Here is a 57671-nt window from a genome sequence, read left to right on the forward strand (position 1 = left end):
GGCCTCAGCGTCACGGGTCACCCATCCGGTACCGCTAAAGACGTGGAGGACACCATGCATTTCGCGGTCTTGTCCGGTGTGCGGGCCTGGATCGAAGAGCGACCGCTCGCGCAGGCCGCCGATGGCTATGAGGCGATGGAGCAAGGCCGGACGCGCTATCGCACGGTCCTGGCCATGTAAGGGCCAGGCCAAGCGAATACAGTCGTGTTGTGAGCGAGGCTGTGTGGACCCTGGATGCTTCCGACGGCGAGCTACTCATCGGCACTGGTGTCGCGGGACGGGCAGCGAAAATGGGCCATCGACTGACCATTGCGATGACCCGCTGGCAAGCGACGGTGAATTGGGTAGCTGACGAGCCCAGCGCCGCAGACCTCATTGTCGAGGTGGATTCGCTAGAGGTGCTACGCGGCGAGGGCGGAGTCAAGGGGCTTTCCGGGCCGGAGAAGGTCCTGGTGCGGTCCAATGCACTGAAATCGTTGCGCGCCGATCGGTTTCCGCGCATCGAATTCTCCGCCGATGCCATCGAGAAGACCGCGGATGGTTACCGGCTCAGTGGGGCATTGCATATTCACGGAACGTCGCATCAGCACGTAATCGACTTGCACACAGATGATCTGGGCGATTCATGGCGCATGTCCACCGAAACGGCGGTTCGCCAGTCCGACTACGGTGTCAAGCCTTACTTACTACTGATGGGATCGCTGCAGGTTGCCGATGAGGTGACGATCTCATTCAGCGCCGTGCGGGCCAAGAATGGTTGATGAACGGTTTGCCGGCCGCCGATAAACCGCTGGAAGACAATGTGTTACCGCTCCGGTGGCCGCCGTACGGCCGCCCGCGCTGAAAGGCTTCTGGTGCTTGGTGGCTTGCTCGGCAGTAGCCTTCGTGGTGTGCAAGAGCGTGATGACCAGTACGTGTAGTCGAAGGAGCCGTCGATGACGCAACCAACTGCCTATCCGGTCCGGGTGAGGGGGGATATCGATCCCGCATTGTCACGTTGGCAATGGCTGATCAAGTGGATCTTGGCGATTCCGCACTACATCGTCCTGGTTTTCCTGTATCTGGGCGCCTTCGTGGCCACCGTGATTGCCTTTTTCGCGATCCTGCTCACCGGCAGATATCCACGGCCGCTGTTTGATTTCAACGTCGGCGTCATGCGGTGGCGGTGGCGGGTCGCGTTTTACGCGCTGACGGTGTTGGGCACCGACCGCTATCCGCCATTCAGTCTGCGGGAGAACCCGCAGTACCCTGCCGATCTGGACGTTGAGTATCCGCAGCGCCTACATCGCGGTCTGGTGTTGATCAAGTGGTGGCTGCTGGCCATTCCCCACTACCTGATATTGGCCGCCTTCTTTTCCGGCGGCTGGCGCGTGGTCATGCTTGGCCGGCATGAATTAGGCGGTGTAATGCTGCCGTCGCTGGTGGTGATTGTGGTGGTTAGCGCCGCGATAGCGCTGTTGTTCACCGGGCGCTACTCCGATGGCTTGTACAACCTGTTGATCGGGGTCAACCGTTGGAGCCTGCGGGTGCACGCCTATACCGGGTTGATGCGCGACGAGTACCCGCCGTTTCGGCTCGACATGGGTCCACGCGAGCCCTTCGAGTGAGCCTGACCAAGGTGGCGGACTACTCAGGTGGGCGAGAGCCCTCTTCTTCGCCGTAGCTGCCGGGGATGTGCGTAAGCACTCGGGTCAACATCGGTGATCCATCCGCGGGCTCGGACTGCGGTGCCTCCCCGCCAGGTTGTTCGACCGGCGCGGCGTCGGTGATCTGCTCACCGGCGGTAAGACGAATGGGCTCCTGCCCCGCACCGGGGGCCGGTGCCTGATGAGGAGCGGACGGCTCTGGTTGCGCGGGCATCGGCACAACGGGGGCGACCGCTTCTACGATCTCAGGCGTTGGCTTGTGTCCCGCGTGACCGGTGGCTGTGTGATGCCTTTCCGGGGTGAGCTGCAGACCGATCGCCAGTGATAGCGACCCAACGAAGGTCACCGCGGCGGCCGCCAGGGTGGTTGCCGCTCCGGCGTAGTGCAGCGACCGCTCGGGTGCCGGGGCGGGTTCGCTGACGTCTGCGATCAGCCGGGCGTCGGTGAAATCGGTGCTCTGGGCGGCCGCCAGCGCTGCGCCGCGCGCAATTGTCGCCTGGGCCATCGTCTGTGCGAAAACCGGCACTGGCAGAGCCTTTTCGAGCTGCCAAGAGAATTCTTCAACGTCGGTGTCGGAACCGACGACCACGACGGCGGCGGGGCGCCACGCACCGCGGTCGAACATTCCGGTCAGCCAGGAATTCAGGCCGTCGAATCCGCCTCGAACGTGCTTGACGGCGGTTTGAGTCTTCCCGTCTCGGGTATCAACCATCACAACGGTTGCCCAGTCGTGCTCGAGGATGCAGACCGCGGTCTGGTCATAGCCGATAACCGGTGCGATCGCTTCGGCCAGCGTCTCCACCGCGTCAAGCAGCCGAACCGGCACAACGTTGTCGAAACCCGCGTCGGTGAGTGCCTCGAGCAGCAGCGCGGCCTGCGCGGATGCCTCGTCGCTCCAGGTCACGCCGATCATGCGCAGGCGATGGCCCGCACCGCTGGCGACCTCTTTCGCGTGCCAAACCTCATCGGCGACCTGCTCGGCGGTGTGCACGATGCGCATGCCGCGAGAACCGTGCAACTGCGACTCGTGGTGATCGAGGATGGCGCCATCGGCACCGTGTCCTTCAGCGAGGACCCACCCGACGGTGGTCGGCGTTACTGATAGCCCAAGTGCCGTATCCAAAACTTCGCACCTCAATCGTTTCCGGAGCCCGACGCCCTCAGCCACCGCCAGCGCGCACCAAGGGGCCCTGGTGTGCTGGTGTGGGCAGCGCCGGAAATGACCGGAATAGTGTGGTCTCCATCGGCTTGTCTTGACAGAGAGTACGCGGTCGATGCAAATTCGGCCGCCTCGGTAGGCAAACCCGCAGGTGACTCACAAGAAGTGGGCATTGCCGCTGGCGTCGGTTACGGCGCCAACGGAGCGCGGAATGCGTGGATTGCTCCCGCTGGCCGCCTCCCCGATATTCCGGCCGACTTTTCCGCCGATTCGTCATTTGATTCGTCTGATTCGTCAATTGAATCCGCAAGCGCTTTCTCCCCATACCGACCGATGCGACCCCATGCGGCACGCGGGCGCCGCCTGATTGGTTGCATATCGCCCCGCTCGCGGAGCGCCACCGCGCGCGGGCGATCAGCTGACTAGGTGCGGGTGCCGACTAGCCGCCAACTGTCCTGGCCACAGCTGCATCACGGCTGCTGGGGCTGGTTTATCAGGGCCGCCGGGAGGTTATTACCGAGAAGTCGGGATCGTGGCGGCTCGCGTAGCACAGGTGCTGTGTCCGTGGCGGTGGCCGATATCCAAATGAAATGAGTTCGCGTCCCGATCGACATTTGCCGTACTCACGCGGTAAGTTCTGCCGGGAGCACACGACTACATACGGACAAGGGGCACAGGTATGACAGACGTGAGCGGGAAAATCCGAACCTGGGGACGGCGGCTGCTAATCGGCGCGGCTGCCGCGATAACCCTTCCTGGCCTGGTCGGACTCGCCGGCGGCGCGCCGGCTGCGAAAGCTTTTTCGCGTCCGGGCTTGCCCGTTGAGTACCTGCAGGTGCCATCCGCGGCGATGGGGCGCAGCATCAAGGTCCAGTTCCAAAGCGGCGGGGACAACTCGCCTGCGGTCTACCTGCTCGATGGCCTGCGCGCCCAAGACGACTACAACGGCTGGGACATCAACACCCCGGCGTTCGAGTGGTACTACCAGTCAGGCCTGTCCGTCATCATGCCGGTAGGCGGCCAGTCCAGCTTCTATGCGAACTGGTACCAGCCCGCCTGCGGTAAGTCCGGCTGCTCGACCTACAAGTGGGAGACGTTCCTAACCAGCGAACTCCCCGAATGGCTGTCGGCCAATCGCAGCGTCAAGCCCACCGGTAGCGCCGCGATCGGCATCTCGATGTCCGGCTCTTCGGCGATGATCTTGGCGGTGTACCACCCCCAGCAGTTCGTGTACGCCGGTTCGCTGTCGGCGCTGCTGGATCCGTCCCAAGGGATGGGACCGTCCTTGATCGGCTTGGCAATGGGTGACGCCGGAGGCTACAAGGCCGGCGACATGTGGGGGCCGTCCAGCGATCCCGCCTGGCAGCGCAACGACCCGACGATCCAGATCCCTGCCTTGGTCTCCAACAACACCCGCCTGTGGGTTTACTGCGGCAACGGCACCCCCTCCGAACTGGGCGGCGCGAACCTGCCCGCCGAGTTCCTGGAGAACTTCGTGCGCAGCAGCAACCTGAAGTTCCAGGACGCCTACAACGCGGCCGGTGGCCACAACGCGGTGTTCAACTTCAACGACAACGGAACGCACAGCTGGGAGTACTGGGGCGCACAGCTCAACGCTATGAAGGGCGACTTGCAGACCAGCCTCGGCGGCGCCTGATCGCCAATCAGATCGAAACTGCTGGGCTTGACGGCCCCGGTTTTCCGGGCCCGTAGAGCCCAGCGGTCGTTTCTGGCGTTGTCCTACCGGAGCGGGCCGAACTGGTCGCTGATATCGGTCCATCCCATCGTGTCGCGGCGGTGATCTGTGGTGTTGCGGCACGGACCGTAGAGCCGTAGGACTCCCATGGTGGGGTCATCGCGGTGCCGATACAGAACGGCTGTCGTGTCGTCCCTGGTCAAGGTCCTGCCGAACACGTGCTCAGCGGGTGGTCGTCCCTCGGTCCATCCGTGCTGGACCAGCGTGCCCGCCACCGCGCGAAAGTAGGTATCTGCGTGGGCGTCGACGGGCAAGGTGAAGGTCAGATAGATCGCGCCCTGATAGGGCGGATCCTCGCGGTTCTTGCAGGACATCAAGAGGTAACCCGCGGCGATCGGCCGTAGCCCGGCGACGGCGACGAGTCCTCTGGCCGATTCAACGACGTGGGCTTCGGTCGCAGCGTCGGAAAGTGGGATGCCGGGATGGTCGATGGCGCCGGCAGACGACGACTTACGGCTGTCCACCAGCAGCACGGCTGCGCCGAGGAGTAAGCAGGTAGCCAGGGTGCTGGCGACGGCGAATCGAAGCTGGCTCCTGCCGAGCCACTGTCTGCTTGTGTCGTTGCGCTGGATCATCGGTGGGGCATCTGTTTCCCGTGGCGCCATGGTTGGGTGTCTGTCGCTGCGGCTGATTATCGTTGGTCGCGGTTGCGGTTGCACCCGTCAAACGGGTCTCGGTGCACCCAAGACCCCACCTTGTGACGTTGCGCTCGCCGCGAACACGCTGGTTGGCCCGGCTCCCGGCTGGCAGTGTCACCCCCGTGCCCGAATTCCGGTTCTCGTTCAACGTGTTTCGCATCGATCCGGTACACACGTTCATCGAAACGTGCCGACGCGCCGAACAATGGGGGTATGACGCCGTCTTCGCTGCCGACCACCTCGGAATCGCCGCACCCTTCATGACCCTGGTCGCCGCAGCAGCCGCCACCGATCGAATGCGGGTCGGCACCTTGGTGCTCAACGCGCCATGGTGGAACCCGGCGTTGCTGGCTCGCGATATCGCGACCACCGACGTCCTGACCGGGGGCCGGCTCGAGGTCGGTCTGGGTGCCGGGCATATGAAATGGGAGTACGACCAGGCGGACATTCCATTCCCGTCATTCACGACACGAACCGCTCGGTTGCGCCAGACCATCGAAGAACTCGCCAGCCGGTTCGCCGAGGACGGGTTCGCCCAACAAGCTGAACTACGCGAAGCCCACAACATTGCGGTACTGCGCCCGACGCAGCGGCGGGGATTCGGCGGCTACGGTCCACCCCTGCTAGTCGGCGGCACCGGTGATCAGGTGCTGCGACTTGCCGCGCAATACGCCGATACGGTCAGCATCGCGTGCCTGTACCAGGTCAAAGGACGGCCCCCAGGGACGATGCGACTGGCCATCGTAGCCGAGATCGAGCAACGGGTCGCCTACGTGCGTCGGTGTGCCGGAGCTGCCAGACACCCGGAGTTACACACGTTGATTCAAGAGGTCGTGTTGACCGATGACCGTAGGGAAGTCGCCGGCATGCTCGCCGCCAAGTATGGCAACCTGCTAACCGCCAACGAAATCCTGCAATCCCCAACGCTTCTCATCGGTACAGTTGAGCAGATAGCGCGGCAGCTGCGCGCGAATCGGGAACGATACGGCTTCACTCACTACACCATCCCCCAGCCCCATGTGGCGGCCTTCGCCCCGGTCATCACCGTGCTTGGTGACCTGAACTAGCGCCACCATTGACTTTCATGCGGGCTGCACGTAACTTACGTACTGACAGCACGTAAGTATCCGCGAAGGGGTGGCACCGATGGCACAGGTCACGCTGAGTCAGGCGACAATCGCCTACCGAGTGCTCGGACCCGAAAACTCCCCACATCGCCCGGTGCTATTCGTCCACGGCATTCTCGTCGTTGAGCGCCTGTGGTCCGCCGTAGCCGAAGGGCTTGCCGCGATGGGGTTTCGGTGCATCCTGCCCACCTGGCCGCTGGGTTCCCACACGATCCCGGCTAACGAAGGCGCTGACCTCTCCCCCGCCGGGATCGCGGAGATGATTCACGAGTTCATGGTCGCCCTTGATCTCGCCGACGTGACCTTGGTGGGCAACGACACCGGTGGCGGCCTGTGTCAGCTGGCGATCGATGCCCACCCGGATCTGGTCGGTCGGTTGGTGCTCACCAACTGCGATGCCTTCGAGACTTTTCCACCGTTTCCGTTTCCGGCCGTATTCACGCTGCTTCGGGGGCCAAGATCGATCAAGACGCTATTTGCGGCGATGGGGTTGCGGCCGTTGCGGCACTCCCCGCTCGGGTTCGGCCTGCTGTTGAACAAGCCAGACGCCGCGCTGACGGCGTCGTGGTTGCAGCCCTGCCGCACAGACGCTCGCATCTGCGATGACCTGGCCACACTGCTTCGACATGTCGCCGCCACCGATCTGACCGAGGTGTCGACGCGGTTTGCCCAGTTCACCAAGCCGGTGACGCTGGTCTGGGGCATGGGAGACCGGTGCTTCAAGCCGACGCTGGCTCGCCGCATGGCCCAGCTCTTCCCGGACGCGTCGATCATCGAGGTACCGGGTTCGAAAACCTTTGTCGCTCTCAATGAGCCGGCGGCGGTGATCAACGCGATCAGCACTGTTGGCGCACACCACGGCTGACATGCTGTGATGAGGCGTGGTTTTTCCAGCGCGCCGATCGACTCGGCATCGGTTGGGTGTCGGGCTCGGCGGGGCGGCCGCCCTGCTTGCGGTGGCGCTGGGCGCGCCCGGGCAGGTGCGGGCCGACAGTGCCAGCCCGCTGATCACCTTGGTCGACGCGGCGGCGCAGCGGTTGGCCGTGGCAGACCCGGTGGCGGCCTTCAAGTGGCATGCTCGCGTGGCCATTGAGGACCCGGACCGCGTCCAGCAACAACTCGCCAAGCTGGGCGATGCGGCCCGCGCCGCACAGGTCGACCCCAACTACGTCACCCGGTTGTTTGGCGACCAGATCAGCGCGACCGAGGCGATCGAGTACAGCCGCTTCGCGGACTGGAAGTTTGGCTCGGCCGACGTCCCCGCGGCACCCCCCGACCTGTCCGCATCGCGCGCCGAGATCGATGCGCTAAACGATAAGATTTTATCTCAGATAACACTTAATCGCAGTTTGCTGGAGTCGGCGTCCTGCGCGGCCCAACTCGACCTCGCGAGGGCAGACACGATACGGGCTCGTCAGCTGGACAGCCTCTATCAACGTGCTCTGTTGACCGCAACGAGGTCGTACTGCCCGGCCGGGGGCCAAGCCTGAGGTAGCGGCCCGCGGGCGGTTTTCCTCCCTACTCGGTGAATTTCGGTGCGATAGATTTCCAATCTCACAAGATTCTCTAATCGGTAACGCTTTGACTACGTCCGCCGAAAAGTCGGACATGACACACATCGCGAAACCCCTCACCAAGTCCGCGCTCGCCGGTGGATTCGTCGTTGCGTCGATGTCACTGTCCACCGGTGTCGCACAGGCCGATCTGATGAACTGGGAAGCCGTCGCGCAGTGCGAGTCTGGCGGAAACTGGTCGGCCAATACCGGCAACGGCGCCTACGGCGGTCTGCAGTTCAAGCAAGCCACCTGGGAGGAATACGGTGGGGTGGGAAACCCCGCAAGTGCCTCTAAGCAGCAACAAATCGCGATCGCCAACCGGGTTCTGGCAGGACAGGGACCGGCCGCCTGGCCCAAATGTTCGTCCGCCGGTGGATTGCCGCCGGTGCCCGTGGTGTTGCCCAAACCGGTACGTCAGCTCGAGCAGACGGTGACTCAGATCATCTCGATATTCACGCCCCGTTAGGGGAATATCGCTGGTTCGGTTCCATGTGTTACAGCGAGCGTGTTTGGATCGTGTCATGGAGGGTTCAGCGACAGTTCACATGGCAGCCCCGGCGGACAAGATCTGGGATTTGATCGCCGACATCCGCAATACCGGACGATTCTCGCCGGAAACCTTCGAGGCCGAATGGCTCGACGGCGCGACCGGCCCTGCGCTGGGTGCCAGGTTCCGGGGGCATGTTCGGCGTAACGAGATCGGACCGGTTTACTGGACGGTTTGCGAGGTGACGGCCTGCGAGCCAAGTCGCGAGTTCGGGTTTGCTGTGATGATGGGCGACAGACCGGTCAACAACTGGCACTATCGCCTGGCACCCTCGGGGGGCGGGACCGATGTGACCGAGTCATTTCGGCTCGCGGAGTCTCCGCTGAGCACCGTGTACTACTGGATGTTCGGTGGCTGGCTGCGCAAGCGCCGCAACATTCGGGACATGACCAAGACGCTGAACCGGATCAAAGACGTGGTCGAGGCGGCCTAGGTCGGCGGCGCTCCATGAAATCGGTATTCATCACCGGCGCCGGCAGCGGAATGGGCCGCGAGGGGGCGAAGCTGTTTCACGCCAAAGGCTGGCGGGTCGCCGCGGTGGACCGCGACGGCGCCGGCCTTGACGCGCTGGGCGCCGAACTTGGCACCGAGCGGCTGTGGACCCGCGTTGTTGACGTGACCGACCGGGATGCGTTGGATCGCGCCCTGGCCGATTTCTGCGCCGGTACCAGCCACGGCGGACTCGGCATGATGTGGAACAACGCCGGCATCGGCGAAGGCGGATGGTTCGAGAACGTACCCTACGACGCCGCGATGCGCGTCGTCGACGTGAACTTCAAGGCGGTGCTGACCGTGGCGTACGGCGCCCTCCCCTATCTGAGAAAGGCGCCGGGAAGTCTGATGTTTTCCACATCGTCGTCGTCGGCCACCTACGGCATGCCACGGCTGGCGGTCTATTCGGCAACCAAGCACGCCGTCAAGGGACTCACCGAAGCGTTGAGCGCCGAATGGCGGCGCCATGGTGTGCGAGTTGCCGACGTGCTGCCCGGGTTGATCGACACCGCGATTCTCACCTCAACTCGGCAGCACTCCGACGCCTCCGCCCCGACCCTGTCCAGCGAGCAGATCCGCGCCGCCGCGCCCAAGAAGGGGATGTTTCGTCTACTGCCGGCATCCAGCGTCGCCGAGGCGGCCTGGCACGCCTACCAGCACCCGACGCGGCTGCATTGGTACGTGCCGCCAAGCATTCGCTGGATCGATCGGCTCAAGGGCGTCAGTCCGGAATTCGTTCGTAGCCGCATTCTCAAATCCCTACCCACGTTTGGAACAGGACAGCAGTAGAGTCTCGGGCACAGCGCTGGTGTCCACAATGGAGGTGGCTCGTGCAGATTCGGTTGGTCACTGTCACAGGGCTTGCAATGAGCGTGGTCGCTGCCGTCTCCGGGTGCGGGAGCGCGATGACGGTGCCCCGCCAAGCCGCGCACGTGACCATCGACCGCTCCACCCACACGGCACGCCCCGCCGCGTGCAGTCAGGAGCAGTCCTACCGGACCATCGACATCGGCGACCGGGACGGCCATGTCCAGGCGGTGGTGCTGATCAGCGGCGAGCGAGTGATTCCGCAGTGGGTGAAGATCCGCAATGTTGACGGGTTCAACGGCAGCTATTGGCAAGGCGGGGCGGGAGAGGCTCAGGTGGACTTTTCCCACGGGACATACACGATCACCGGCAGCGCCTACGGCATCGGCAGCAACAACCCGAACAAGGTGGTGACAACCGACTTCAAGATCGTCGCCGAGTGCTGACCCGTTGGGCTCTGCCTCGGGGCGCGAGCCTCGATTAGCCCTGCGTCGGCGACCTCGACGAGCTTAGTCTGGTCACAAGCGCAATGGCGAAGTCGATCGATGGAGGCGCGGTGAAGGACAAACTGCACTGGTTCGCGATGCACGGGGTAATCCGGGGCATGGCCAATATCGGTCTTCGACGAGGTGAATTGGAGGCTCGGCTGATCGCCGACCCGGCAGTTGCGGCCAACCCGGGACCGTTCCATGACGAGTTGCGCCGCCACGGGCGTATGGTGCGGACCCGCGTCAACTACCTCACCGTTGACTATCAGCTCGCGCACGATGTGCTGCGCTCCGACGACTTCCACACCATCTCGTTCGGTGAGAACCTGCCGGGACCGCTGCGCTGGCTGGAGCGCCGCACCCGCGACGAGCAGCTGCATCCGCTGCGGCCGCCGTCGCTGTTGGCCGTTGAGCCGCCCGATCACACCCGATACCGCAAGACGGTGTCGGCGGTTTTCACCTCCCGAGCGGTTGCCGCGCTACGCGATCGGGTCGAGCAGACCGCGAACAGTCTGTTGGATCAACTCGCGCAGCGGCCCGGTGTTGTCGACGTGGTGGGCCAGTACTGTTCCCAGCTCCCGATCATGGTGATCAGCGAAATCCTCGGTGTTCCAGAACAAGACCGCGGCCGAGTGCTGGAATACGGCGAATTGGCAGCGCCTAGCCTGGATATCGGGGTCCCCTACCGGCAGTACCGGCGCATACAGCAGGGCATAACGGGATTCAACTCGTGGCTGACGGCACACCTCGAGCAGTTGCGTCGAAACCCCGGCGACGACCTGATGAGTCAATTGATCCGGGTCGCTGAAAGTGGTGATGCTGGGACATATCTCGATGAATCCGAACTGCGCGCGATTGCTGGGCTGGTGTTGGTTGCGGGCTTCGAGACCACAGTCAACCTGTTGGGCAACGGAATTCGGATGCTGCTGGATGCCCCCGAGCAACTGGAGACACTGCGTCAGCGTCCGGAACTATGGCCGAACGCGGTCGAAGAGATCCTGCGGCTGGATTCACCAGTCCAGCTCACCGCCCGGGTGGCCCGCACCGATGTCGAGATAGCGAGCTGGCCAATCAATCGCGGCGAAATGGTGGTGGCCTATCTGGCCGGAGCCAACCGCGACCCGGCGGTATTCCCGAACCCGCACCGTTTCGACGTCGAACGCGCTAATGCCGGAAGGCATCTCGCATTCTCCACGGGTCGTCATTTCTGTCTTGGTGCGGCTCTGGCCCGGGCCGAGGGAGAGGTTGGGTTGCGGACGTTCTTCGAGCGCTTCCCCGACGTTCGGGACGCCGGCGCGGGAAGTCGCCGCGACACCCGCGTGTTGCGGGGCTGGTCGACGTTGCCGGCCACGCTCGGACCGGCCCGCGCGCTGGCCGCCTCCTAGCGGACCGCGAGGGCGTGTCCGCCGGTCGCGTTGAGGGCGCCAATTGGCATCGGCGCAGCGTGGTGGTTGACAGCCCAAGAGGGACCAAGTGTTATTGGCCGTTATGGCAGAACTTTCTTTGATTTCGGTTGGCGATACGGTGCGTGGGATGTGGCACGCGCTGTCTCGGAGGGACTGGGATGGCGTCAAGACGTTTTTGTCGCCGGACTGCCTGTATGTGGACATGCCGGTTCCCGCGCTGTCGGCGCGCGGTCCGGACGACATCGTCACGCGGCTGAAGCTCGGGTTGGAACCCCTGGCCGGCTACGAGAACCACGACGGACTGCTGCTGTCCAGCGGTTCCGATGTCATGTATGAGCACTCCGAGACCTGGACGTTCGCGACCGGTGAGCAGGGGCTGCTGAGGTTCGTTACCGTCCATCAAGTCGTCGACGGGAAAATCACCGTGTGGAAAGACTATTGGGACTTCAACAGCCTGGTGGCCTTTGCGCCGCCGCAGCATTTTGAGAACCTTGGCTCGGCATTTCAGGGCTGGATATTCGACGCGAGCAGCCTGGTCTAGCAACCGGTTGATGTCGCCGGTGACTACCGGTGGGGTCTAACGCGCCGACCACCAGCACAGCCGCCATAGGACCAGGGCAGTCGGTCGAGGTCAGACAGCGACGACAACTGCCGCCGCGGGTTGGCGGTCACCACCGTTAGGAGCCTCTCCAACCGGTGGGTAATGGCTTCGATCACCGTAGGAGTGAACATGGCGGTGCGGTATTCGACGACTCCGCTGATCCCGGCGGGCTCACCGCTCTCGGTGAACTGCTCGGTCAGGGACAACAAGAAGTTCATCCGTGCCGCCCCGGTGTGCACCGGGGCTTCGGTGATTTCCAGCTCGCCCAGTGCCAGCTCGGCCGGTTTGTTGTTTTGCCAGGCCAGCATGACTTGGGCCAAGGGGCCAGCGGGTGACGAGCGGGCGGCGTTGATCTGTTCTACCAGAACGCCATAGGGCATGTCTTGATGGTCGAGTGCTTGCAGACTGCGGGTACGCACCTGGTCGAGCAGGTGTGCGAAATCCAGGTCGGGGGCCACCGCAATGCGCAATAGCACCGTGTTGACGAACACGCCGACCAACTCATCGAGCGAGGGGTGACGGCGACCGGCGACCGCTATTGCCACCACGATGTCGTTGCTGGCGGCCAGTTGTGAGAGCAGCGCGGTAAAGCCCGCCTGGACGACCATGAAGCTGGTGGCGTGCTGTGCGCACGCCAGATCGGTTATCTGGCGGCGCAATGCCGCCGGCCAGCGCACGGCCAGCGTGTCGCCGCGAGTGTCGTACGAGGTGGCATCGGGTTGCCCGGGTGATAGCTCGAGATGCGTGGGCATGTCCGCAAGCGTCTTCTGCCAGTACCGAAGTTCCGCGGCGATCATGCTGTCGGGATCCGCCGGGTCCCCCAGGTACGCGCGTTGCCATAAGGCGTAGTCGATGTATTGGATGGGCAACGGCTCCCAGCCGGGGGCCTTCCCGTCGCATCGGCTGCGGTAGGCCACGTCGAGATCGGCCGCCAGCGGGGCCAGTGACCAGCCGTCAGCGGCAATATGGTGCAGCACGAGAACCAGCAGGTATTGATCGTCGGCCCGGCGATAGAGCTGGACCAGTAGCGGCAGCCGGCTGGCCAGGTCGAAGCTGTGGCGGGCTTGGGTCGAAACGACGTCACGCAGCTGACCCGGCGTCCAGGTGGTGGCGTCAATGACCTCCCAGCACAGGTCCACCGCTTCGGGCGCCAAGACGACTTGGTGCGGTTCACCGTCCACGGCGGGATAAACGGTGCGCAACGGTTCGTGACGACAAACAACATCGACTAGGGCCTGGCGCAGTGCCTCGGTGTGCAGGATGCCACGCAACTGCAGCACCCAGGGGATGTTGAACACAGCGGAGGGGTCCTGCAGCTGAACGACACTCCACATCCGGTGCTGGGCCGGCGATAGCGGCACCCGCTCGGGCCGCTGGACCGGCGCCAGGGGTATCGAGGCGGCCGATCCCTTGTTGATGTGCGGCACCAGCTCGGCGACGCTGGGTGCATCGAACAACACCCGCACGGACAGGTCTGCGGCCAAAGCGGTGTTGACCGCCGCGACCACGCGCATCGCCAGCAACGAGTCGCCGCCCAAATCGAAGAACGACTGGTCGGCGCCGACCCGTTCCAGCCCGAGGACCCGCGCAAAAATTCCGGCCACGATTTCCTCCACCGGCGTGGTCGGGGCTCGGTAACCGGTGATGTAGTTCGGAATGGGCAGCGCGGCAACGTCAAGTTTCCCGTTGACCGTCAACGGCAACCGCTCGAGCGACATGATGGCCGCCGGAACCATGTAGTGGGGCAGTTGGTCTTTGAGACCGGCACGAACAGCTTCGGGGTCGGCTTGGCCGGTGATGTAGCCCACCAGACGCTTGTCGCCAGGGCGGTCTTCGCGGACGATGACGACCGCACTGTTCACGCTGGGCGACCGCATTAGCGCTGTGGTGATTTCGGCGGGTTCGACGCGATAGCCGCGAATCTTGACTTGGTCGTCCACCCGACCCTTGTAGTGCAGTTGACCGTCAGCACCCCAGCAGGCCAGATCGCCGGTCCGGTACATACGGCTGCCCGCGGTTCCCCCGAACGGGCAGGCCACAAAACGCGATGCCGTCAACCCGGAGCGGTGCCAATATCCAAGCCCAACTTGGCTTCCCGCCACATACAGCTCCCCCACCACCCCGGGGGGCAGCTGGCGCAACCACGAGTCCAATACAAATAGAGCAGTACCCGGCAGTGGTAGGCCGATGGGAGCGGTCCCGGAACCGGCAACCAGCGGTGCGCTGATGCTGACGTAGACAGTGGATTCGGTTGGGCCGTAGGCATTCACCATCACTCGCCCGGGCGCCCAACGATCCACCACCTCGGCGGTGCAGGGTTCACCGCCGACCACGAGTGTCGTGGCTTCCAGAGCATCGGTTGACAATGCGGCAACCGCCGAGGGGGTTTGGGTCAGCGCGTTGACTCGCTGTTCCAGCAGCAAGTCGTGGAAATCGGTGGGGGAACGAGTTACGTCTTCGCCTACCACGACAAATCTCCCGCCGTGCAGTAACGCGCTCCAGATTTCCCACACCGAGAAGTCGAATGCGTAGGAGTGGCAATGGGTTACGGCCAGACTGTTCTGGGCGTTCAGTGGGGTGGGTGCGGCCACGAGTTGGGCAATGTTGTGATGGGTGATCGCCACGCCTTTGGGCACGCCGGTGGTGCCGGATGTATACAGCACGTATGCGACGTCGTCGGCGGCTGGCGCGGGCAGCCCCGTACTGGGTCGGGCGGCAACGGCGGGATCGTCGACGTCGATGACCGCCAGGGCGTGGCCGTCCAGACCGCCGGTCAAGTCGCGGATGGTCAGGACAGCCACCGGCTTGGTGTCGTCGAGCAGGAAGGCAACGCGGGCGCGGGGGTGGTCCGGGTCGATGGGCAGGTAGGCCGCTCCCACCTTCAGCACTGCCAGGATCGCGATGATGGCTCGTCCGCTGCGTGGAAGCAGCAACGCTACGACGTCGCCACGGCCTATCTCGTGAGAGGCCAACAAGGACGCGAGCCGGTTGCTGGCGGCGTCGAGTCGGCGGTAGCTCAGCACGACGTCCGCGGCTGTCACAGCGACAGCGTCCGGTCTCTGGGCGACGTGGGCGGCGAACAGCTCCGGAATCGACTGGGTAGGAGCAGCGGGGCAGGTCAGCGCGGCGTGGTTACCCCACGTATGGATCCGGCGGCGCTCGAGCTGATCGAGCAGGTCGATTGATGACAACCGCCGCGCCGGATCCGCGGCCAACACCATCAAGAGCCCAGTCAGTCGTTGCGCCAAGGCTGGGCCCTCGAAATCTGATGATGGCGCGCCAGCATCTGCCGTGCTCAAAAGCAGCCGCTGCCCCTCAATCATGACGAAGATTCCAAATCGGTTGCCGCGGCCAAAATTGGTATGCACCAGCGAGGCCGGCGCATCACCGAAATGTGGGATCGCCGTCGGCGGGAGCAGGTTCAGCGCGATTCCGCTGAGGGGCCCGCACAACGTGTGTGCCGGAAACCGTTGATGTCGTAGGACATCGCGGACCCGCGAATCCGCCTGCGTACACAGCTCAGCAACTGAGGAAGTGGGTGATGTCGGCAACGCCAGCGGAACCACCCCGGCAACCATCCCCGGAATCGTCTTCAACTTGTCGGTGCCGCGCCGGCTCACCGCAAAATCCAGTACCACCTCCGGACCGCCACCATCCCAACCGTGTACCAGTAGCCCACACGCTGCGGTGATGATCGAGGATCGCCTGACGCCTAACACTGTGGCCAGAACATCAATGCTCTGCGCGGCGGCGGCATCCAGCACCACCGGCGCCGACGCGCCGTAGCCAGGGCTCCGGCGTTGTTGATTAGCAGGCTTGTGAGCTGGGTTGATGATCTTTGGTGCCGCGCTATTGGGGCCGGAGTGTAGGCACGGGCTATCTGGAGAACGATCGAGTTGGTTACTGTTCGTCGTTGGTCTGGAGTTGCCCGTGCCTACCGTTTCAGTATTGCCTGTGTCGTCGGTTCCAGAGGTGTTCGACCGCTGGAGTCCTGGTGAGCGCAGCGAGCTCATCGGATCGGAGTTTCTCGATGTGTTGGCCTCGGTGCCAGACCCGAGGGACCCACGCGGTCGGAGGTATTCGCTGATGGCTTTGTTGGCGATCGCGGTTCTGGCCACTGCCGCGGGGATGCGCGGCTATGCTGGTTTTGCCACATGGGCGGCCACCGCTCCCGATGATGTGTTGGCCCAATTAGGGGTCCGGTTCCGGCGGCCCAGTGAGAAGACCTTCCGCGCTGTTTTGTCTCGGCTAGACCCCGCCGACCTCAACGCCAGGATGGGCAGTTACTTCACTGCACACGTGGCCAGCAGCGACCCCAGTGGATTGGTGCCGATCGCGTTGGACGGCAAGATGCTGCGTGGTGCTTTACGCGCCAAAGCGACAGCCACGCATCTCGTGTCGGTGTTCGCCCACCGTGCCCGATTGGTGCTCGGTCAACTCGCTGTCGCCGAGAAAAGCAATGAAATTCCCTGCGTACGTGCCCTGCTCACGCTGCTGCCGGGTAGCTTGCGGTGGCTGGTCACCGTGGATGCGATGCATACCCAGGTCGTCACCGCGAAGTTGATCTGCGCCACCTTGAAGTCGCACTACCTGATGATCGTCAAGTCCAACCAAGCCAAAATACTTGCGCGTATCACCGCGCTGCCCTGGGCCGAGGTGCCCGCAGCCGCTACCGACGACTCCCGCGGCCACGGCCGTGTCGAGACCCGCACCCTGCAAATCATCACCGCTGCACGAGGAATCGGCTTCCCCTACGCAAAACAAATCATCCGGATCACTCGTGAACGCTTGATCACCGCCACCGACCAGCGCAGCGTGGAGGTGGTCTATGCCATCTGCAGCCTGCCGTTCGAGCACGCCCGCCCTACCGCGATCATGACCTGGATGCGTCAACACTGGGGAATCGAGAACAGCCTGCACTGGATACGCGACGTCACCTTCGACGAAGACCGTCAAAGGGCACATACCGGAAACGGCGCACAGGTCCTAGCAACGCTACGCAACACCGCGATCAATCTGCACCGCCTCAACGGCGCCGACAACATCGCCGAAGCCTGCCGGATCACCGCTTTGACCGCCAACCGCCGCCTAGACCTCCTCAATCCACAATTCCCCAGCTCACAAGCCTGCTAATCAACAACGCCGGAGCCCTGGCGCCGTAGCGATCGTTCTTATTCCCGGTCTCCGCGGACTGGTATTGGAGCGCTGGGCGGTCCGGGGCAGATTCTCCCGCCAAAACTGCAGGTCTTCTCGATACTTGCAGGACACCTCGTACTCCAGTTCGGCGCCGACCAGATCGTGCAGCGAACCAAAGGATGCTGCCGGGACTGGCGTGGCAGAGGCGAGCGCCGAGTAGATAACGGCGATTCGACTGACGAACAGCACGGAACTAAATCCGTCGACCACGATGTGATGTAGACAGAAAAACAAGAAGAATTGGTTTGGACTCGTCCGGAATAACGCAAATCGGAACAACGGCCCCGCCCATGCCATGGACTGGCGCTGCATCGACGCGGCCAGTTGGTGCGCTTCCCGAACCGGATGTCGCGAGCCGCTCACGTCAACGAGCGGGACAGTAACGGCCGGATAGTCCCGCGGTTTCTGGCAGACCTGTGCGTCGACCTCGAATATTGCGACCCGCAACGGCTCGAATTCGGCCACCGCCCGCCGGACGGCACGCTCGATGAGGACCGGATCGACCGGGCCGCTGATCACTGCGAAAAAGCTTGTTTGCCAGGATATTCCCGAGCCGTTGCGCTCTTGGGAGAGCCATATGTCGAGCTGCCCGCGCGTGAGTGCGAGGAAGTTCCCATTTGCCGGCACTGCGCCGTGCGGGTCGGTGGGGGCAGACATCAGGTGCCGGTACGGACCCGAAGCGCGCGGTGGCGATTCCCGAGGTCACCGGCACAGACCGAAACGGGCCGCCTAGTCTTTCGGCAAGTCGCCACGGTGGTGACGGAGCGTGGTGCCATTTTTCACCTAGGTCATCGCAACCAATGTCCGAGTTTGCTGCACATTTCGGATACAACACTGGCTGTGCACTGAAGTCGTCAATACGCCGTGGTAGAAGTTTACACGCGCAACCACTTCATCAGTATCCGCTGGCGCGCGGGATTTGCAGGGGGCGATGTCGTTTTGGCGCCGGAACGGCGCGGCCGTAGTCGCGCCGCTGGTCGTGTCCCCCGATCTGGGGACACGACTTCCCCCCGTACAGGGGGCGAGCATTCCGGTGCAATTGACACCCGTTCGGGGGATGTTGTGCTACCCAAAAACCGGAAAGCTCTGCAGCAAAGTTGGCGAGCGCATCCGGCGATTCGTCTGTATCCACCAGAGGAGGCCAGTCGAATGGCGCACGAAATTCTGTTCTGCGAGGTTGAGGTTGCTCACAGCGCTCCTGCTTTCCACGTCGAGGGCATCACCGACTAAGACTCTCGGTCGCGTCGCCAATCACTATCGTGTGGTGAACTAGGCGACCGTCAGGTCACCACCAGCCCTGGGGCTTGCCATCCGCCGAATATCGCCTCGAGGTGGCTCGCTACCGCCAGCGCCGTGCCGTCGTGCCATGGCCGGGCCGCGATTTGAACGCCGATGGGCAAGCCACCTGGCGATGTTCCGCACCGGACCACCGCAGCGGGCCATCCGGTGAGGTTATGCACCATCAAATGCGAAAAATCGCTGATCTCGACCAGGCCGTGGTGGTGCGGCTTGGCCGGGGTGGGCATGGCCGGGCCGACGATTACGTCGTAGTCGGCCATAAATGCCAGCATCTGGATGCGGTAGTGGTCGATATCGACCAGGCGGCGTCGGGCTTCGGTGAGCGAGAAGTCCACTTGGCGGGCCTGCGCCGTGAACTCGGCCGGCTCTTCGGACGGCGCCGTGGTGCCGATGGCCCCCAGGTCCTCTTCAAATCCCCGGCCCCGGTCACCACCTAGGAAGATCGACGTCCACAACAGGTCTGTGGTGCGATTCAGGCAGGGCGGCACGGCGTGATCGATGACGGCGACCACCTCCCGTAACGCTTCGACCGCCGCCGTGACGACCGCCGTAACCTCTTCGGAGGGTGGCGAAATGCCGTCATCGAGATAGGCGGCCACTCGCAGAGTGCCCAGTTCCACATCGTCCGGGCTGCCCAGCGGAGCCGGCGCCGTATACGGGTCCGCGAGATCTGGGCCATTCATGATCGACAGGCCCAGAAACAGATCTCTAACCGATCGGGCCAGCGGCCCGTAGCACACGAACGGGCTGAAAACTCCTAGAGCATCGCCGAATACGCTCCCGGTGCGTGGGATCCGGCCGTGCGTGGGCTTCAGGCCGGCTATGCCGGTGTTGTGGCATGGCTGCCGGATGCTGCCACCGCCGTCGGACCCCATGCTCAACGCGGCCCCGCCGGCGGCGACGAGCGCGGCCGAACCTCCGCTGCTGCCGCCGGGAGTCCTGGTGAGGTCGTAGGGATTGTTGGTCCGCCCATACAGGTTGTTGTTCGACTCCCCGCCGCGGCTCATCTCCGGGACGTTGGTCATCCCCAACACGATCGCCCCTTGGGCCCGCAGCCGCGACACCACGGTAGCGTCGGTGTCCGCCACGGCGCGCAAGCCTGGACTGCCACCGGAGCACGCCAGCCCGGCCACTTGCATGACGTCCTTGATCACCACCGGCAGACCGTGCGCCGCGCCCAGCGGGGCGCCTCGCGCGACGCACTCGTCGGCGTGGTCGGCTTGCCGCAAGCAGCGCTCCGGATCTTCGGCCTCAACCAGCGCGTTGAGCGCGGGATTGACGGACCGAATCCGAACCAGATGCTGCTGGATGACTTCTCGGCACGATACCGAGCCGGCGCTCATCAGGGCGACCAACTCGTGGGCGCCCAGGTGGCACAACTCGGTCATGAATTCTTGCTCATCGATTGATCGCCCTTCTGCTCCAATTGGTATATGCGGGCTGCATTGTCGTGCCCAATGAGGTCGACGACGCGGATCGCGTCGGCTTCGGCCCAGTCGCCGCTTTGTACGAAGCCGTGTAGAACGCGGTGAATGCCTCTGCGCCACAAAGCCGCTCCCAGGTAGTGGAGCTCTGCGGGGCCGAAACCGTCCGAGGAATACACGATTTTTTGCAAGGGCGCCAATTCCAATAGCCGGCCGATGAATTCCGGCGCTCGCGCCCCAAGGTAGTTGACGGTCAGGCCGCCATCGACGAAGACGTTGTTGAAAGCCTGTGCAAGATATCCGGCTTCGCGTTCGTAAGGATAGCAATGCAGCAGCACAATCGGGGTTTCGCCGGACTGGCGCAGGAAATCAAGCAGATACAGCGGATTGGTCTTGTGTAGGTCGCAGTCCCGGTCGCCGAAGCCGATGTGCAGCTGTAGCGGCTTTCCCAGTCGCAGCGCCTGATGGAGCCCGAATCGCAACAGAACGCGGTCACTCAACCGGGTTCCACCGCAGTCCCGCCACCGCTTTGCGGCTTGGGCAACCTGGGCCGGTGAGGGCTCGGTCAAGTCGCCGTCGAATCCGCCCCGGTACGCCAGGATTGACTTGGTGCCGATGGCCGTTGCCATACGTTGGTGTAGGAGTTCCTGGAATGCCAAGGCATAGTCGCCCGGCGCCTGCGCGGCCTGTTCGGCCACCTGCTCGAGTCGGACCACCTCGTGAGCACGGCCCCCTGACAGCGCACTCAACCCCGCCGGACCAGCTACATCGCTGTCGATGCCGGTATCTACCAGCCAGTCGGTTACCCCGGCGGCCGCCAAGAACCGCTCAGCCAGTTCGGTTTCCCCGAGCTGGCTGCGATGTTCCCAATATGTTTTCGGGTCAACGTGTTCAGGCAGGCCCAGGATGGGGCCACAGTGCTTGCGCAGCGCAAACCCCAGCTGCGAGTCGAACGCCGAGTCAAAGTCGGCAAGCGGTTGTGTGTTCGCCTCGTTGAGGGCGTTTTCGAACCGCGATCTCTCCCCCGCGGTCAACCAGCAGCCGTGCACATGTTGATCAATCAACGCCACATCGCGGATATGTCGGGCCAGCTCCGAAGTAGCGGACTCCGTCACTTGTCACAGGCTCCAGGCCATGCGGAACTTGTTGGCCAGCTGTTCGGGGTTCAGGTCGGTGTAGCGTTCCTGCATCAGTTTGCGGACCGCAACGACGGCGTCGATTGAGGCATCCCCGAGCACGCGCCGCATCGTCTGCGAATTGTCCAGCGCGGTAATAACCTCGCGCGGATCGTTGGGCAGCCGCAAGATGCCGGCGCGGTCGCGATCGGCATTGGAGAGTTTTGCCGGGTCAATCACCGTCTCCTGCGGAAGGCTGACTTTCCGCTGGATGCCGTCGAGTGCCAGCCCAAGAATCGCGGCCGATGCAAGGTACGGGTTGGCAGAGGGGTCAACGATTTTCACTTCAACGTTGCCGCCATAGGCGGCGCCGGGGACGTGCTTGACGAATCGAACTGCCGCCTCCCGGTTTTCGGTACCCCAGCAGGCATAGGCGCCAGCCCAGTTACCGGGGCGCATGCGTAAGCCGGAGACGATCGATCCGCACAGAATCCCCTGGGCCTCCGGCAGACCGCGCAGTACACCGGCGACCGCGCTTTCGCCCGCCGTTGTCATCCCGGCCGCGCCGGCGCCCTCTGAGAACATCGGGTCCTCGGCGGTGCTTAACGAAAAGTGCTGGTGCGCGCCGCAACCAACATTGTCGGCAAAGGGTGTTGGGGACAGGCTGACGCGTAGTCCGTGCCGACGGGCGGCGCGGCCGATGATGATCCGCGCCAACACCAGCTGGTCGGCGGCGGTGACCGGGGAATGCGGTGTTAGGGAGATTTCGAATTGGTTGGCGTAATACTCCGGGTGAAACTGCTCGATCCCGACGCCGGCGGCGGTTGCCGAAGCGTTGACGTCCCGCACGAAATGCTCATACTCGAGCACCCCGGCAAGACCGTACTGCGCCCACGTTGTCGACGGCCGCTGAGTACCGTCCGGGTTGACCACGAGGAATTCGATTTCGTGGCCCACCATCGCCTCGATGCCCGCTTCCTCGAGCGCGGCCTCGATCCGTGCGAGCGTGCCGCGGGTGCACGCGGCAACGGGGGCGCCATCTTGCTCGAAGAAAGCGGCAGGCGCCCACGCTAATCCGTCTCCTATTGCCCGTAGGGCGGACAGGTCGATACGCAGGCGTTGGTCGCCGATGACGCCCACTTCATCACTGAACGCGATACCGCTTTGGTCCACGGCGAAGCCGTGCCACGTCGGACTGGCACCGAGGCCGGGATAGGCGAATGTGTTGGTCCGGCGCACCGGCACGGTCTTGGCCAGCGCGAGGCCGGCGGGGTTGATCACGGTGCCGATGACCGTGTCGACGCCCTCGGCCTCCAGCTGAGCGATCGCCGCGGCGGCAAGCGGTGTTGCTGTCATGGCAGTCATTGTGCAGCGCCTTGCCGCCCGGACCGCGTGGACGCGCGGCTAGGCGCGGCTGGGCAGGGTGAGCATGCACGCTTGGCCGATGTCCAAGGTGCGTAGGACCCGCCCCATGCCCACCCACAGCGCACACGACAAGGCCAGGTCGGCAAGCAGGTCTTCGGAGAAGTGTTCGGTGGCGCGGCGCCAGAAGTCTTCGTCATCGCGCAATACCGTGTGCTCGGTGGCAAACCGGTAAGCGAATTCGGCTGCCAGCCGCTCCTGTTCGCTGTAGCCGGGCCAGGTACGCCATTCGGCGACATAATCATAGAGTTCCTCGTCGACTCCGGCCGCCGGGCCGTCGGCATCGCGGGTATTGGCGCATACGACGCATTCGTTGTTGTTGGCAATCACAGCACGCGCGAGTTCCCGAGTTCGCAGTGGCAATCGGTTGCTGGTGTACACGGAGCGGCTGAAGGCAGCAAGCGCACCACCGAGCTCGGGTGATTTCTGAATCCAGCCGGCGACGTCATCGTCGGCGAATGTTCCGATGCGGCTCATGGCGCGATGCTACGCCCGCGCTGGCCGGTTTGGTCAGTGCGTTCCGGGCTCAGGGTCCCGTCTTTCGAGATGGCCGTCGATGGCGCAGCGGTTGCCTAAACGCGCTGATCCAGAACTCGACAAGCCCCACGTACGCCGGTGCCTCCCCGTTCAGACGTATTACCCACCGGGATGCCATCGGCGGTGCGCGCAGTATCCCGGCGCGGCAGCGCCCGACTGCGGCTGCGACGAAATCGCCTCGGCCAAAGGGCTTTCGCATTCACGTCGGGCGGTGGCCGGGCGCACCGGTACGGGGCGATGAACAGGCGCATCGCCGCGACCCGGTTCCGGCAGACGAGGCGGTCAAGCTGGCCGAGAGGTCAGCCAGCCGCACGGGCATGTCATCGGATGGATGTTCGACTAGCCCCGCGCTGCGCCTGGGGACGGACCCACGGCCGGGATCAACTCGGCGGGCGCGAGACGCACTGTGCGGAGTACAGCTCCTCGCCGAGCTTGTTCATCAGCTCCAGCTGGGTCTCCAGGTAGTCGATGTGCTTTTCCTCGTCGGCCACGATGCTCTCGAAAAGCACCGCGCTGGTGCTGTCCTGCTTTTCGCGGCACATGATGATTCCGGGCTTGAGCCGGTTCACCACTTCGTATTCAATCGCGAGATCGGCCTCGAACTGCTCGCGCAGCGTTTGGCCGACTCGCAAGGAGCCGATGCGCTGGTAGTTGGGCAATCCGTCCAGCAACAAGATTCGATCGGTGATCGCCTCGGCGTGGCGCATCTCGTCGAAGGACTCGTCGCGGGTGTGGGCCGCCAACTCGGTAAACCCCCCCCAGTTCTCCTGCATCTTCGAGTGCAAGAAGTACTGGTTGATAGCGGTGAGCTCGTTGGTCAATTGCTCATTGAGCAGGCGCAAAACATCGAGATCACCTTGCATGATCACTCCTAGGGGGTAGCAGGCTGTCATGTCTTACCGCAGCAGGTGAGCTGGGCTGGAGCGTCACCATGCTGTGTTCTGGCTGTGCCTTTCGGGTGCCAAACTCAAATCTAGTTCAGCAGGCGAGGCTAGCAGCGGATTTTTTGGACGCGATCGGCGCGTCGTCTGCCTTGAGCTCCAGGACTCTTAGGTTAGACTCAACTAACCTAGTTAGGTTAGACTCCACTAATATGCGGTGCGTTCGTCCGGCAGTTTGTGAAGACACGTCATTCGGTGGCGTGAGCGAGCATCTGATGGGGGTTTGCTGATGTACGTGTGCCTTTGCGTCGGCGCCACCAATCAGACCGTCTGTGATGCCGTCGCCCGCGGTGCGGCAACCTCCAAGGAGATCGCCGCCGCATGCGGTGCCGGCAGCGACTGCGGGCGTTGCCGCCGCACGCTGCGGGCCATTATCGCGGCCGCAGCCCAACCCGCGGCAGTCTGAGCGTGCCCCGATAGCGGGTTTTTCGTCGGTTTACGGTCGCCGGCGATCGGTGAAATCGGCAAGGGCAGCGGCGTTGGCTTGAGCGCCCATCAGCTCCGCGAAGTGCGCGTTCTCTCGTGCGCTGGCCGCCGCGATCTGGGCACGGTTGGGTTCGACCACCGTGTGCTTGACCGCCATCAAGCTGGAAATCGGCTTGGCAGCAAGTATTTCGGCATGACGACGCGCCTCTGGTAGCAGTTCCTCAGGACTGCAGATTCGCCAGACCAGGCCCATCCGCAGTGCCTCTTCGGCGTCAATCCATTCCGAGGACATCAGCAACCAAGCCGCGTTCTGGCGGCCCACCAGTTGCGGCAGAAGATAGGACGAGGCCGCTTCGGGAGCCACGCCGAGGCTGGTGAAGGGGCACTTCAGGCGCGCTGTCGAGGACATGAAAGCCAGATCGGCATAGCCCAGAATGGTGGCGCCGATCCCGACGCCAAGCCCGTTGACGGCGCAAATCAGGGGCTTTGGGAACCCGGCGAGTGCTTCGATGAGACCGCGGAAGCCAAATTTCCCCTCGGAGAAATTTGGATCGTTGATGCGAGCCTGCATTTCGGCAAGATCGGTGCCAGCGCTGAAGCCGCGACCCGAGCCGGTCAGCAAGACCACGGCAACCTGCGGATCGTCGGCCGCGTCCAAGAGGGCCTGGGCGGTCGCGTCGTAGAGGGCTTCGTTAAATGCGTTGAGCGCCTCGGGACGGTTCAGCGTGAGCGTGCGTACGCGGTTGTCATCATCGATCTGCAGCGTCACGGCTGCAGCCTAGCCGTTGCCGTAAATGCGGGTCGGCTCGATGAGCACCACGGTTCGTCGTTCCTCGGCCATCACCCGGTCGTATTCGTCCCAGTTGTCGTGGGTGCCACCGGCCGAAATGAAGACATCGCGAAGCAGCAGTCGCAGCTGTTCGCGGTCGGCCAGCCATGGCTGGGAGTCGTCCGGACCGGCCAGCTCCGCGCCGCCCTCCACCGTCGCCCACCGCCATCCGTTGCGAAATGTGACGGCCAATTGAGGTCGAGCCCGCAGGTTGGCGAGTTTGACCTTGCCGTAGGTGGCAAAGCCCAGGGCCGGTCTGCCGTGGTCGGGGTGCATCAGCAGGCCGACATTGACCAACGAAGCCTGAACGGTGCCGTCAGCGCGAACGGTGGAGACAACGGCGAGGCCGCGATCCGCGGTCGCCAGGCCGACTGCGTCGTTGAGTGTTGTCATTGACGCTCCTCGCATGTAAACGGTGTCTTGAACACATAGCGGCTGGTGGGAACGGTGTCGATATTCTCGTTGGCGCCGAATGCGGCCGTGCTGGCCACCATCCTGCCGAGCCGGTGCTGCAGGTCGCCGTCATCGCTGGCGCCGAAGAATGCCTTCAGATCGGTGATTGCCGCCATCGGGAACAGTTCTTCGACGATGGCCGCGACCTCTGGTGCCCCTGGGGTGAGGGTCCGTACCACCCAGTTCTGCGTGTAGCCAAAGGTCGACTGGGTCTCAATCGCCACCGGCGTGTGGTCATGCTGCCAGCGGGCCAGCCAGGTTGGTTCATCTAGCGCGGCGGGCCGACGCAGCAACGCGATGTTGGCTAATCCAGGTGTGCGACTGCCGGGTTGGACTCTCGGCGCGACCAGTGCCACCGACTCGGTCACCAGGTAGGCACCCAGCGATTGGCATTCGGCACCGAGCAATCGCAGCGCTTCGGCTACCTGGTCGCCGTAGCACTGCTGGGTCCACACGCTCACTACCGCGGCGACCGGTGGGTCCAGTGTGGTCAGAGTCATCAGCGACTCGCATACCGCGCCGTCGCGGACATTGACCGACAGTCCGGGCAGGCCCAGCGCCAACAACGACTCGGCAACGGGACCGCGTTGGCGAGCGCACCACTGCTCGCTGGGGTCCGTGTGCATGAGGACGGCGATTATCTTCTCCATAGGTCCTCCATAGGCCGAACCTACCCCCGCAGGCTCAGTTGACCAGGCGCACCTGCTGTTCGTTGCTGATCGATTCGCCCATGATTGCCGCAAGCTGCCGATAGGCCTCGTCGCGACCGCTGGACGCGCGGTAGACCAGACCGATGCGTCGCCCCGGAGTGGGCGCGGCAAAGTGCGCGAGGCCGACGCGGCTACGCGCAGCCTCGACGGACACCGCGCTCTGTGGGATCAGTGTTACGCCCAGGCCGCCGTTTACGCATTGGACGGCGGTCGCCAGCGAATCTGCCCGGGTATCGGCAAGCTCAGCCCGGACGCCGGCGTTCTGGCAGACATCCAGAGCCTGGTCGCGCAGGCAGTGCCCCTCATCGAGCAACAGCAGCGGCAGCTCGGACAGTGCCGCGACAGGGACTCCGTGCCGGTCCGCCATCGGATGCCCAGGCGGTAGCGCCAGCACGAAATCCTCTTCATAGATCGGTATTTCCGTGAGACCGCCATAGTCGGCGGGCAGCGCGATCAGGGCCGTATCGAGTGAACCTTCGCGCAGGGCGGTCAGCAGACGCTCGGTCTGGTCTTCAATCACTCGTACCGTCAGGGTGGGCAGACGCCGGGTCAGCCCGGCTAGCACCGTGGGCAGCACATACGGAGCAACGGTGGGGATGATGCCGAACCGGATGCTGCCGTTGAGCGGATCCGCCTCTCCCGCAGCGGCTGTGGTGAAGGCTTCCACGGCTTCCACCGCGGCCTGGGCGTGAGGTAGCAGCGATCTGCCCTCGGTCGTCAAGAAAACCCGCCTGGTCGATCGTTCGACGAGGTGAAGGTCGAGTCCGGCCTCCAGTGCCGCCAACGCCTGCGACAACGTCGACTGACTGACGCCGAGAGCATTTGCCGCGCTGCCGAAATGCTGCTTTTCCGCTACCGCGACGAACGCGCGCAACCCGGCCAAGGTGGGCTGATAGCTCTTATCGGTCATACCGATCAATATAGTGGCAAGCATCACCTTTACCTAACAATCTTCTGCAGGCAACATGGGGTGGGCTCCAAAAGCCATGTGCGGAATACCGAAAAGCGAAAAATCGAAAATGAGGAGAGTTATGTCCCTGCTGACCATCGGCCAACAGTTTCCCGCCTACAGCCTGACTGCGTTGATCGGTGGCGATCTGTCCAAGGTCGACGCCAAGCAGCCCGGTGACTACTTCAAGACCGTGACCAGTGACGACCACGCGGGCAAGTGGCGGGTCGTGTTCTTCTGGCCCAAGGACTTCACCTTCGTGTGCCCGACCGAGATTGCCGCCTTCGGCAAACTCAACGACGAGTTCGAGGACCGCGACGCGCAGATCCTGGGTGTCTCGATCGACAGCGAGTTCGTGCACTTCCAGTGGCGTGCGCAGCACGACGACCTCAAGAACCTGCCCTTCCCGATGCTTGCCGACATCAAGCGGGAGCTGGTGGCGGCGGCCGGTGTGCTCAACGCCGATGGTGTCGCGGACCGGGTGACCTTCATCGTCGACCCCAACAACGAGATTCAGTTCGTCTCGGCCACCGCTGGATCTGTCGGCCGCAACGTCGACGAGGTGCTCCGTGTGCTCGACGCCCTGCAGTCCGACGAGCTGTGTGCCTGCAACTGGCGCAAGGGTGACCCGACGCTGGACGCCGGCGAGCTGCTGAAGGCTTCGGCGTAGTCGGGGCTTGGTCAGAGACTGAGGACCGGACGGAGAAGACATGAGTATCGAAAACCTCAAGGCAGCGTTGCCTGAGTACGCCAAAGATCTCAAGCTGAACCTGGGCTCGATCAGCCGCACTACGGTGCTGGACGAAGAGCAGCTCTGGGGCACGCTTTTGGCGAGCGCCGCAGCGACTCGCAATGCGCAGGTGCTGGCCGAGATCGGTGCGGAGGCGGCTGACAATCTGTCTGCGCAGGCGTACCAGACGGCGCTGGGAGCCGTGTCGATCATGGGCATGAACAACGTGTTCTATCGGGGGCGCGGCTTCCTCGAGGGCCAGTACGACGATCTGCGTGCCGGATTGCGGATGAACATCATCGCCAACCCGGGCGTGGACAAGGCGAATTTCGAGCTCTGGTCCTTTGCCGTGTCGTCGGTCAATGGGTGCTCCCATTGTGTCGTGGCCCACGAGCACACGCTGCGTGAGGCGGGTGTGGGCCGCGAGGCGGTGTTGGAGGCGCTGAAGGCGGCGGCTATCGTCTGCGGTGTGGCACAAGCGCTCACCGCTGCACAGACGCTGGCGGCCGTCGGCTGATCGTTGCGCCGTGAGTAAGCCCACCTGGGTGCAGCACGCGATCTGGTGGCAGGTCTATCCCCTGGGCTTCGTCGGTGCTTTTCCCGCCAATCAGCCACCTGATCCGGGAGAGCACCGACTACGGCGCCTCGTTGGCTGGTTTGATCACGCCGTCGAGTTGGGCGCATCCGGGGTTGCCCTGGGCCCGATTTTCGACTCGCGTACCCATGGTTACGACACCACCGACCATTTCCGCATCGATCCTCGCCTCGGCGACGAGGGTGATTTCGACCACCTCGTCGCCGAGGCGCATCGGCGTGGACTGCGGGTGCTGCTCGACGGCGTTTTCAACCACGTCGGTGTGGATTTCCACAGCTATCGCCACGCCGCTGACGACCCGTCCTCCGCAGGCTGGTTTCGTGGCCGAGCAGGCAATTTCCGTACCTTCGAAGGACATTCGGGGCTCATCACACTCAACCATGCCAACCCGGAGGTGGCCGACTACGTCGTCGATGTCATGGCGCACTGGCTGCAACGCGGTGCCGATGGCTGGCGCCTGGATGCGGCCTACGCGGTGCCACAACAGTTCTGGGCGAAGGTCCTGCCCCGAGTGCGGGACCGATATCCGCAGGCCTGGTTTGTCGGCGAGATAATTCACGGCGACTATGCCGCCGCGGTGCAGGGCGCCGGTTTCGACTCGGTGACTCAGTACGAACTTTGGAAGGCGATCTGGAGCGGTCTCAACGACGGCAACTTCTTCGAGCTGGACTGGGCGCTACAGCGGCACAACGAGTTTGTCGCCAGCTTTGCCCCGCTGACCTTCATCGGCAATCACGACGTCACCCGGATCGCCAGCCGCCTCGAACGTCCCGAGCACCTAGCCCATGCGCTGGTGATTCTGATGACTGTCGGTGGAATTCCGAGCATCTACGCCGGTGACGAATTCGGCTGGCGTGCCGTCAAGGAAGAGCGCTACGGCGGTGACGACGCGATACGCCCGGAATTCGGCTCTCCCCCATTCGAATTGACTCACGACCAGGCGTCGGTCTGGGCGTTGCACCAGTACCTGGTCGGGCTACGCCGCCGCTATCCATGGCTACACACGGCCTCCACCAGCGCACTACGATTGCGCAACCGTCAGTACGTCTACCAGACCCGCAGCGCCGACAACGCACTAGTGGTCATACTCAACGCAGACGATGAGCCGCTTCGGATGAGTCTGCCGGATCTTGGCATCCCTCGCGCCGAGGTGCTTGCCGGATCTGCCGCGCCGCCCCAGGAGGTCACCGACGAGGTGCTCGTCGAGGGGCACGGCTGGCGGATCCTGCAACCCGCCTAGCGATTCAGCTGCGCGAGCGTCAGCGGGTCGAGCCGGCGGGCGTAGCAGCGGGTGCCTCGACGAATCGCTTCAGGTCAAAGGGATGTCTTGTCGAGTCCATCCGACCACGTTGACACATCTGGTTAGATGACGTGAATGAGCACGGATGAGCGCAGGCGCTGATGGCTGTCGATCGCAGGCTTCCGAGGGTGGGTGACCTGGCACCCCTGATGCAGTTCAAGAGGCCCCAGTTCAATCGCACCAAGCGCCGTCTGGAAACCGCCCTAACCATCGAGGACCTGCGCCGTGTCGCGAAACGGCGTACCCCCAGAGCGGCGTTCGACTACACCGACGGTGCAGCCGAGGACGAACTGTCGATCGAGCGTGCCCGGCAGGCCTTCCGCGATATCGAATTTCACCCGACGATCCTGCGCGATGTCACGAGTGTGCGTACCGGCTGGGACGTCTTTGGCAAGCCGGTCGCGTTGCCCTTCGGTATCGCGCCGACCGGGTTCACTCGATTGATGCACACCGAGGGCGAGATCGCCGGTGCGAGGGCGGCCGCCGAGGCCGGGATCCCGTTTTCCATGTCGACTCTGGCCACCTGCGCAATAGAGGATCTGCAGGCGGCTGTTCCCCAGGGCCGCAAATGGTTTCAGCTCTACATGTGGCGGGACCGGGACCGTTCGATGGCGTTGGTCAAACGCGCAGCGGACGCGGGATTCGACACCATGCTGGTCACCGTGGACGTTCCGGTCGCGGGTGCGCGGCTACGCGATGTCCGCAACGGCATGTCGATACCGCCGGCCTTGACGCTACGAACGGTGCTTGACGCACTGCCGCACCCACATTGGTGGTTCGACCTGCTGACCACCGAGCCGCTGGCCTTCGCATCACTGGATCGCTGGTCGGGCACCGTCGGCGAGTATCTGAACACCATGTTCGATCCCAGCGTCACCTTCGACGACCTGGAGTGGATGAAGGCCCAATGGCCAGGCAAGCTGGTCGTCAAGGGGATCCAGACCCTCGACGATGCCCGCGCGGTGGTGGAACGCGGGGCCGACGGCATCGTGTTGTCCAATCATGGCGGTCGCCAACTCGATCGTGCGCCGGTGCCGTTCCACCTGTTGCCCCTGGTTGCCCGCGAGCTGGGCAAGGACACCGAGATCGTGGTGGACACCGGCATCATGTCCGGTGCCGATATCGTCGCCGCGATCGCGCTCGGTGCGCGGTGCACGCTGATTGGGCGGGCGTACCTGTATGGGCTGATGGCTGGTGGCGAAGCGGGGGTCAAACGCGCGATCGAGATCCTGTCCGCCGGCGTCTCCCGGACCATGCGGCTGCTGGGGGTGACCTGCCTGGAAGAACTCTCGGCCAAGCATGTGACGCAGTTGCAGCGACTGGGTCCCATACCTCTGCCGACGTGAGGCTGCGCGCTCGAGTTCGGCGGAATCAGCCATCGGCCTGCGCCGGGGAACAAAACGCCCGACAGCTGGGTTAAGCGCAATAGACCTAGCTATTGGAGGATTGATGCCCCAAGCCATATCAGTGCCGGTGTTGTTCGTCAGTGACACCATCGTGCTACCCGGAATGGTCGTGCCGATCACGCTCGACGATGCCGCACAAGCGGCGATCGACGCCGCGCGGGCCAGCGAGTCTGGGCAGTTGCTGATCGCTCCTCGGCTCGATGACCGATACCCCACCTACGGCGTCTTGGCAAAGATTCTGCAGGTTGGGCGGATCGCTGGCGGTGGCGCCGCCGCTGTCGTGCGAGGTGAGCGCAGGGCCCAGATCGGTGCTAGAGCCAGCGGGCCAGGCGCGGCGCTGTGGGTCGAGGTGACAGAAGTCCCGGAGCCGGAGGCGACCGAGGAAGCCAAGACGCTTGCCGCCGAGTACAAGAAGCTGTTAGTGGCCATGCTGCAACGACGCGAGGCCTGGCAGATCATCGACCACGTCAATAGCCTCACCGATCCGTCTGCGCTCGCGGACACCGCCGGGTACGCGTCGTATCTGGCGGATATGCAGAAGCGCCAGTTGCTCGAGACGGCCGACGTTTCCCAGCGTCTGCGGTTGCTGATCGATTGGACCGGCGACCATCTCGCCGAAGTCGAGGTCAACGACAAGATCGCCGACGATGTGCGGGCGGGCATGGAAAAGACGCAGAAGGAGTTCCTGCTGCGCCAACAGCTGGCTGCGATTCGTAAGGAACTGGGTGAGGGTGATCCCGACGGCGCCGGAGATCCAGAGGACTACCGGGCCCGTATCGAGGCCGCTGAACTGCCCGACAAGGTGCGCGAAGCGGCGCTGCGCGAGGTTGGCAAGCTGGAACGGGCCAGCGACCAAAGCCCGGACAGCGGCTGGATTCGCACCTGGCTGGACACCGTGCTCGAGCTGCCGTGGAATATCACGACCGAGGACTCGGTCGACTTGAGCGCGGCCCGCGAGACCCTCGATGCCGATCACCACGGCCTCGACGATGTCAAAGACCGCATCATCGAGTATCTGGCGGTGCGTGCCCGACGCGCGCAGCGTGGACTGCAGGTCGTCGGCGGGCGTGGTTCGGGCGCGGTGATGGTGCTCGCCGGTCCTCCCGGGGTCGGCAAGACGTCCTTGGGCGAAAGCGTGGCCCGAGCCCTGGGGCGCCGCTTCGTGCGCGTCGCCCTGGGTGGTGTCCGCGACGAGGCCGAGATCCGCGGCCACCGGCGTACCTATGTGGGTGCGCTGCCAGGCAGGATCGTCCGTGCGATCAGCGAGGCGGGATCGATGAATCCCGTTGTGCTGCTGGATGAAATCGACAAGGTCGGTTCCGACTAGAGGGGCGACCCAAGCGCTGCCCTGCTGGAGGTGCTTGACCCTGCCCAGAACCACACCTTCCGCGATCACTACCTGGATCTGGACTTGGACCTGTCCGATGTGGTGTTTCTGGCTACGGCCAACGTGATCGAGAACATTCCCTCGGTCCTGCTGGACCGGATGGAGCTGGTCGAGATCGACGGCTACACCGAGGACGACAAGGTTGCCATCGCCCGCGACTACCTGCTGCCCCGGCAGCGAGACGGGGCAGCGCTGAGCGACGACGAGGTCATGATCACCGAGGCCGCGTTGCGCAAGATCGCTGCCGACTACACCCGTGAACCGGATGTGCGGCAGTTCGAAAGGCTGCTGGCCAAAGTGCTGCGCAAGGTGACCACAAAGTTGGCCGCAGATCCCGGACCCGCGACGATCGACGAGCCCGATCTGGTTGGCTACCTGGGCCACCCGCGGTTTACCCCCGAGGCCGCTGAACGCACCGCGGTGCCGGGTGTGGCCACCGGACTGGCCGTTACGGGCCTGGGCGGTGACGTGCTCTACATCGAGGCCGGTGCCGCTGGACCGCCACGGCCGGGCGAAGGTTCGCTGCAACTGACCGGGCAGGTGGGTGATGTGATGAAGGAGTCGGCGCAGATCGCTCTGTCCTACGTGCGCTCTCACGCTGGGCAGTTCGGTGTGGATCCCACGACGCTGGATCGCAGCATCCACGTGCATGTGCCCGCAGGCGCGGTACCCAAAGACGGCCCGTCCGCCGGTGTCACCATGGTGACCGCGCTGGTCTCGATGGCCACCGGGCGTCAGGTCCGCGCCGATGTCGGCATGACCGGGGAAGTCACGCTCAACGGCCGAGTGCTGCCGATCGGCGGCGTCAAACAGAAGCTGCTCGCAGCGCAACGTGCCGGGCTGTCAACGGTTTTCATTCCGGATCGCAATGAACCCGACCTCGGCGACGTTCCTGCCGAGGTGCTGGGCGCACTAGTGGTCAAACCGATGACCGATGTCGCCGAGATCGTTGCGCAAGCGCTGGAACCGGCGGCTGAGGCCGCTGGGGTCGCCGCCTGACACCGTCGCCAATGCCACGCTGGGGTGACCGTCGACACTGAGCGTCACCCCAGCGCGGCGCTCGGTGCTAGCGGTGCCGTGCGGTCTGCTGCACAATCAGGGACATGGCCGAGCTTCGGGATCTCAAACGCCGAGTAGTCCATCGCATGCAAAAACTTGTGGTCAATCCGATCGGCAGACAATTGCCGGTGACCATGCTGGAAACCATCGGTCGCAAGAGCGGACAACCCCGCCACACCGCGGTGGGCGGCAAGTTGGTGGACAACCAGTTCTGGATGGTCTCCGAACACGGCGAGCATTCGGATTACGTTCGCAATATCAAGGCTAACCCAGCGGTTCGGGTGCGCCTTGACGGCGAGTGGCGAAGCGGAACCGCTCACCTATTGCCCGACGACGACCCGCTACAGCGGCTGGGCAACCTGCCCCGGCTCAACAGCGCGGTCGTTCGGGCGATCGGTAGTGAGTTGCTGAGCATCCGGGTGGATTTGGACTGACCATGGCCTATGACACCGGCCTGGCCGACCGGATCCGTGAGTTGCTGGCTCGACAGCCCGGCGTGGATGAAATGCGCATGTTCGGCGGGCTTGCATTTCTCATCGGCGGGCACATGGCCGTTGCCGTCAGCGGGCAGGGCGGACTATTGGTCAGAGTGCCGCCGGAAGACGCCGACAAGCTGCTCGAGCGTGATCACGTCAGCCCCATGGTCATGGCCGGACGCGAAACCCGCCGCTGGCTGCAAGTGGCCAGCCAAGGCGTCAAAACCAAACGTCAGCTTCAGAGTTGGGTGGACCGCGCCGTGGCCTACGTGCGCACGATGCCGCCCAAGTAACGAGCGCGGAACCCACGCCCTGGCCTCCGTTGCCGCGAAGCGCCGCCGGCGGTGAGCCCCTAGTGTTGCCGTGAGGAATCATACGACCGAGGGCAGCCGAGTAGTGCAGTGGTTAGGAGAGTTATGAGTGCAGGCTGGATTATCCCGTTCATCATCCTGGGCGGAGCTCTACAGACATGTGGAGCTGCGATGAATGGGCAACTGTACAAACGCATGATCAACCCATGGCTGGCATCAGCGATTTCGTTTGCGCTGATCACGATATTTTTCGTGGGCGCATTCCTCATCATGCCCAACCCGCTACCCACCACCAAGGACATCGCCTCGATGCCGTGGTGGGCCGTGGTCGGCGGCCTCGTCGGAGCGGTGCAGGTCTATGCGGGCCTGACATTGGTCAACAAGGTGGGCGCGGGCACGTTCATTGGGGTCACGGTCACAGCAGCACTCATCATGTCGTTACTGATCGATCATTTCGGCTGGCTCCGGGTGGACGCTCATCCGCTCACCCTGTGGCGGGCCCTCGGCGGTGCGTTCCTGGTTTGCGGGGTGGTATTGGTTGCCAAGTTCTAGCGGGCGACCGTCCTGGTGGCCGTGGGCGCGCCAAGGGCCCACCGTTGCGATCGCCGGATTGAGGGATCACCCGGGCGGTGTCTGGAATGTCCGCGACGATGTCAAAGCGCGGGATTCCAGTTGCCGTCAATCACTTCGGGTGGGTGCTGAGCCTGTAACCGTTCCCGTTCGGTGCGTCGGCGCTTGATTCGTAGCCGCGCATCGGCCGGCATGGTTACCAACTCGTCGGCGGTCAAGTAGTAGACATCATCGATGGTGTCCATCAGATCGGCCGTTACCCGACGAGATGCCAGTTCGCGCAAAGTCATCCGGAGGTCGTGGGTGAACCGGATGGTGGTGTCATGGGCGAGTTCGCGCAAACCGCGGGCACTGGCGGCCAAGCGCTGGGACAAGGTCGGCGCCGCCGCCGGTGTCGCGGGTGCTGCTGCGGCTTTGGCCGCCGCTGTCAGCAGCAGCGCCGGATCGTCACCGAAAGACGGGTTGGCCAGCTCCGCTTCGCCGCAACCCCGATGCGCGAGCCGGGCAACCGTAGCGTCAAGTGCGGCGGCCGCTGATGCCGATAGGGCTCGGATGCTGTCGACGTTGCCGTCGCGGGCCAGCGCACACAACGGAGCATCGGCGCGCAGGATTTCGGTCAGCGCCGCGGTCTCCGCGGCGATACGGCCGCTTTCCATGATCACGCCGACACCGGAGACGCTGGTTCCGGCCCTGGTGTGCTCGAGCGTTGCGGCGGTAACACCTGTATCGATGACCCATAGCGCCGTGAGGATCCAGCCTTGGTGAATCCGGTCCCGTAACAATCGAATCCGAACTTCCAGGCTGGCGTCGGGCAGCGTAGAGAGCTGCTCGGCGCCAACGTGTTCGTCAGCCGCCGCGGTCACGTAAGCCTGCGTATCAGCACGGATATGACGTAACAGGGAAAGCGACCGCGACGTCACCAGCACCTTGGCCGCCGACCGCAGGGGTCCACCGGTCAGCTGGGGCCGGCCGAACGGCAGCAGCTCGGTGACCTGGGTGTTACCCCCCAATGCTTGCTGGGTGACTGCTCGCTCATTCCAGCCGGGCAATTGGGTCGCGGCGACGAGATTGGCCGACACCCCAACATAGGGGCGATGACCGAACACCGCGATAGCCCGGCTCCCCCACTCCTCGGCGACCACGTCGCCAAGGGCGAGCACTTGGCCCATCGCTCGCCCCGCCGCGCGCAACCCGCTCATCTGGACGTCCAGGGTCATAGGGGTCAGCGGCCCGGGCAGCGCCTCGGCGAGACTGGCCGCGCTGAAGACTGGGAACCGCGGGTCGATCCGGTCGTCGAACTCGCCCTCCAGCCCGTCTGGTGCCGCGGAATCCAGGGCGGTCCCGTCGGCGGGCGTCAGTGGCGGTGTCGGCTCCACCGGTAGCGCCAACTGGGCCGAACCGATGGTCGCACCGGCGGGATCTAGTCTGCGCCCGACCAGGCCACGGCCGGTATCGACGATCGCATCGGTGGCCTGCCACCCGTACTGAAAGTTCCAATCTTCCTGTGCTGCAGCGATATCCATCTCAGGGATCAACTGTGACCAGCCTTGAACCCGGTGCGGCCGCAACCGCGGGTCGACTGATCCGAGCAGCCGCCACGCGGTGACCACGTTTGTGGTGTCGGGCGTGGCCAGGTCGACGACACCATTGCGGTCGGTGTCCAGCGCCAGAACCAGGAACCGGACCAGATCGTCGAGGTGCAGTACCCGCATCGGCCGGGCGGAGACCTTGGAGCGCATCAGGGTCGTGACCGTGCGACACGCCATCCAGTCGAGCTGGCGGCCGACCGGCGGTGCAATGCGGATGACCAAACTCGGTGCCCAACCGGTCGACACCAGTGTCTCGGCTTGTTGATAAAGCTCCGGTGAGCCCGCGGCCTGGGACACGAACAGCAACCGGGCGCCGGCGCGGGCCGCAGCGTTGCTCACGTGTGCCAAGCCGGTGATGCCCGCGGCACCCGGCGCGCCCTTCTCGACAGGGGCGAGGTGAATCACCGCGTCCGCTTCGCTGGCTAACTCCAATAGCACTGGGTTGCGCAGCGATGCGCAAACAAAATCGACGTTGGGATCCAGGTAGTCGTGTGGGTGGGAAGATATACCGCTTACGGTGTGTCCCGCAGCGATCAGCTGACGTGTGACCAGCCGCCCGATCGCTCCCGCGGCGTCGGTAACCAGGACGTGCACCTTACTCACCTCCCCCAACGCTTTCCATGACAATAGGCATGTTGGCCCCATTTGCGCGACACTTGAGTCTCGACCGTGACACTTCGGTGCTGGATGCGCCCGCTATTATCGGTGCGGCCGGTTACCGCAATGTCGCGTTGCCATCGGCAGCGATGGCAACCTTTGCCCCGGCGATGTCCTCATGCACGGTGGCATTGGCCGATGCGGGATCGGTGATCACGCCTAAGGTACGCGCCCCGGTGGGCGTGCGCACGGCGACGAAGGCCTTCTCGGGTTGCCCGTCTCTGGTGAAGGGCGTTGTCCAGGCCTCGACGGCGCCGACGCCGTCCCATCCGACCAGGGCGGCCCGGGTGGGCTCGCGGTCCACCAGCGGTTGCAGGTCTTCCCAGCGGAACTCCGCGGGTGGCTCGGTGCCGTACACGCCGATGCTGTGCTTGGTCAGGTAGCCGCCGTTGGCGGTGATCAGCCCGCGCCGGCCGGGGTTGGCCGCCAATAACTCGGCCATGGTGGCAATCGAATGTGTGACGTAGTTGTTCCACGGGCCCCCGGCAAAGGTCAGTCCGCCGGTGACGGTCAACGGCCGGTCGGCATCGTCGACAGGCAGCCCGAGTTCGTGTGCGGCAACCTGCACCGCGGACGGGAAACACGAGTACAGGTCGACGTAGTCGGCATCGTTGATGCCCAGACTGGCGAGTTCCAACGCGCGTGCCCCGGCAATTCGGATGGCCGGCGACTGGTGCAGCTCGGCGCGCTCGGCAATCGAGAAGGTGTCGTGCGCCTCGGTCCCGGTCTGCGGGTAGACCCAGCGTTCGGTGGGCACCCGCAGCCGTGTCGCCTGCTCGACCGACGTGAGGATCAGGGCGGCGCCCTGGTCAACCATGTTGTTGGAGTTCATCAGCTTGGTGTAGGGCCAGCTGATCATCCGGTTCTGCGGGCCGGGCCGACAAATCTGTTCGGCAGTCATCGGGGTGCGGATCCAGGCGTGCGGGTTATCCACCGCGACCGCGTTGAACCCCGCCCACAGTCGGCCGACTCTGCTGCGGTGGTCCTCGATTGACTCGCCGTTGGCGATGCGTAGCGCCTGCTCGAACATCGGATAGACGTAGGCGGGCCGATCCAGCTTGATTCTGATTTCGCTCTCGCCGGCGATCGGCACATCCTGGCCGGCGACCCGCGGCAGCGGAACGGATTCGTCCTGAAGCGTCCAGGTCAGTCGGGCACCCTTGGACTTCAGACCGGTCCTGGTCCGCCACGTCTCGGCGCCAGCGATCAACACCACCCCGGCTCGACCCCGCTGTACGTCCAGGCACGCCTGGCTGACCAGAGGCTGCGGTGTGTTGCCGCCGACGCTGCTGTAGCTGGTGGTGAAACCACTGGCCTGCAGCCGCTCGCCGAGCAACTGGCCGGGATTGCGGTAGTGCGCCGAGAGCACGCGGACCACGCGAATGGAGTCAACGGCCGCGAGCACCCGGGAATCGGCCGCCTGCTGCGCCGCGGCGAGCATCAGATCGACAGGCTCGACCGACGGCATGGTGGGGTCGATTTCATCGCGGTAGTTGACCTGGCCGTAGCCGATCAGCACCGGCGTGCGGGGGTCTACGGCCATGAATCGAACCTAGCGCCGCCCCTCGCCGGCCACCGCACGTCGCGCTCGACCTCGGGCCGGCGGCGCAATCGAGCGAGCGAAGGCGTCACCGGCTTTCCCCGGAGCCCTGCTGTTCGGCGGCCAGCTGCTCGGAGTTAGCCGACGGGGCGAACAGCACGCCTTCGGTGATCAGGAACTCGATTTCTTCCGGGCTCATGTCCAGCAGCTCAGCGCAGATCTCTCGGGTGTCCTGACCCGGCTGCGGCGCGGGTCGTTGTGGTGACTGCGGGATATGGCGAAACGGCGCCGGGCCGGTCTCCGCGGGCAGCGGGCGTGCGATGAGCGGATGGGTCATGTCGCGGAACAGGTTTCGCGCGATTAGTTGCGGGTCCTCCAGAAGCTCCGGCGGGCGGTTCATCGGGCCCGCTGCAATCCCTGCCGCTTGCAGCGCCTGGGCCGCCTCGAATGGGGTGTGGTCGGCGGTCCAGGCCGACACGACTGCGACCAATTCGGCGCGATTGGCCATGCGCGACTCGGCCGAGGCGAAGCGCGGGTCATCGGCCAGTTCGGGTTGGTCGATCAGTTTCGCCGCACAGCGCCATTCGTTGTCCGAGCAGATGGTGACGACGCACCACTCGTCGTCACCGGCGCAGGGGCATACTGCGTGCACACTGAGGTCATTGCGGACTTCGGCGATGCCGGCGGCCAGTGCGGCCTCGGTGACGAACAGGGTGTCGAGCTGATTGACCACAACTTCGGCTTGCGAGATGTGTACGTGGGCTCCGGTACCGGTGCGGTGACGGTGGATCAGCGCGGCCAGCGCCAGGACGGCAACGATTCGCCCGACAACGTGGTCGGGGAAAATTGTCGTGGCGTCCTAGAAGGCATGCCGGGAACCGTCGGTAGCGGCGTCTTCGGATGTCCACACCCGGGTCACGCCGGTGGTGGCTCGCACCAGCGGGCCGTATCCCAGCCGGGTACTCCAGGGGCCGCGATTACCGAACGCGCTGCTGCCGGCGAGCACGATGTGCGGGTTGAGGGCATGGAGGTTGGCGTAATTGAAGCCCAGCGAGGTCAGGGTGCCCGGCTTGAAGTTGGCGAACACGGCGTCGGCCGCGGCGACCAGGCGACCGAAAATTTGCTTGCCCTCGGGGCTGCGCAGGTCGAGGCCGAGCGCACGATGATTACGGTGCGTCCAGGCAAACGACTCACTCATCGCGTCACCGGATCGCGTCACCGGCACGGGCCTGTCGTAGCCCGTCGGGGTAGTCGGCGCTTTCGACCTTGATGACCTCGGCGCCCAGGTCGCCGAACAGCCGGCTCAGCTCGCCCCCCGCGACGATGATGCCCAGATCGAGAATCCGCAGCCCTTCGAGCGGGTAGCCCCCCACGCTGGCCGTGCTCGCAAGCTCCGGAGCCGGGTCGGCCAGCCAGCGCGGCTGGTCTTGGCCCACGGCGGGTGCGGGAGTGTGAAACCCCGCCCGCTGCTCGTTGACCACGAAGTATCCGGTGAGGACCTTGGTATGCACCCCGGGGACCAGTTCGGCCTCGGTGATGGCTCCCACCGCCTGGAAGTGTTCGGAGGCCAGAATCCGCGACGGTGTGAGGACGGCCGCAATCGGGACCCCGTGGGCTTGGCCGGCAGCCACCAGCTCCTTCATCCTCTGGGGGGCAAACAGCGCCGCAACCAACTCACTGATCTGCGGCCAGGCCGCGAAACGAGCACCGATCACGTCGTACTTGGGATCCTGAAAGTCTGGTGGTTCCCCCAGCCAGCGGCGTAGGCCGCGCCACTGGCGCGGCGCCATCACGCACAATCGCACGTACCCGTCCTGGCACGGGTAGATCGGATAGGCGTCCTGGTTTTTCGGGCGTCCCCGCCACCGCGCACTGCTTCGGATGTCGGCCGCGACCTGCCCGTGTGCCCCGAATGCGGGATCAAGAGCCATCACCACCGCATCGAAGCGCGAGAAGTCGATGTAATCGCCGGTACCGCAACGCAATTTGTTGTAGTAGGCGGCCAGCGCCGGCCAGGTCGCCTGGACCGCGACTGTCGCCGAAGCGATGCCATCTGGCGGCAATACCGGGGTGCCGGTGGTGGGCCCTGACCGTGATAGCGATCCCGACATCGCGTAGAGCACCGCGTCGGTTGCCCGCCACGACGATCGCGGACCCGATGCACCGAAGTCGGTGAACGACAGCACCACCAGGTGGGGGCAGCGATCGGCTAGCTCCACACACGATGTCCCGTAGCTGCTGGCCTGCCCCGGCAGACCGCTGTCGACGAGGATGTCGGCGCCGGCGGCCAGCTCGAGCAGCCGTGCCCGGTCGGCTGCGTCGTTGGGGTCCAGCACCACGCTGCGCTTGTTGGCGTTGTGCACGGCGAACGGAATGCTGGCGCCCGCCAGCGTGGGCGCTTGGTTACTTCCGGGGCTCCCGCCGGGCGGCTCCACCTTGAGGACGTCGGCGCCGAGGTCGGCGAGCAAGCGCGCGACCGTGTCGGCGGTACCGCCGGACAAGTCCAGGACGCGCACCGCGGCGAGCAGCTGGTCGGCCATTTGCATACCGTAGCCGCCAGGTGGCAGCGGGCTCCGCATCAAACGGACCGCCGACCGGCCAAGCGCATCGGTGCGGCCTCGGCCAGTCGATGATTCCGCGCCGGGCGGCTAGGTCAGTGAGCAGCGGTAGCGCATTTGGTCGACCGGGGTGTCGCCGATGATCTCGGTGCGACGCGTGCCGTCGAAATTCCATCCATCGCGTTCATAGAAGCGCCGAGCGCGGGCATTGCCATCCAGGACCCATAACACGGCTGCGGTGACGCCAACCCGCCGCAGCCGTTCCCGGGCGGCAGTCATGAGCAACCGTCCGACGCCGGTGCAGACATGCTCGGGATCGACATAGATCGCCCGGAGCTCACCGAAGTTCTACAGCTCCGTGTCGCGGGATAGACCGGTGGTGGCCAGGCCGCGGATCGCCGAACCGTCGACCGCCACCTGGATGGAGGGTAGTCGCAACCCCATCCGGCCAACGGTGTAGCGGTCGACCCAGTCTTGCGGGCTGAGATTGTCGAGGTAATCCTGGGAAATCAGTCCCCGGAATGCCCACTGCCAGGAACGCACATGCACCCGGGCCACGTCATAGGCATCCTCCGGGGTGGCTGCGCGGACCTCGATCATGGTTGCAGTATCGAGACTGTCTGCCGCTATGGCCATTCAATCGGCGTGCGCGCCCATCACCAGGGCCATTTGCGCAGCGGAGCCGTCAGTGCTGTGCTTGGCGGGTCGACTAGTTGACACCCGTCAAAGTCGGGGAGGGCGAAATGGCAGATTCGACAACCATCGGCGTCAGGGTCCGGGACAAAGTCATCGTGATCACCGGCGGTGCACGGGGAATCGGGCTGGCAACCGCGACCGCGCTGCACAAGCTGGGTGCCAAAGTCGCGATCGGCGACGTTGACGAACCCGCTGTGAAGGAAGCCGGCGCCGACCTCGGCCTCGAGGTGTACGGCAAACTCGATGTCACCGACCCAAATTCCTTCTCGGACTTCCTCGATCAAGTCGAGCGCCAACTCGGCCCGCTCGACGTGCTGGTGAACAATGCCGGCATCATGCCTGTCGGGCGGATTGTCGACGAGCCGGATTCGGTGACCCGGCGCATTCTGGACATCAATGTCTACGGCGTCATGGTGGGCAGCAAGCTGGCGGCTCAGCGAATGGTTCCCCGCGGGCGGGGCCACGTCATCAACGTCGCATCGCTGGTCGGCGAGATCTACGTGGTGGGCCTGGCCACCTATTGCGCAAGCAAGCACGCGGTGATCGCATTCACCGATGCCGCCAGGATCGAATACCGCACCACCGGGGTGAAGTTCTCCATGGTGTTGCCGACCTTCGTCAACACCGAACTCGCGTCGGGGACGCCGGGGATGAAAGGGTTCAAGAACGCTGAGCCCTCTGACATCGCCGACGCAATCGTCGCGCTGGTGGCCAATCCCAAGCCTCGCGTGCGGGTCACCAAAGCGGCCGGCGCCATGATCGCCTCGCAGAAGTACCTCCCCCGCTGGCTGTCCGAAGGCCTCAACCGACTCCTCGGGGGTGAGCATGTCTTCACCGACGACGTCGACGCCGCCAAGCGCGAGGCCTACGAGGCCCGCGCCCGCGGCGAAACCGGAGAAAGCTGAGCGCCGTCAACGGGTTGTTCATCGACGGCACGCACAATCGATGAGATGAGCCCAGAAAATCGTGCCACCAGCGAACCCGCTCCCCTGTCCGACGACGACCTGGCCCTCATTGACGCCTATTGGCGCGCCGCCAACTACCTGTCGGTCGGTCAGATCTATCTGCTGGACAATCCACTGTTGGCCGAACCGCTGGTGCCCACGCACGTCAAACCCCGGCTGCTGGGTCACTGGGGCACCACCCCCGGCCTCAATCTGATCTACGCGCACCTGAACCGGATAATTCGCGAGCGCGACGCCAACGTCATCTACGTCACCGGGCCCGGCCACGGGGGGCCCGGACTGGTGGCCAATGCGTACTTGGAAGGCACCTACAGCGAGGTGTACAGCGCCATCGCGGAGAACACCGACGGAATGCGGCGGCTGTTTCGCCAGTTTTCCTTTCCGGGCGGGATTCCCAGCCATGTCGCGGCGCAGACGCCCGGGTCCATTCATGAGGGCGGCGAGCTCGGCTACGCGCTGGTGCATGCTTACGGCGCGGCCTTCGACAACCCCGACCTGGTGGTCGCCTGCGTGGTCGGTGACGGTGAAGCCGAGACCGGTCCACTGGCGACAAGCTGGCATTCGAACAAGTTCCTCAACCCCGCCATCGACGGGGCGGTGCTGCCGATCTTGCATCTCAACGGCTACAAGATCGCCAATCCGACCGTGCTGGCCCGCATTCCGCATGACGAGCTCGAATCGCTGTTGCGCGGCTACGGCAACCGGCCCATCACGGTGGCCGGCGATGATCCGCCCCGTGTGCACCAGCAGCTGGCCGGCGCGCTCGACGAGGCGTTCGACGAGATCGCCGCGATTCAGCTCGCCGCCCGCACCGGCGGCGATATCAAGCGGCCGGTATGGCCAATGATCGTGCTACGCACCCCCAAAGGCTGGACGGGGCCAAAAGTCGTCGACGGCAAGAAGGTCGAGGGCACCTGGCGATCCCATCAGGTTCCGCTAGCTGACACCCACGACAACGCGCAGCACCGTGACCAGCTTGAAGAATGGCTGCGCAGCTACCGGCCCCACGAGCTGTTCGACGATCACGGCAAGCTGCGAGCGCAACTGCGGGCGATGGCTCCCAGCGGCAATCGACGGATGAGCGCCAACCCGCACGCCAACGGCGGGCTCTTGTTGCGTGACCTCGATCTGCCCGACTTCCGCGACTACGCGGTGCAGGTCAACAGCCCGGGCACCGAAATCCACGAAGCCACTCGGGTACTCGGGACATTTCTGCGCGATGTGATCAGGCGAAACCCGGATCGATTCCGTCTGATGGGTCCGGATGAGACGGCGTCGAATCGGCTCAGCGCCGTATTCGAGGCAACCGGCCGAACCTGGCTGTCGGAGACCACGGCCGATGACGACCACCTTTCGGCCGAAGGCCGCGTGATGGAGGTGCTGTCAGAACACCTGTGTCAGGGCTGGCTGGAAGGTTATCTACTGACCGGCCGCCACGGCATGTTCGATTGCTACGAGGCCTTCGTGCATATCGTCGACTCGATGTTCAATCAGCACACGAAATGGCTTTCCACCAGCCGGGAGCTGCCGTGGCGGCGGCCGATCGCATCGCTGAACTACCTGCTGAGTTCCCACGTGTGGCGGCAGGACCACAACGGCGCTTCCCATCAGGATCCCGGGTTCATCGACCTGGTCGCCAACAAGCGTCCGGAGGTGGTCCGCGTCTACTTGCCGCCGGACGGGAACACCTTGCTTTCGGTTGCCGACCACTGCCTGCGTAGCCGCAACTACGTCAACGTCATCGTCGCCGGCAAGCAGCCCGCGCTGGCTTATCTGGATATGGACGAGGCCATCGCGCACTGCACCCGGGGACTGGGCATCTGGCAGTGGGCGAGTACGGCCAGCGGCGAGCCCGACGTGGTGCTGGCCTGCGCGGGAGACATTCCGACGTTGGAGACACTGGCGGCCGCCGATATCCTGCGTCGCGAACTGCCCGACCTGGGTGTCCGGGTGGTCAACGTCGTCGACATCATGCGTTTGCAGCCGGAGTCCGAGCACCCCCACGGCTTGCCGGACCGCGAGTTCGATGCGCTGTTCACCCGCGACAAGCCGGTCATTTTCGCCTACCACGGCTATCCATGGCTGATCCACCGCCTTGCTTACCGTCGCGCCAACCATGCCCGCATCCATGTGCGCGGGTTCAAGGAGCGAGGCACCACGACTACGCCGTTCGACATGGTGATGCTCAATGACCTGGATCGCTTCCACCTGGTGATCGACGTCATCGACCGGGTGGTGGGCCTGTCCAGCCTGGCTGCGGTGCTGCGGCAGCGGATGGCCGATGCGCGCCTGGCAGCGCGCCAGTACACGCGTGAGCATGGTGAGGACGACCCGCGAATTGCGGATTGGGCCTGGGAGCCGAGCGAGCAGAGCGAGCTTGGCGAGTGATGGGAGCGAGGCGACCTGTTGGGTTTGGGAGCCGAGCGAGCAGAGCGAGCTTGGCGAGTGATGGGAGCGAGGCGACCCATGCTTCGGCGCTAGCCTGTGTAGGTGGCGCATGTGTTGACGGTCAACTTGGCTCGTACCCGGGCGAATCCCGACGTGCGTTCGACGTCGGAATTGACGGGTATCGACAAAGTGGCGGCGGATGAGGCGGTAATGGTCCGTGCCCCCGGGCCCGTGCAAGGGGGCCTGGGGAGCGGTCTGGTCGGGGACACCATCGGCAATCACAACTTCCATGGGGGTGACGATCAGGCGGTGTACGCCTACTCGCGAGAAGACCTTGACGCGTGGGAGGCGCAACTGCAGCGCACCCTCACCAACGGAATCTTCGGCGAAAATCTGACGACCTCGGGCCTCGACGTCACTGGCGCGCGGATCGGGGAACACTGGCGTATCGGCGCCGACGGCTTGGTGCTGGAAGTCTCCGCGCCGCGGGTCCCGTGCCGCACGTTCGCGGCGTTCTTGAATCTGAAGCAATGGATCAAGACCTTCACCCAGGCCGGCAAGCCCGGCGCCTACTTACGGGTGATCTCGCCGGGAACGGTGCGCGCCGGCGACACGATCACCGTCGACCACCGGCCTGATCACGACGTGACCATTGGGCTGGTATTTCGTGCTCGGATGGCTGAACCCGACCTGCTTCCCAAGCTGCTGGCGGCAGATGCGCTGCCGGCGGAAATCAAGGCGGATGTGCGCCGTCGGCTGGCGTCCAACACTGGCTGAGCGCGTCGGCCTCGGCGACTGTGAGCAAGTAGACACTCGACGTGCGTCGGTGCGCATACGACAGCAAGGAATCACCGGTGAGCACGGCGCCGCGGGGCGGCCCGATCCTTTCGAGCTGCTGTTGGCCCCGCCGAGTTTGTAAGGGTTGTCTGCCCTTTCGGTGATGTGGGCCGAGGAGACGAGCGGGCGGCCGCATCTCGCGGCCGCCCCGGTTGCCCTTGCCTGCAGTTGGCCGGTACCGCTGGCGCCGACGAAAAACGGAGGTGGACGACCGCCCCGCAGGTAGAATCGGTCGGCATGCGTGACCATGCGACGACGGCCCCTCACCCGGATGCGCTAGTGACGCAGCTTTCCGCGCTGCACAGGTTGCGTATCCACCTTGATGTCGCGGTTGTTGTTGTGGTGTTGGTGCTGACAAATCTTATTGCGCACTTCACCACGCCGTGGGCGAGCATCGCGACCGTCCCGGCGGCCGCGGTCGGGCTGGTCATCCTGGTGCGTAGCAGGGGTCTGGGCTGGGCCGAGTTGGGGTTGGGGCGGGAGCACTGGAGATCTGGGATGTTCTACGCGCTGGCCGCGGTTGGCCTGGTGGTCCTGGTGATCTCGGTAGGTGTGCTGTTGCCGATGACTCGGCCGATGTTCATGAACAACCACTACGCGACGGTTTCTGGCGCCGTGATTGCCTCTGTGGTCATCATCCCGCTGCAAACGGTCATCCCCGAGGAGCTCGCCTTCCGCGGGGTGCTGCATGGGGCGCTGAATCGGGCTTGGGGATTTCGCGGGGTGGCGCTGGCGGGATCATTGTTGTTCGGACTTTGGCACGTCGCGACGTCGCTGGGACTGACCAGTAGCAACGTCGGTTTCACCCGGTTGTTCGGTGGCGGGATAGTCGGGATGGTCGCCGGCGTCGTCTTGGCGGTCCTGGCCACCGGGGCCGCCGGCTTCGTCTTCAGCTGGTTGCGCCGCCGCAGCGGAAGCTTGATCGCGCCGATCGCCCTGCATTGGTCGCTGAACGGCGTGGGTGCCCTGGCGGCCGCTGTGGTCTGGCACCTGTCGAGCTGAACCTCGTTACACGATCAACACCGCGGCGCCGGCGATGCGGCCCGCGCTGAGGTCGCTGAGCGCGCGGTCAGCCTGCCCGAGCGGGTATTCGGGCGTGGTGACCTCGATATGATGCTGGCCCGCAAAGTTGAGGAAAGCCCGGGCATCACCGCGGGTGTTGGACGTCACCGACCTGATCTGACGTTCCTGGAACAAGTGACGCTGATAGTTCAGCGGCGGGATGTCGCTGAGATGAATCCCGGCGATCGCCAGGGTGCCACCACGGTCGAGGCCCGCCAGAGCCGGCAACACCAGCTCCCCTACCGGGGCGAACAGGATCGCGGCATCCAACGGTACCGGTGGTGGGTCGGCGGCCCCCTGAGCCGATGCGGCGCCAAGCTCGAGTGCCAACTCACGCGCCTCGGCTCCACGGGTCATCACATGCACCTCGGCTCCCTGGGCCAACGCGACCTGTGCGGTGATGTGCGCGCTGCCGCCGAACCCATACAGGCCCAACCTGCCGCCGGGTCGTAGTTCGGCCCGCAGCAGGGAGCGGTAACCGATGATGCCGGCGCACAGCAGTGGGGCCAGCTCGCTATCGCTGTAGCCGCTGGGCAGATGGTGGGCAAACGCCGCGGGAACGGTGGTGAATTCTGCGTATCCCCCGTCAGCGTCCCATCCGGTGTAGAGGGACTTCGGGCACAGGTTCTCATCGCCACGGCGGCAGTACTTGCACACCCCGCAGGTGTGGCGCAGCCAGGCGATGCCCACCCGGTCGCCGACGGCGAACTCGTCGCCGGCCTCGGCCCCTACTTCTACGACCTCTCCGACCACCTCATGTCCCGGCGTCACCCGCTCCCGGTGCACCGCCAGATCGCCCTCGGTGACGTGGAGGTCGGTGCGGCACACGCCGCATGCTCGCACCGCCACGAGCAGTTCGGAGGGCGCCGGTCTTGGTACTTCGACGTTCACCCGCTCCAGCGGGCCGGTGTCGATGGGGCCGGGCCGGCGCACCTGCCATGCGCTCATCCTCGGGGTACTCGCGGGTGCGGCCATCAGTCCATGATGACGCTATCGCCAGGGACGGCTCGACCCGCCACGGTCAGCAGGGATCCAACGCGCTAGTGGCGGGCCTTGCCCGCGATCCAGAGCAGGATCACCGAGCCCAGGATCGCGGTGAACAAGGTGAACCACCAGCCGCCGGCGGCGGTGTCGACAAAGAAGCTCAGCAAGAAGCCACCGATCAGCGCGCCGACGACGCCGATCACGATATTCATCAGAATGCCGGATCCGGCGCCTTTGACGATCTTGCCGGCAATCCACCCGGCGAGCGCTCCGATGATGATGTAGCCGAGCCAGCCGACACTGGTCAAGGTGCTGGAGCGAGCCAGGAATTCGGTAGCTGCCATGACGTCCATCGGGATCTCCTTGCAATCACTGGCAAGGTCCAACTGCGGTGTCGGACCGTGACTTCGGTATACCCCGTTCGGGTAACGATGGGGATGCGATTCTGCGAAGCCAAGAATATCCCCGCCTAGTTGGCGGGGACTATCTTGTCAGGGGCAGTACGGCCTCAGGTCGGTTGTGTTCGCGGTGCTGGGGCGACGGTCGGAGCCACCCCAGCGGCCGGCGCGGGAGCCGGTGCGGGGACGGGTTCCGGCGCGCCCGGTTGCGGCGCGGGCTCACCCGGCGCAGGCGCCGGTGCCGGTGCCGGTGGTGGCATCCACGGCCGGATCGACTCCGCCAGTACCTTCGCCGCACCCTTGTCGACGGGGTCATTCGAGGTTCCCAGCCAGACCACAAACCAGCGCTGCGGCGGTCCTTCGTTGGGCGTGCTGCCCGCGGGAGTGCCGACTACGCCGGTCCAGATCTGTCCGTTGGGCTTGGACTCATCGCTGAACTTCACTTCGTAGTACGACGCGCTTCCGGTTATCCCGTTGGCGTTGAGCGGAATGGTTTCCTGATTGATCCGGGTGCCGGGATAAGGCATGAAGAACTCACCCATATCCGATCCCAGCCGGACGGCGGCCTTGGGATTGGTGGCCTCCGCGCTGGCGTAGAGCTTCTGGTCCAACCGCCCCAACACGACTCGCGTGTCGTTGGCAATCGGCGGGGCCTGTCCTGGCATGGGTGGCTCGCCCGTCATCTTGCTCAGCAGCGCCGACCCGTAGTCGAGGTGCGAAGCGTCGGACTCGACCCAGCCCGCCGGAACGACGAAGCTGAAACCACCGACCGCATTGTTGACCCGCCCGGGCTCCGGTGCATTCGGGTCAACCACCGGTGGCGGTGGGGCGTTGGGGTCTGCCGGTGGTGGTGGTGGGGCGTTGGGGTCCGCTGGTGGCGGTGCGGCATTGGGATCCGCCGATGGCGCCGCGGTGGTCGACGGTGCCGGCGCAGGCGCCGGGTCGGCGCTGGCGGTCGCCGGAAGGGCAATGGAGACAACGCTGGCACTGCTCACCGCTGCGAGCGCTAGCGTTGTCCAGAGTCCGTGGCGACGTCGCTTGTTGGGGTCCACCTCATGCATGGCGACGAACCTACCGTGTTATGGCCGCGAAGCAAGGATGGCCTGCCCATGTCTTCGCTGATCGTGACGGACCCGGTGGCAATCCCCTAGCGGGCTACCTGGCGGCGCAATGCTTGATGTAACGCCACCTCATGAGCCTTGACGCTGAACCACACTCGCGCCCCGGGCGTCAGCTTCAACTCGGCGGCAGCGTCGACGGTGATGCTCGCGGCCAGGCCGGGCAAGCCGTCGGGCTGGTCCTCACTGCGCACCAACACGGCCGGCCCACGAGTCTGTAGATCTGCCACGGTCACCTCGGCCGTATTGCGTGGGCCGCCGTGCGGCGGTTCGAGGTGCACTGCCACCGCGGTCGGCGGGAACACGGCGATGGCGTCTTGCCCAAAATCGAGCGCTTCATCGAGGTCTCGGGCCGGTGTTCCCCTCCATTGGCTACCGAAGCGGGTGTGCAGGGACCCGTCACGGCCGATGGTGCCGCTGACCAGGTTGACCCCCGCGATGCGAGCTCCGAAATTGCTGCGCGGCGCGGCCAGTACGTCGGCGGCCGCGCCGATTTCGGAGATCCGGCCGGCCTCGAGAATCAGCACCCGATCGGCCAGTGTGCATACATCGAGCAGGTCATGAGATATCAAAATTACGGCGCATCCGCTGTCGACCACCATGGCGCGCAGCACCGCCCGGATGGCCGCGGCCGCGGCGACATCGAGGCCGGTCAGCGGCTCATCGAGCAGCAGCACATCTGGTTCGGCCGCCAGCGCCCGGGCGATGGCGACGCGCTGGACTTGGCCGCCGGACAGCTGTCGCGGCCGGCGATCTACCAACTGCTCGGCGCCCACCTTGGCTAGCCACCGCAGTGCCGATTCGCGTTGCTGGCGGCGACCGGAGCGCAACGTGCCGCGACGGTGATGTGGACCGAACGCGACGTTGGCGCCCACGCTCATGTGCGGGAACAGCAGCGGGTCCTGCAGCAGCAAACCGACTTTGCGGTCGTGGGTTGCCACGTCGATGCCCGCGGCGGTATCGGTCAGCACCCGCTCGCCTAGACGAACCACTCCGTTGCCAGGGCGAACCAGCCCGGCGATGACGTGTAAGACGGAAGACTTTCCGGCGCCGTTGGGCCCCAGGATCGCCAGCACCTCGCCCGCCGCCACCGAGAACTCGACGTCTAGACGACGGTCCGCAACGACCGCGCGAAGCTCTAGCGCGCTCACATCGCGCCGTCCCGTGTCGGCGGCACCGTGCACGCCTGAATTCTGCGAATTGCGCCTGACGTCACGACCCGCGAAATCCGCACCATACCGTCGGCACTGGGCACCCGATTTGCCCACCACTACGACGCATGCTCACACCCTAAGTGACGGCGAGCATGACCGATGGCCGGTCGCCGCGAGCGGCTAGTGGTGTCCGCTGAAGATGATTCGCATCATCTTCAGATTGATGCGGACGAATCGCCACATCTGCACCGGAAGATTCTGCCGCATGCGCAGTTTGGCTCCGGTGGGTAGTGGGGCGTCGGCAATGCGTTCGGCGGTCCGGACATCCACGTCTGAGCCGCTTTTGTCCGCGTCCGTAAGGTCCATGGAAGCGCCTTTCATTCAGGGATCAGCCACCAGAACGGCCTGGCCTTGGCCTTGTAGATGAACAGGTAGTGCAGCAGCATGTTGATCCAGTGCCCCGCCAGGCCAAGCTCACCGGAGGTGCCGCTGATGTCGCGGCCGGTCTGCGGGTAGCGCACCGGGTCGGGCACGACCGGAAACATGGTCATCGCGGCCGCCGAACCCTCACGCAGGCCGGTTCCGGCCGAGGCGATGCATGCGGCGCCCATGGTCGCCATCGAGGCTTGGTGGGCCGGACTCGCGGCGTTGTTGGTGATGCGATCGCGAATGGTCTCGGCCACGGTCTTGGCCATGATGCCCGACGGCATGCCGGTTCGGGGTGGGCTGGGGGTGATCACCGTCCCGGTAACGCTCTTGCGCGGTTTGGAGATTGGGTGCGACGGCGCGAACGCGATGCCGGGCGCGAAGATGTTCGGATAGGCCACGGATTCGTAGGTGTGTGGCCAGTCCTCGGCGGTCCACTCGTCGTAGGGCTTGCCCGAATAGTCGGCGTCGACCTTGAGGAAGCCCGATGGCGCGAACAACGTGGACGTGATGTCGTTGCCGTCCCGGTCGTAGGCGGCCAGGCTGGCACCCCTAAATGGTGGCAGCAGCATCGCAAAGTCAAAGTCCAGATCGCGTTCTTTGCCGTCGAGCTGTTCGTAGCGCAGCTTGCCGTCCATCACCTCGTGCACGTGGGCCTGCGTGATCGCCTTGACGCCACGTTCGCGGAATAGCGATTCGGTCCACAGCCGGCTGGACTGCATGAATCCCTTGTCATGAATCCCTTGTCGACGAATCTCATGCCGTCGACCCCGAAATCACCCAGCTCGTACTCATTGGTCAGATAGATGACCTCGGCCAAGTCGCGCACACCGGCGGCGCGCAGTCGATGTTCGACGTTGAAGGTGTACTCGAACGCTGCCCCTTCGCAGGTGCAGGTGCCATGCCCGACACCGATAACGAGGCGCTGCCGCTGGCCGGCCCGCAACTTGGCGATGACCCCGTCGAGCGCCTTGGCGGCCTCGGTGGCGTGGTCGGCAGTACACACCGAATACGAGTGCCCCTCGGGACCGAGGCCCGGCGTCGCCGCGAAATTCAGCTGAGGGCCCGTCGCATTGATCAAATAGTCGTAGCTAAGGCTGCCGGTCTCGCCGCGTCGCCCTTCCTCGGTGTACGTGAAGTCTACCGACGGTGTCTGCTGTTCACCGGTGCCCTCGGGCCGGATAGCGGTTGCCAGCGCCTGGTGAAAGACGATGCCTTTGCGCTGGTAGATCGGTTTGAGGGGAATCAACACCTTCGTCGGTTCCATCCGCCCCACGCCGACCCAGATATTGGATGGAATCCAGTTCCAGTCGGCGTTCGGAGAGATAACGACGATCTCGTGTGCGCGGGGAAGCCATCGGCGCAGGTGCAGCGCGGCGGTATGGCCCGCGATGCCGGCGCCGAGGATAACGACTCGTGCCATTGGTCGCTCCTTGATTGAACTCAACTACAGCTGAGGTAGCTAGCCGATCATTCTATACCCCCTAGGGTATTTTGTTAAGTGGTATCGACGATCGGATGTCCAGTGCGGCCACCGACGCAATCTGGGGCTACCCGCATTGCGCGCGCGGCATGGAGTCCTCCGGCGCGGCTTGGATAAGTTGTGTAGGTGGGTCATTCAGATAACAACGTGAACGCCGGAATGCTGGGCGGTGTCTCTGAAACCGCATTGCTGGCCCTCAACGGCAGGGCTCACCAAGCCGCCAAGCCGAACCCGATCATCGATGACCCGATGGCGATCAAACTTGTTGAATCCATCGATTTCGACTTCGAGAAGTTTGGACGCCGCGGCCAAGAGATGGCGTTGCGATCGCTGGCCGTTGATCGGTGTGAGATCGCATACCTCACCAAGCATCCGGGGGCTACCGTGGTGGCGCTCGCGGAGGGCTTTCAGACCGGGTTCTGGCGGGTGAGCAATGCGCTACCAGATACGCAATTTCGTTGGGTATCGCTCGATCTGGAGCCCGTAATGGAACTGCGGCGGCGCCTGCTGCCGGATTCTGCGCGCGTCACCAACCTCGCACAGTCCGCCTTGGACTACACGTGGATGGACAAGGTCGACTCGCGCGCCGGCGTCTTCATCACCGCCGAAGGTCTACTGATGTACCTGCAGCCCAATCAGGCAATGGAGCTGATCAGTCAGTGCGCCAAGCGCTTTGCCGGTGGACAGATGTTCTTCGACCTGCCACCCACCATCGTCAAGCGGGTTGCCCCCAAGGGTATGCGTGCCTCCAGGCGCTACCGCGTTCCGCCGATGCCATTCAGCCTGCCGGTGAACCAGCTCGCGAGGCTGGTCGACACCGTGCCCGGAATCCGCGCGGTGCACGATGTGCCGATGCCCGAAGGCCGCGGGCTGTTCTTCAGGACCCTCTACCCCGCCCTGTGGCGTTTCCCGCCGATCAAGCCATTCCGCGGCGCCTACGTCCTGCTCGAGTTCGACTGACCCACCCGAAGCTACCCCGCCTGGCCGCCGGTCAATCGGCGCGCCCCCAGGCTCAGAACCACCAGCGCGGCCACCGCGACCAGCAGCAGTGACAATGCGATCGCCGCGTCGGGATCATTCACCCGCTGCAGGTAGATCTCGAGCGGCAGCGTGCGGGTGACACCTTGGCGGGATCCGGCGAAAGTCAAGGTTGCGCCGAACTCCCCCAGCGACCGGGCGAAGGCGAGTACAGCACCGGACACCAGACCCGGCATCAGTAGCGGCAGCGTGACCTTCCACCAGACCGCGCTGGGCCGCGCTCCCAGCGTCGCCGCGACAACTTCATAGTCCGCGCCCGAGGTGCGCGCCGCTCCCTCGAGCGATACCACCAGGAATGGCAGCGAGACGAACGTCTGCGCCAGCACCACGGCCGTCGTGCTGAACGCGATCGTGATACCGCCCGCCTCTAGGTAACGCCCGATCAGGCCAAGTCGGCCGAATGCGTAGGGCAGCGCGATACCCGCCACTACCGGTGGCAGCACCAGCGGCAGCAGGATCAGCGGCCGCATCAGCCGCATGAGCCGCGCCCGGCTACGGGCCAGGACCAGCGCCATCGGCACGCCCAGGAGTACGCATATCGCGGTGCTCGCCGAGGCGGTCTTCAAGCTCAGCACGAGTGCCGTCCGAGACGACGTGCTGGTGATCAGGGACCAGAAATTCGGCCAATCGACCTTGGCCGCCATCGCGACCAGCGGCAGAATCGCCAAACCCATCCCCGCGGTAGCGGGTAGGTAAACCCAGCGGGGCAGCTCCGGTGGTCCGTGCATATCGGCTCGTCAGGGCTTGGCGAAACCAGACTGATCCAGGATGCGACGTCCTGTCTCGGCCGTGACCATGTCGACGAATTTACGCGCCAGCCCCGGTTGGGGGGCGTTGCTGAGCACCGCGATGGGATAGACGTTCACCGCGGGTGCGGCCTGGGGAAACTTGATAGTGCTCACGGTGCTTCCCGCGCTCATCGCATCGGTGAGGTAGACCAGCGCGGCGTCGGCTTGTCCGGTCGTGACCTTGTTGAGGACATCGGTAACGCTGAGTTCTTCACTAACCGGGTTGAGGTGGACCCCGGTGCCGTCTTCGATGCGCTGCGTGGCCGCGCCACAGGGCACCTGCTGCTGGCAGACCACAACGGTTAGATCCGATCGAGAGAGGTCGGCGAACGATCCGACGTGCTTCGGATTGCCCGGCGCGGTGACGATGACCAGTGTGTTGGAGGCGAAGTTCGTCGGATCTGCGGCGAGCAGACCGGCTTTGGCGACCGTGTCCATCTGAGCGGTGTCCGCTGAGGCGAAGACGTCCGCGGTGGCGCCCTGGGTGAGTTGGGTGGCCAACTCGGAGGAACCGGCGAAATCGAGCTCGACACCGACGCCCGGGTTGGCGGTCTTGAACCGTTCACCTATCTGGGTGAAGGCGGTCTTCAGCGATGCCGCGGCAAAGATCGTGATCGAGCGAGCACCTTCGGCCGGCCGTGACGGCGAACCGCAGCCCACCACTCAGACCAGCAGCGCCGACACCATGCCGGCCAGCATCCCGACCCGAGTCACCGGTCAAACCTAGCAGCGACCTCGGAGGCTTCTGCCAGCGAGAACGGGCGGGTCCGTTGCTGACGAATCGTTACCCAAATCATCTGCTCGGCGCGACCGCGCGGAGTTTCGTCAAATTGCTACTGTCCAGTAACATGGGTGCGGATTGATGCCATAACATGCTGAGATCCCAGGCAACAATCCTGTGGTGTGTGACCATCGGGACGATGTTTTCAACGCGCCGAGTGGAAACATAAACGCTGGTGAAGTGCCAGGGTCTGGGTTCAACGGTGAACACGAGGAGGTCAGGGCAGTGGAGGTGCTGGTCACCGGCGGCGACACCGATCTGGGACGCACAGTAGCCGAGGGCTTTCGCGACGACGGTCACAAAGTGACTCTTGTCGGCGCCCGGCGCGACGATCTCGAGGTGGTCGCCAAGGAACTCGACGCAGACGCGATCGCCTGCGACATCACCAATCCGGCCAGCCTGGCAGAGGTGCGCGGGTTGTTCCCCCACCATCTGGACACCATCGTCAACGTGCCGGCGCCGACCTGGGATGCCGGCGATCCGCGCACCTACTCGCTGGCGGACACCGCCACGGCGTGGCGCAATGCACTGGACACCACCGTGCTCTCGGCGGTGTTGACCGTGCAGTGTGTCGGCGACCATCTGCGATCTGGCGGTTCGATCATCAGCGTGGTGGCGGAGAACCCACCAGCGGGCAGCGTCGACGCGGCGATCAAGGGTGCCCTGTCGAATTGGGTCGCCGGGCAAGCCGAGATCTACGGCACCCGCGGCATCACGGTCAACGCCGTGGCTTGCGGACGCAGTGTGCAGGCGGGTTATGAAGGGTTGTCGCGCACGCCGGCTCCGGTGGCCGCAGAGATCGCCCGGCTGGCGCTGTTTCTCACCACCCCGGCGGCTCGGCACATCACCGGCCAGACGCTTCATGTGAGCCACGGCGCGCTCGCTCACTTCGCCTGAGGCAATTCGGTTCTCTTGGCTTTTCGGAGCCGATCGCTACGGTAGAGCCCGTGGCTATCCGGCTTGGTTTCCAGATCCCGAGTTTCTCCTACGGTACCGGCGTCGACAAGCTTTTTCCGTCAGTCATCGCGCAGGCGTGCGAGGCCGAGGCGACCGGCTTCGACTCGCTTTTCTTGATGGACCATTTCTATCAACTGCCGATGTTGGGGACACCGGACCAGCCCATGCTGGAGGCCTACACCGCCCTGGGCGCGCTGGCCACCGCTACCGAGCGGCTGCAACTGGGCACCCTGGTGACCGGCAATACGTACCGTAACCCCGCGTTGTTGGCAAAGATCATCACGACGCTGGATGTGGTCAGTGCCGGACGTGCGGTCCTCGGCATCGGCGCTGGATGGTTTGAACTCGAACATCGCCAGCTCGGCTACGAGTTCGGCACCTTCACCGACCGATTCAATCGGCTCGAGGAGGCGTTGCAGATTCTTGATCCGATGATCAAGGGTGAGCGTCCGACCTTCTCCGGGAGTTGGTACCAAGCCGAATCGGCGATGGCCGAACCCCGTTACCGTGACCGCATCCCGATCTTGATCGGCGGCGGGGGTGAGAAGAAGACCTTCCGCATCGCCGGCCACTGGGCCGATCATCTCAACATCGTCGCGGCGCTGGATGAATTGCCTCGCAAGATGGATGCCGTCGCCGCCCGATGCGAGGAAGCGGGGCGGGATCCATCAACACTGGAAACCAGTGTGATGCTCACGGTGGTGGTCGACGAGAAGGCCAAGGTGGAGCGCCTTCCCGCAGAGACGAGCAGGCGCATGGTGACCGGCAGCCCGGCACAGATCGCCGATCAGGTGCAAACCAAAGTGCTCGACACCGGCATTGACGGCGTGATCATGAACCTCTCCGCGCACGGCCACTCCCCCGGCCTGATCACCACCGTTGCCGAGGCACTGC

Annotated in this window: 52 protein-coding genes and 5 pseudogenes (2 of these 57 running past the window's edge); 30 read left to right on the forward strand and 27 right to left on the reverse strand. The window is 64.6% G+C overall.

Going from position 1 to position 57671, the window contains the following annotated elements:
- The 3 genes and pseudogenes from SHTP_RS12890 to SHTP_RS12900 all read left to right on the forward strand — a co-directional run.
- A protein-coding gene (locus tag SHTP_RS12890; RefSeq protein WP_015355549.1) for an alcohol dehydrogenase catalytic domain-containing protein crosses the window boundary here: on the forward strand, positions 1–180 show its end. Its footprint begins 834 nt before the window's first position; only the last 180 of its 1014 coding nucleotides appear in the window; its start codon lies off the left edge, out of view; the stop codon is at positions 178–180.
- A 29-nt stretch (positions 181–209) separates the two neighbouring features.
- Positions 210–761 carry a YceI family protein gene (locus SHTP_RS12895; protein ID WP_172900545.1) on the forward strand — a complete coding sequence of 184 codons (552 nt, stop codon included), beginning with the start codon at positions 210–212 and terminating at the stop codon, positions 759–761.
- Between the two features lie 174 nt (positions 762–935).
- Positions 936–1663 (forward strand): annotated as a pseudogene (locus SHTP_RS12900) (DUF4389 domain-containing protein).
- On the opposite strand, the gene SHTP_RS12905 reads toward SHTP_RS12900, so the two are convergent.
- The gene (locus SHTP_RS12905) at positions 1627–2769 is read right to left on the reverse strand and encodes a DUF7159 family protein (protein WP_096370802.1); all 1143 of its coding nucleotides are present in this window, start codon (positions 2767–2769) and stop codon (positions 1627–1629) included. The pseudogene SHTP_RS12900 and the gene SHTP_RS12905 sit on opposite strands and share 37 nt — an antisense overlap.
- A gap of 715 nt (positions 2770–3484) precedes the next feature.
- Here SHTP_RS12905 and ag85B point away from each other — a divergent pair.
- The gene (gene ag85B, locus SHTP_RS12910) at positions 3485–4462 is read left to right on the forward strand and encodes a diacylglycerol acyltransferase/mycolyltransferase Ag85B (protein WP_096370803.1); all 978 of its coding nucleotides are present in this window, start codon (positions 3485–3487) and stop codon (positions 4460–4462) included.
- A gap of 83 nt (positions 4463–4545) precedes the next feature.
- Here ag85B and SHTP_RS12915 read toward each other — a convergent pair whose 3' ends face one another.
- Entirely contained in the window at positions 4546–5136 is a 591-nt protein-coding gene (locus SHTP_RS12915) for a lipoprotein LppJ family protein (protein WP_015355543.1), read from the reverse strand.
- A 185-nt stretch (positions 5137–5321) separates the two neighbouring features.
- Between SHTP_RS12915 and SHTP_RS12920 the strand changes: the two genes are divergently transcribed.
- The 9 genes from SHTP_RS12920 to SHTP_RS12960 all read left to right on the forward strand — a co-directional run bounded on the left by SHTP_RS12920 (position 5322) and on the right by SHTP_RS12960 (position 12163).
- Positions 5322–6266 carry a TIGR03621 family F420-dependent LLM class oxidoreductase gene (locus SHTP_RS12920; protein WP_096370804.1) on the forward strand — a complete coding sequence of 315 codons (945 nt, stop codon included), beginning with the start codon at positions 5322–5324 and terminating at the stop codon, positions 6264–6266.
- A 79-nt stretch (positions 6267–6345) separates the two neighbouring features.
- A complete protein-coding gene (locus SHTP_RS12925; RefSeq protein WP_096370805.1) occupies positions 6346–7191 on the forward strand; it encodes an alpha/beta fold hydrolase in 846 nt (281 codons plus the stop codon).
- A gap of 52 nt (positions 7192–7243) precedes the next feature.
- A complete protein-coding gene (locus SHTP_RS12930) occupies positions 7244–7816 on the forward strand; it encodes a chorismate mutase (RefSeq protein ID WP_223161353.1) in 573 nt (190 codons plus the stop codon).
- 118 nt (positions 7817–7934) lie between these two features.
- Positions 7935–8348 carry a transglycosylase family protein gene (locus SHTP_RS12935; RefSeq protein ID WP_012394479.1) on the forward strand — a complete coding sequence of 138 codons (414 nt, stop codon included), beginning with the start codon at positions 7935–7937 and terminating at the stop codon, positions 8346–8348.
- A gap of 55 nt (positions 8349–8403) precedes the next feature.
- Positions 8404–8862 (forward strand): SRPBCC family protein, encoded by a 459-nt coding sequence (locus SHTP_RS12940; protein WP_015355538.1) that lies wholly within the window; start codon positions 8404–8406, stop codon positions 8860–8862.
- A 14-nt stretch (positions 8863–8876) separates the two neighbouring features.
- The gene (locus SHTP_RS12945) at positions 8877–9710 is read left to right on the forward strand and encodes an SDR family oxidoreductase (protein WP_096370806.1); all 834 of its coding nucleotides are present in this window, start codon (positions 8877–8879) and stop codon (positions 9708–9710) included.
- A 41-nt stretch (positions 9711–9751) separates the two neighbouring features.
- A complete protein-coding gene (locus SHTP_RS12950) occupies positions 9752–10174 on the forward strand; it encodes a lipoprotein LpqH (protein ID WP_096370807.1) in 423 nt (140 codons plus the stop codon).
- 110 nt (positions 10175–10284) lie between these two features.
- Positions 10285–11601 (forward strand): cytochrome P450, encoded by a 1317-nt coding sequence (locus SHTP_RS12955; RefSeq protein WP_096372453.1) that lies wholly within the window; start codon positions 10285–10287, stop codon positions 11599–11601.
- A 118-nt stretch (positions 11602–11719) separates the two neighbouring features.
- On the forward strand, positions 11720–12163 hold the full coding sequence (locus tag SHTP_RS12960) for a nuclear transport factor 2 family protein (RefSeq protein ID WP_096372454.1): 444 nt from the start codon (positions 11720–11722) through the stop codon (positions 12161–12163).
- A gap of 23 nt (positions 12164–12186) precedes the next feature.
- On the opposite strand, the pseudogene SHTP_RS12965 reads toward SHTP_RS12960, so the two are convergent.
- A pseudogene (locus SHTP_RS12965) lies at positions 12187–16011 on the reverse strand (amino acid adenylation domain-containing protein); the annotation flags it as partial.
- A gap of 142 nt (positions 16012–16153) precedes the next feature.
- On the opposite strand from SHTP_RS12965, the gene SHTP_RS12970 reads away from it, so the two are divergent.
- Positions 16154–17356, forward strand: coding sequence for an ISAs1-like element IS2404/ISMul1 family transposase (locus SHTP_RS12970; RefSeq protein WP_420811867.1), 1203 nt, complete (start codon positions 16154–16156; stop codon positions 17354–17356).
- Here SHTP_RS12970 and SHTP_RS12975 read toward each other — a convergent pair whose 3' ends face one another.
- From SHTP_RS12975 to bfr, 6 genes are all read right to left on the reverse strand, one after another.
- Positions 17357–18076 carry a condensation domain-containing protein gene (locus SHTP_RS12975; RefSeq protein WP_096370808.1) on the reverse strand — a complete coding sequence of 240 codons (720 nt, stop codon included), beginning with the start codon at positions 18074–18076 and terminating at the stop codon, positions 17357–17359.
- Positions 18077–18699: 623 nt separating this feature from the next.
- Positions 18700–20106 carry an amidase gene (locus SHTP_RS12980; protein WP_096370809.1) on the reverse strand — a complete coding sequence of 469 codons (1407 nt, stop codon included), beginning with the start codon at positions 20104–20106 and terminating at the stop codon, positions 18700–18702.
- Positions 20103–21257, reverse strand: coding sequence for an amidohydrolase family protein (locus SHTP_RS12985; RefSeq protein WP_096370810.1), 1155 nt, complete (start codon positions 21255–21257; stop codon positions 20103–20105). The genes SHTP_RS12980 and SHTP_RS12985 overlap by 4 nt, the downstream gene beginning before the upstream one ends.
- A gap of 3 nt (positions 21258–21260) precedes the next feature.
- Complete coding sequence (locus tag SHTP_RS12990) at positions 21261–22613, reverse strand: type I glutamate--ammonia ligase (protein WP_096370811.1); 1353 nt, start codon at positions 22611–22613, stop codon at positions 21261–21263.
- 48 nt (positions 22614–22661) lie between these two features.
- Complete coding sequence (locus tag SHTP_RS12995) at positions 22662–23156, reverse strand: carboxymuconolactone decarboxylase family protein (protein WP_096370812.1); 495 nt, start codon at positions 23154–23156, stop codon at positions 22662–22664.
- Between the two features lie 440 nt (positions 23157–23596).
- Positions 23597–24079 (reverse strand): bacterioferritin, encoded by a 483-nt coding sequence (gene bfr, locus SHTP_RS13000; protein ID WP_096372455.1) that lies wholly within the window; start codon positions 24077–24079, stop codon positions 23597–23599.
- Positions 24080–24386: 307 nt separating this feature from the next.
- Between bfr and SHTP_RS13005 the strand changes: the two genes are divergently transcribed.
- Positions 24387–24563: a (2Fe-2S)-binding protein gene (locus tag SHTP_RS13005; RefSeq protein ID WP_012394467.1), complete on the forward strand. Its 177-nt coding sequence runs from the start codon at positions 24387–24389 to the stop codon at positions 24561–24563.
- Between the two features lie 30 nt (positions 24564–24593).
- Here the strand turns inward: SHTP_RS13005 and SHTP_RS13010 are convergent, their stop codons facing one another.
- From SHTP_RS13010 to SHTP_RS13025, 4 genes are read right to left on the reverse strand one after another with little or no spacing between them, the layout of a single operon-like run.
- Positions 24594–25352 carry an enoyl-CoA hydratase/isomerase family protein gene (locus tag SHTP_RS13010; protein WP_096370813.1) on the reverse strand — a complete coding sequence of 253 codons (759 nt, stop codon included), beginning with the start codon at positions 25350–25352 and terminating at the stop codon, positions 24594–24596.
- Between the two features lie 9 nt (positions 25353–25361).
- Positions 25362–25805 carry a TIGR03618 family F420-dependent PPOX class oxidoreductase gene (locus SHTP_RS13015; RefSeq protein WP_011740861.1) on the reverse strand — a complete coding sequence of 148 codons (444 nt, stop codon included), beginning with the start codon at positions 25803–25805 and terminating at the stop codon, positions 25362–25364.
- Positions 25802–26515, reverse strand: a complete 714-nt coding sequence (locus tag SHTP_RS13020; protein ID WP_096370814.1) for an EthD domain-containing protein — start codon at positions 26513–26515, stop codon at positions 25802–25804. The genes SHTP_RS13015 and SHTP_RS13020 overlap by 4 nt, the downstream gene beginning before the upstream one ends.
- 34 nt (positions 26516–26549) lie before the next feature.
- Positions 26550–27485, reverse strand: a complete 936-nt coding sequence (locus tag SHTP_RS13025; protein ID WP_172900546.1) for a hydrogen peroxide-inducible genes activator — start codon at positions 27483–27485, stop codon at positions 26550–26552.
- Between the two features lie 121 nt (positions 27486–27606).
- On the opposite strand from SHTP_RS13025, the gene SHTP_RS13030 reads away from it, so the two are divergent.
- The 8 genes and pseudogenes from SHTP_RS13030 (at position 27607) to SHTP_RS13065 (ending at position 35340) form a co-directional block, all read left to right on the forward strand.
- Entirely contained in the window at positions 27607–28194 is a 588-nt protein-coding gene (locus SHTP_RS13030) for a peroxiredoxin (RefSeq protein WP_096370816.1), read from the forward strand.
- 40 nt (positions 28195–28234) lie between these two features.
- Entirely contained in the window at positions 28235–28771 is a 537-nt protein-coding gene (locus SHTP_RS13035) for an alkyl hydroperoxide reductase (protein ID WP_096370817.1), read from the forward strand.
- Between the two features lie 10 nt (positions 28772–28781).
- On the forward strand, positions 28782–30089 hold the full coding sequence (locus tag SHTP_RS13040; protein ID WP_096370818.1) for an alpha-amylase family protein: 1308 nt from the start codon (positions 28782–28784) through the stop codon (positions 30087–30089).
- A gap of 161 nt (positions 30090–30250) precedes the next feature.
- Positions 30251–31495, forward strand: a complete 1245-nt coding sequence (locus SHTP_RS13045; protein WP_096370819.1) for an alpha-hydroxy acid oxidase — start codon at positions 30251–30253, stop codon at positions 31493–31495.
- 103 nt (positions 31496–31598) lie between these two features.
- Positions 31599–33941 (forward strand): annotated as a pseudogene (gene lon / locus SHTP_RS13050) (endopeptidase La).
- Positions 33942–34045: 104 nt separating this feature from the next.
- Positions 34046–34435 (forward strand): nitroreductase family deazaflavin-dependent oxidoreductase, encoded by a 390-nt coding sequence (locus SHTP_RS13055; protein WP_011740869.1) that lies wholly within the window; start codon positions 34046–34048, stop codon positions 34433–34435.
- Between the two features lie 2 nt (positions 34436–34437).
- Positions 34438–34770, forward strand: coding sequence for a TfoX/Sxy family protein (locus tag SHTP_RS13060; RefSeq protein WP_015355523.1), 333 nt, complete (start codon positions 34438–34440; stop codon positions 34768–34770).
- Positions 34771–34893: 123 nt separating this feature from the next.
- Positions 34894–35340: a DMT family transporter gene (locus tag SHTP_RS13065; protein ID WP_096370820.1), complete on the forward strand. Its 447-nt coding sequence runs from the start codon at positions 34894–34896 to the stop codon at positions 35338–35340.
- 101 nt (positions 35341–35441) lie between these two features.
- On the opposite strand, the gene SHTP_RS13070 is transcribed toward SHTP_RS13065, so the two are convergent.
- From SHTP_RS13070 to SHTP_RS28965, 5 genes and pseudogenes are all read right to left on the reverse strand, one after another.
- Positions 35442–37541: an NAD(P)H-binding protein gene (locus SHTP_RS13070; protein ID WP_096370821.1), complete on the reverse strand. Its 2100-nt coding sequence runs from the start codon at positions 37539–37541 to the stop codon at positions 35442–35444.
- A gap of 121 nt (positions 37542–37662) precedes the next feature.
- The gene (locus SHTP_RS13075) at positions 37663–39147 is read right to left on the reverse strand and encodes an acetyl-CoA acetyltransferase (RefSeq protein WP_096370822.1); all 1485 of its coding nucleotides are present in this window, start codon (positions 39145–39147) and stop codon (positions 37663–37665) included.
- 85 nt (positions 39148–39232) lie between these two features.
- Positions 39233–41690: pseudogene (locus SHTP_RS13080) on the reverse strand (CaiB/BaiF CoA transferase family protein).
- Between the two features lie 102 nt (positions 41691–41792).
- Positions 41793–42035, reverse strand: a pseudogene (locus tag SHTP_RS28960) (GNAT family N-acetyltransferase); the annotation flags it as partial.
- Between the two features lie 15 nt (positions 42036–42050).
- Positions 42051–42302, reverse strand: a complete 252-nt coding sequence (locus SHTP_RS28965; protein WP_231991440.1) for a hypothetical protein — start codon at positions 42300–42302, stop codon at positions 42051–42053.
- Positions 42303–42445: 143 nt separating this feature from the next.
- Here SHTP_RS28965 and SHTP_RS13090 point away from each other — a divergent pair, with 143 nt between their 5' ends.
- The 4 genes from SHTP_RS13090 (at position 42446) to SHTP_RS13105 (ending at position 47590) form a co-directional block, all read left to right on the forward strand.
- A complete protein-coding gene (locus tag SHTP_RS13090) occupies positions 42446–43303 on the forward strand; it encodes an SDR family oxidoreductase (RefSeq protein WP_096370823.1) in 858 nt (285 codons plus the stop codon).
- 45 nt (positions 43304–43348) lie between these two features.
- Positions 43349–45751 carry a phosphoketolase family protein gene (locus SHTP_RS13095; protein WP_096370824.1) on the forward strand — a complete coding sequence of 801 codons (2403 nt, stop codon included), beginning with the start codon at positions 43349–43351 and terminating at the stop codon, positions 45749–45751.
- A 111-nt stretch (positions 45752–45862) separates the two neighbouring features.
- A complete protein-coding gene (locus tag SHTP_RS13100; RefSeq protein WP_197706266.1) occupies positions 45863–46528 on the forward strand; it encodes an MOSC domain-containing protein in 666 nt (221 codons plus the stop codon).
- A gap of 297 nt (positions 46529–46825) precedes the next feature.
- On the forward strand, positions 46826–47590 hold the full coding sequence (locus SHTP_RS13105) for a CPBP family intramembrane glutamic endopeptidase (RefSeq protein WP_096370826.1): 765 nt from the start codon (positions 46826–46828) through the stop codon (positions 47588–47590).
- Between the two features lie 6 nt (positions 47591–47596).
- Here the strand turns inward: SHTP_RS13105 and SHTP_RS13110 are convergent, their stop codons facing one another.
- The 7 genes from SHTP_RS13110 to SHTP_RS30030 form a co-directional block, all read right to left on the reverse strand.
- Complete coding sequence (locus SHTP_RS13110; RefSeq protein ID WP_096370827.1) at positions 47597–48625, reverse strand: zinc-binding alcohol dehydrogenase family protein; 1029 nt, start codon at positions 48623–48625, stop codon at positions 47597–47599.
- Between the two features lie 65 nt (positions 48626–48690).
- A complete protein-coding gene (locus SHTP_RS13115; protein ID WP_020725276.1) occupies positions 48691–48987 on the reverse strand; it encodes a GlsB/YeaQ/YmgE family stress response membrane protein in 297 nt (98 codons plus the stop codon).
- Between the two features lie 155 nt (positions 48988–49142).
- Entirely contained in the window at positions 49143–50093 is a 951-nt protein-coding gene (locus SHTP_RS13120) for an alanine and proline-rich secreted protein Apa (protein ID WP_096370828.1), read from the reverse strand.
- Positions 50094–50179: 86 nt separating this feature from the next.
- Entirely contained in the window at positions 50180–51301 is a 1122-nt protein-coding gene (locus SHTP_RS13125) for a sulfate/molybdate ABC transporter ATP-binding protein (protein WP_096372456.1), read from the reverse strand.
- Positions 51302–51484: 183 nt separating this feature from the next.
- Positions 51485–51670 carry a hypothetical protein gene (locus tag SHTP_RS13130; protein ID WP_015355512.1) on the reverse strand — a complete coding sequence of 62 codons (186 nt, stop codon included), beginning with the start codon at positions 51668–51670 and terminating at the stop codon, positions 51485–51487.
- An 11-nt stretch (positions 51671–51681) separates the two neighbouring features.
- Positions 51682–52380, reverse strand: coding sequence for an NAD(P)/FAD-dependent oxidoreductase (locus tag SHTP_RS30025; protein WP_276527068.1), 699 nt, complete (start codon positions 52378–52380; stop codon positions 51682–51684).
- Complete coding sequence (locus SHTP_RS30030) at positions 52368–53153, reverse strand: NAD(P)/FAD-dependent oxidoreductase (RefSeq protein WP_276527069.1); 786 nt, start codon at positions 53151–53153, stop codon at positions 52368–52370. Before SHTP_RS30030 ends, SHTP_RS30025 begins: the two co-directional genes overlap by 13 nt.
- A 186-nt stretch (positions 53154–53339) precedes the next feature.
- Here SHTP_RS30030 and SHTP_RS13140 point away from each other — a divergent pair, with 186 nt between their 5' ends.
- On the forward strand, positions 53340–54173 hold the full coding sequence (locus tag SHTP_RS13140; protein ID WP_096370829.1) for a class I SAM-dependent methyltransferase: 834 nt from the start codon (positions 53340–53342) through the stop codon (positions 54171–54173).
- A gap of 11 nt (positions 54174–54184) precedes the next feature.
- Here the strand turns inward: SHTP_RS13140 and SHTP_RS13145 are convergent, their stop codons facing one another.
- Both SHTP_RS13145 and modA read right to left on the reverse strand, forming a co-directional pair.
- Positions 54185–54979, reverse strand: coding sequence for an ABC transporter permease (locus tag SHTP_RS13145; RefSeq protein ID WP_096370830.1), 795 nt, complete (start codon positions 54977–54979; stop codon positions 54185–54187).
- 9 nt (positions 54980–54988) lie between these two features.
- On the reverse strand, positions 54989–55702 hold the full coding sequence (modA, locus tag SHTP_RS13150; RefSeq protein ID WP_231991441.1) for a molybdate ABC transporter substrate-binding protein: 714 nt from the start codon (positions 55700–55702) through the stop codon (positions 54989–54991).
- A 298-nt stretch (positions 55703–56000) separates the two neighbouring features.
- On the opposite strand from modA, the gene SHTP_RS13155 reads away from it, so the two are divergent.
- Positions 56001–56717 (forward strand): SDR family oxidoreductase, encoded by a 717-nt coding sequence (locus tag SHTP_RS13155; protein WP_172900547.1) that lies wholly within the window; start codon positions 56001–56003, stop codon positions 56715–56717.
- 50 nt (positions 56718–56767) lie between these two features.
- Positions 56768–57671 carry the 5' portion of an LLM class F420-dependent oxidoreductase gene (locus SHTP_RS13160; protein ID WP_096370831.1) on the forward strand. 20 nt of this gene lie beyond the right edge of the window, so the window shows 904 of its 924 coding nt (coding positions 1–904); the start codon lies at positions 56768–56770; the stop codon falls past the right edge of the window.

It is taken from the genome of Mycobacterium ulcerans subsp. shinshuense, assembly GCF_002355775.1.
Classification (GTDB): Bacteria; Actinomycetota; Actinomycetes; order Mycobacteriales; family Mycobacteriaceae; genus Mycobacterium; species Mycobacterium marinum.

Excerpts from the sequence above, each read along its gene's own strand:
- SHTP_RS30030 (WP_276527069.1), bottom strand. The coding sequence starts at position 53,153 with ATGGCACGAGTCGTTATCCTCGGCGCCGGCATCGCGGGCCATACCGCC.
- SHTP_RS13035 (WP_096370817.1), top strand. The coding sequence starts at position 28,235 with ATGAGTATCGAAAACCTCAAGGCAGCGTTGCCTGAGTACGCCAAAGAT.
- SHTP_RS13045 (WP_096370819.1), top strand. The coding sequence starts at position 30,251 with ATGGCTGTCGATCGCAGGCTTCCGAGGGTGGGTGACCTGGCACCCCTG.
- bfr (WP_096372455.1), bottom strand. The coding sequence starts at position 24,079 with ATGCAAGGTGATCTCGATGTTTTGCGCCTGCTCAATGAGCAATTGACC.
- SHTP_RS13095 (WP_096370824.1), top strand. The coding sequence starts at position 43,349 with ATGAGCCCAGAAAATCGTGCCACCAGCGAACCCGCTCCCCTGTCCGAC.
- SHTP_RS13090 (WP_096370823.1), top strand. The coding sequence starts at position 42,446 with ATGGCAGATTCGACAACCATCGGCGTCAGGGTCCGGGACAAAGTCATC.
- SHTP_RS12940 (WP_015355538.1), top strand. The coding sequence starts at position 8,404 with ATGGAGGGTTCAGCGACAGTTCACATGGCAGCCCCGGCGGACAAGATC.
- SHTP_RS13055 (WP_011740869.1), top strand. The coding sequence starts at position 34,046 with ATGGCCGAGCTTCGGGATCTCAAACGCCGAGTAGTCCATCGCATGCAA.
- SHTP_RS13075 (WP_096370822.1), bottom strand. The coding sequence starts at position 39,147 with ATGGCCGTAGACCCCCGCACGCCGGTGCTGATCGGCTACGGCCAGGTC.
- SHTP_RS13115 (WP_020725276.1), bottom strand. The coding sequence starts at position 48,987 with ATGGACGTCATGGCAGCTACCGAATTCCTGGCTCGCTCCAGCACCTTG.
- SHTP_RS12990 (WP_096370811.1), bottom strand. The coding sequence starts at position 22,613 with ATGACAGCAACACCGCTTGCCGCCGCGGCGATCGCTCAGCTGGAGGCC.
- SHTP_RS13020 (WP_096370814.1), bottom strand. The coding sequence starts at position 26,515 with ATGGAGAAGATAATCGCCGTCCTCATGCACACGGACCCCAGCGAGCAG.
- SHTP_RS13120 (WP_096370828.1), bottom strand. The coding sequence starts at position 50,093 with ATGCATGAGGTGGACCCCAACAAGCGACGTCGCCACGGACTCTGGACA.
- SHTP_RS13145 (WP_096370830.1), bottom strand. The coding sequence starts at position 54,979 with ATGCACGGACCACCGGAGCTGCCCCGCTGGGTTTACCTACCCGCTACC.
- SHTP_RS13130 (WP_015355512.1), bottom strand. The coding sequence starts at position 51,670 with ATGGACCTTACGGACGCGGACAAAAGCGGCTCAGACGTGGATGTCCGG.
- SHTP_RS13025 (WP_172900546.1), bottom strand. The coding sequence starts at position 27,485 with ATGACCGATAAGAGCTATCAGCCCACCTTGGCCGGGTTGCGCGCGTTC.
- SHTP_RS13005 (WP_012394467.1), top strand. The coding sequence starts at position 24,387 with ATGTACGTGTGCCTTTGCGTCGGCGCCACCAATCAGACCGTCTGTGAT.
- SHTP_RS13110 (WP_096370827.1), bottom strand. The coding sequence starts at position 48,625 with ATGGCCGCACCCGCGAGTACCCCGAGGATGAGCGCATGGCAGGTGCGC.
- SHTP_RS28965 (WP_231991440.1), bottom strand. The coding sequence starts at position 42,302 with ATGATCGAGGTCCGCGCAGCCACCCCGGAGGATGCCTATGACGTGGCC.
- SHTP_RS13015 (WP_011740861.1), bottom strand. The coding sequence starts at position 25,805 with ATGACAACACTCAACGACGCAGTCGGCCTGGCGACCGCGGATCGCGGC.
- SHTP_RS13105 (WP_096370826.1), top strand. The coding sequence starts at position 46,826 with ATGCGTGACCATGCGACGACGGCCCCTCACCCGGATGCGCTAGTGACG.
- SHTP_RS13065 (WP_096370820.1), top strand. The coding sequence starts at position 34,894 with ATGAGTGCAGGCTGGATTATCCCGTTCATCATCCTGGGCGGAGCTCTA.
- ag85B (WP_096370803.1), top strand. The coding sequence starts at position 3,485 with ATGACAGACGTGAGCGGGAAAATCCGAACCTGGGGACGGCGGCTGCTA.
- SHTP_RS12980 (WP_096370809.1), bottom strand. The coding sequence starts at position 20,106 with ATGACCGAGTTGTGCCACCTGGGCGCCCACGAGTTGGTCGCCCTGATG.
- SHTP_RS12975 (WP_096370808.1), bottom strand. The coding sequence starts at position 18,076 with ATGTCTGCCCCCACCGACCCGCACGGCGCAGTGCCGGCAAATGGGAAC.
- SHTP_RS12915 (WP_015355543.1), bottom strand. The coding sequence starts at position 5,136 with ATGATCCAGCGCAACGACACAAGCAGACAGTGGCTCGGCAGGAGCCAG.
- SHTP_RS13060 (WP_015355523.1), top strand. The coding sequence starts at position 34,438 with ATGGCCTATGACACCGGCCTGGCCGACCGGATCCGTGAGTTGCTGGCT.
- SHTP_RS13030 (WP_096370816.1), top strand. The coding sequence starts at position 27,607 with ATGTCCCTGCTGACCATCGGCCAACAGTTTCCCGCCTACAGCCTGACT.
- SHTP_RS12995 (WP_096370812.1), bottom strand. The coding sequence starts at position 23,156 with ATGAGCCGCATCGGAACATTCGCCGACGATGACGTCGCCGGCTGGATT.
- SHTP_RS12925 (WP_096370805.1), top strand. The coding sequence starts at position 6,346 with ATGGCACAGGTCACGCTGAGTCAGGCGACAATCGCCTACCGAGTGCTC.
- SHTP_RS12935 (WP_012394479.1), top strand. The coding sequence starts at position 7,935 with ATGACACACATCGCGAAACCCCTCACCAAGTCCGCGCTCGCCGGTGGA.
- SHTP_RS12945 (WP_096370806.1), top strand. The coding sequence starts at position 8,877 with ATGAAATCGGTATTCATCACCGGCGCCGGCAGCGGAATGGGCCGCGAG.